Genomic DNA, 56,703 nt, shown 5'->3' on the forward strand with positions numbered 1-56,703 from the left:
TGCCGGTGTGTGGTGCCGTGATCTGTGATCGCGTGGTGGGGGTTGCTCCAGGCGGCCGCGCCCAGTCCGACTGGTACTTCGCCGGGCCCTTGGGCATGTCTACCAGCGTCCATGTGGACTGGGCTAGCGGCAGTAGTCGCGTTCTTCCTGGAAGTCTGGTCGTGATGTTGACCACCGGACCAATTTGGAGATTTGAGGTAAAGTCGAAGTGAACAGGCTGGCTGTTTATTGTTGATTGTGCACCACTCCGCTCCTCCTTCCGCCTTCACGTCTGAGCTCGCGGACGCAGCGGCCTCGCCGGTGTCTACCTGGAGCCGCCGCGAAGGGCCAGGGACACGGCGCCCCCTCCATGGCGGCGCCGCCGTGGCGGTACGAGCGCGGGGAGCTCGAGCGGCTCACACCTCGGCAGTGGATCATCTCCTCCTGGTAGAAGCGCCGCGCGAGCTTGGGGCCGTCGCCGTCCACTGTCCACCTGGTCGAGCTTGAGGCCATCGCCGGCGAGCTCCTCGAGCGCGGGGGCCCGCCGCCACGGTCTGCAGAACGGCCGCGGGTGTCGAGGTCGACGCCCGCGAGCGCGCGATCTCGCTGGCGTCGTACATGGCGCCGGAGCAGATAGCGGGGCCGCGGCGTCAAGGAACACCGCGGCGGGATCCGCACCTGCCGGCGGACCGAAGGCGGCGGTTGATGAGAGGATGGGTGCCTGATGAAAAGAGCGTGTTCTCCCGGGTGTGGCGCGGTGGCCGTCTCCTTTAGCTCGGATCCCTGGGATTGGGTGTGGGTCGGCGTGGTCCTGCTCGTGCTCGTCGGCATCTGCACCGCGCTCGTCCGCCGCTTCCGACGCCGTCGCTGACGCGGTAGGCCGCCTGCACCCCGTAGAGGGCGTTGCTCGCTTGGGACGGCGCCAGGCGGGGGAGCAGCCGCGGGGTCGAGCTGGACGCCGGCGAGTCGGGGCCCTCGCGATCCACCTGGTCGAGCTCGGGGCCCTCGCCGGCAAGCTCCGCGAGCGAGATCTCGGCGCCGCGGCCTGGAGTGGTGCTCATGGATCTCCGAGCGGCTTTCCACCTTGCCACCATCAGGCCCTTGGGCGCCGTCGTGGAGTTCCAGGCGCGCCACCGTCGGCGCCCGCCTCTGCCTGTTCACCTCGGTATGCGATGGGCTGCGATCGCGGACGACGTCGTGCAGCCCAAGCCGCGCGGCAGCCAGCGCGCTCGCACGGCGCCCTGCACCGGCAGCCGGCGCCAGCAGGTGGACGAGCACTCGAGCCGCGCAGGCAGCCGAGAGCACTGCACGCTCTGGACGGAACGATTCACGTCCATTGTGGTCCTCTCGTCTGGATTCCGTTTGACGCCGGATCCCTGTTATCAGAAGAACCGCCCGCGTAGCCACGTTGCTCGTCTGTTGCGGAGAGGGGAGAAGGGGACGATGGGTACAGGAAGCCGGCGGATCCCATGGGCGGTCCTGCTCGTCACCCCGCTCGTCGTCGTACCGACGCAAGGAGAGGCGTCCGAGTTGAGCGCCGGTATGAGCCTCGGGTGGCTCCAGGCCGGTACCATTCCGCGCCTCGCGGTGGGGCCGCATGCGGGCATATCGTGACTTGTCCAGCGAGACATCCTGTTCACGGTGCACGACCTGTGCACGATCCTACCCCCGATCCAGGAGGACGGGCTCGGGGTCTACAACCAGACCTCGGTTGACATCGGGTACGCGTGGAAGGACGGGAACGTCAGCGCAGGGCCCTCGGTCGCGTTCTACTTCATGCCGGCGTGCGGCGTCACCTTGTGCGGCCGCGTCGGTGGCTTGGCCGTAGGCGGCCACGCGCAGACCAACGCGTACGTCGCCGGACCGCTGGGGGTGTCGGTGAGCGCCAATGTGGATTGGGTCGGTCGGGGCAGTCTGGTGCTCCCGGGCCACGTGTCCGTCATCGTTGTTGCTGGTCCTGTGCTTCGATGGAGTGAGAAATGAACGTGAGAAAAGTTCTATTATTGACCTTGCCCATCGCGGTTTGGGCGCTGGCGGCGTGCAATTGGACGTTCGGCGACTGCTATCCTGTCGGGGAAAGAACTTCGGGTGCAGGTGCCGGTCCAGGCTCGGAGCCCCGCCCCATTTTCACCTCCTCTGCATCCGGTGACTTCGGGGCCGACCCCCAAGGTGGCGGCGAGCGCAAGATCGCGTGCAACGAGTCGGACCTCGAAAATGAAGAGGAGAGACCGAGCGACAGCGACAGCTCGGAGAGGCCGACAGAGAGCCCGACGAGCCCGCCAGACCCATGCCCCGGATTCGGCGACATAGCCGGGGACGGAGCGATCTTCTTGAGCTGTAGCGATGCGTGCAGCTCGAAGTGCCCGCAGCCTGGAATGGCTCACTTCGTATGGGTAGATTTCGATCCGGAGGACTTCCCGTTTGTCACCACCGTCGAGGATGACGGCCGGGGCAAGGCAGGCGGGTATCAAGAGGCCAAGGCCAACTTGAAGTTTGAGCACCGGTTTCCAGGCGGCACCAACGAGTGGCACTGTTCTCTCACCATCAAGATGCCGCTGCGGACTGAGTTGATGGGGAAAATCGATTCGCTCCGTGCAGCCAACCTCAGCGAAGAGATCACGGAGGAGGTCGGACAGCTCATGGACTACAATCTTCCGCCGGGGATCTTCTGCGAAAGGTTTCGCAGCGCGGTGGATGCTGCGTTCAAGTTCAAGTATAAGGGGCTCGGCGCCTCGGTGACGAAATGATGGTGATAGACCGCTCGGAGTTGCTCGACGTCGTCTACCGCTTCTACCCGCGGGGCGTGCATAACTTCGAACGCAGGCACGTGCCTCCCAACGAGCCTTTCTACGACGACACGGAAGAGCACCGCCGCCTGGTGGAAGCCGCAAACCGCGGGCGAGCGGAGTACCCAACGTGGAAAGCGATGATCCACCGAGTGGGGGATCGATACGGCCTTCAAAACGAGTCGCTAAGCCTTGTGGCAGGGGGGAGCGACCCGGCGTACTCGGCCCGCATCTATCGCCCCAAGGACTTGGAGCCCGTTCCCTCGCCCAACAGCAGGGCTTCGCTCAGCTTCCACGTAAGCCTCCTCGGGCCCTATTATGGGATCCACGATACGGGCGAGCCCGACGAGATACCGGCGGCGGTTGCAGAAGAGATCGAGGCCGCGTATCCCGGTTACCAGACGATCCCGCCGGAACTCGGGAACGAGGTGGTGCCGGACGTGGCAATGGACGGGGTGTTGATGGGCGAGGCGACGATCTACGTGTGCCTCTTCTCGCCCAAGTGGACTTGGGTGGACCCGTAGCCGTTCCCCTGGGTGGATGCCGCCCGTGTGGCCGAGCACGCGATTGGATGGACAGAGCAGATACATCGGTTCCAGGATTGTGAGTCTATGAAACACAACATTGATGAGCTACTCGATATCGCCTATCGATACTATCCCCGTGGGGTCGGGATTATGGATGACGGCGATATCGACGTCCAGCGATGCGCGGAGACTGAGGAGCACGACCGGCTCGTGCGCGCGCGGATCGAGGCATCGAGGGGCGACCGATGGCGCGGCCTGCGACGTCGCATCCAAGACGGATTCCCTGGTAGGTTCATGAACCATTCGCTGCATCTCCCGGCCGGACGCTGCGACGCCTGTTATTCTTTTTCGATCGACATGCCGGAGTCTACGGGTCGAACGCTGTGGTTCCATGTGAGCTTTCTGGTTCCTTACTACATCGTCCATAGCGAACGCACGATCGACATCGTGAAACAAACGAGGGCCTCGTTCTCGGTCGATTTTCGAGGCCTACATTTTAGCGTTCGGCGCAGCCCGTTCGATCCGAGGGTCGTCGCTCGTCCGGACGATAGACAAAAGTTCGCCATCATCAGTAGGGAATATGCCACCTTCGATCTGTTGCCTGACGAGCAGCCATGCGCGGAGTGGATTTCCGCCGACATCGAAGCGACCTTCGGTTGCGAACGCATGCCGCCGGAGATCGGGACCGTGCTCGTGCCCGATGTGATGCCGGGCCTGCGTCTCCCCGGGGAGGCTAGACTCTACGATTGCCTGTTCACGGACCATCACAGGTGGGTTGAGCCGTCGCCGTCTGATGAGCCCGCACCCGGCGTCCAGATCGAGGCGAGCAATCTGACAGAGTCGCTCGTCGCGGTGCTCACCGTGCTCGCGGCGCTCTACTCCATCTTGTGGAGCCTGATGCCAGAGCTGCAGAGCGGTTCTTGTTACTGGGTGGTGAGGACGGATGGCGTCCTCCGCAAAAAGGAGTTGATAGACGCGCTTGCGAAGATTCGCGTGCTCCTTGAGCCGCCGATGACTCCAACCGGCATCGCTGCCAGGCGCGAGTTCGAAGCTGCCGCGCGCGAGCTCGAAGCGCTGGTCGCCTCGTGGGACGGTGAAGGCGAGCCGCCGGCCGCCATGGTCGCCTGGGCGTGGAGCTTCCTGGCGAGCTGGCCCGTGAACTCGGAGCCCGTAGCTTCGTCGTAGCACGACTGCTGGAAGGTGCCCCGATCAGCAGAAAGGCCGCCGAGATCGCCAAGAGGAGAGCGGGAGGGCCGTCCCGGCATGTCCCCTCCTACTTCCATGGTTTCTTGGCGTCACGGTGGTTCGCTTCGCTGCCTGCCTTCCTGCAATCGTGGTAGCCGTCGTGGAGGTCCGTGCCGTTCTCCCATGACGTGACTTCGGCTATTCAGGGAAGCGCAGCGTCTGGTGGGCCTCGCCGCTCGGCCCCATCGTCGTGGTGCCATCGTGGTTCCAGCTGGTGCCGCCCACGCCCGGCAGTCCCAGCTCGAAGGTGACCCCCTCCAGGGTGAGCTGGTCCTCGTCGAGGTAGGCGATGCCGATCGAGTCACCGCCGCGCCCGGGGCCACCGTAGCCGCCAGGGCCTCCGTCGCCGCCATCGGCACCGCCGCAGGACCACGTGCCGTCCCCCACGGCGCCGCCTGGCATCCCCCAGCCGCCCTCGCCGCCTTCCTCCGGCTCCCCGCCGTCGCCGCCTCGGCCCCCGTCGCGGGCGGCGATGATGCTATCGCGCACCGTCACCTTGGCGTGGAGCGCCACGATCACGATGCTCGGCTGGCCGTTCTCGCCCCCTCGGCCGCCCCGCCCCCCGCAGCCGCCCGCGCCTCCGGAGCCGCCGCCGGCGCCCCCCTTCGAGGCCACGTCGCACACCGCGAGCCCGCCCCTGCGGCCGCCGCCCCCGCCGCCGCCTTGGCCCGGCATCCCCCGGGCGCCGTCGCCGGCCCTGTCGGGGTGCCATCCGGTCTCATCGATCCGGCCGCGGCCCTTGCCCGGTGCGCCGGCGACACCCCACATACCGCTCCTTCCGGCGACGCCCCTGCTACAACCACCGTCTGCCCGGTTGCCACGTCCTCCTTCCCCATCGTGGTTGGGGTTCGGCTCGGGTACGGGCTCGCCGTCCTCCCCATCTCTCGCGCCGTCCGCGAGCCCGTCGCCTCCCTTGCCACCGACGCTCGGGATCCCTCCCTCGCACGAGCTCACCGGCGGAGGCCCACCCGGGACCGTCGCTGCGGAGCACGCGTCTCCCCCATACTGCCCGTCCGGCCCCGACGCTGCCTGGCCTGGCCATCTCTCTCCATGGTTGCCCCTCAGTCCCTGCTCGGTTTCGATCCTGCTTCCGATGATCTCAACCACGGCGCCCGACCGAACGACCATTCCGATATGCCTTGGACTGCGGATAAACATGTGATCGATGATCGAGACCCCGTCCGCAGCCCCCGTGTCGCCCGCCCGCGCCGGCTCGATGGTCAGCGGGGTGTGCCCAACGGGGCCAACGAGCTTGGCCGTGCCGTACACCGGATCTGAAATCTCGGGCGGCCGTTCCCATTCCAAGAAGTCGAAGCCTCCATAGAGATCCACCCCGGAGGGCAGCGTGATGGACTCCACGAAGGCATTGCGGGTGAGGAACACCCGACCGCGCCCGGTGCGCGCCAGCTCGATAGCGCGCGGCAGGGTAGTCACCGGCCTGTCCTTCGTGCCGGGGTTCGCGTCGTCACCGCCGAGAACCGGATCGTTGACGAACACGCCGCAGCCGTCCATCGCCCGCGCCGCCGCGAGATGCTCCAGGCAGACCGCATCGGGGAGCGGATCACCTGCACACGTCGACGTACCGCCGCACGGCGGCGCGCCGTCAGGGTCGTTCACCCCCGGCGCCGTGCCGCAACCGGCCGCGGCGAGCGGCAGAAGCGGGACCAAAAGGATCGCGGAATTCAGACGCATCGGCATCCCTCGCTGGCAGCGTCTCGCGAAGCGCGAGTCAATGGGGCGGCTCGCTTGCCGCACCGAAATGATAGAGCTCCCCCCAGGGGCCGTCCGCCCCTTTGCCCACGTCGTCCTCCGGGCTGGCGTTCCCCGCGAGGCCGCCTATCCCAGCGGATCCGGCAACAATGTTGGTTCCGGGTCGAATGGCGAAGTTGGGCACGACGTAGGCGATGCCGACGGACGCGCCTCCGAGCCCGCCGCCGGCATCACCACCGCGACCGCCGTTGCCTCCCCAGCCACCCGAGCACGCATCCGGCATGTCGGGCGAAAATCCCTTTCCGCCGTTGCCGCCATGTCGCCCGATGCCCCCCGCTTGGCCCCTCCCACCCACGCCGCCACGTCCGCCCGTGCCCGTGTTCACGTCGCTGGCCCCAATCGTCAGCTCCGCGCCGTCCAGCACGACAATGCCGATGGCCGCCCCGCCATAGCCGCCGCCATAGCCGCCCCGACCACCACAGCCGCCGCTCCCTCCCGAGCCGCCGGCGGCGCCCCCCTGGGGCAGGCCTGCCCGACACGCGACCATCTCCCCACGCGACTTGCTGCCGCCTCCGCCGCCGCCCCCCTGGCCGGTGCCGCCTGGCTTGCCGTGCTCGCCCCGGACACCGATCCATCCATCGTTGCCGAGGCGGCCCACGCCCACCGCGCCATCCGCGCGATCGGAGTCGGCACCGTGTGCGCCATTGCCCCCTTTGCTGCACCGCGCGAGGTCCGCGCCGAGCCCCGCGTGGCCATCGCGCTCCGAAATCTCCGCCGGCGCCGGCTGCCCCGGCGCACCGTCGCTCCCCGACTCGAGCCCGCCGTCGCCGCCGTAGCCACCCGTCGACTCGATGCCGTCGTCGCACACGGTGACGACCGGGAGGGCGCCCGTCGGGGAGTCCGCGGCGCAGGCGTCCACGCCGTCGTTCCCCACCATGCCGTCCGCTGCCCGCTCGGTGTCCGCGTCCTCTCCCGGCTCCCCATCCTTGCCGTTGCCCGCGACGATCACGCTGTCCTGCACGATCGCCGTGGCCCCCGTGCTCAAAATCACCGCGATCGACGACTTTCCATCCGGCGCCGACGCGTCCGCCGCCACGACGCGCACGCCGGCGATCACCGATGTCGTGTCGTCCCCCGCGAGCGCCGTACCCTCCTCCCCGACGACCCTCAGCGGGATCCCCCCCGGCGGAGCGATGATCGTCGGGTGATTGGGCCCGCCGAATGAGCCCTCGTACGTCCAATCCCCGCCGTCACACAGGCGCCCGCCCCAGATATCGACCCCTGAGGGCAGCGTGATCGTCTCCGCGAACTCCCCGCCGCACGCGTACACGCGCCGGGTCGCTTCCTCGCCGTCGCCTCGCCCATGCGCGGCGAGCCCGATCGCGTGTTGCAACGTCCTCACCGGCGCGCCCTTCGTTCCGGGGCTGTTGTCGTCGCCTTGCTCGCTGACGAACACCCCGCATTCATCCAGCGCCGGCGCCGTGCCAGGCGCTCCCTCGCACGGACCGGGCGGAGGCACCGGATCGGGCTCGCACGCCTCCACCTCCCAGCAAGGGTCGGAGTACGAGCACCCTGTCAGCATGCTCGCGCCGCACATGAAGATCGCGACAGCGACGACCGACGTCGCCACGCGCCGGCCTTCCTTCGAGCGCATCTGCTCGGCTCCCGATGTGCTCACCACGGCCCCTCGATCATCACGCCGATCTCTCGCCCGCTCGCAACGGGCGAGGCGTGGATCCGATCCTGAGCCGGCGTGGGCCCCAGGAAGGAGAAGTCCGTGAAGAAGGAAGCGGCGGTCGCTGCCCCGATGACACCGCCGGCGATGAGCATGGCCGTGCCCACGCCCGCGGACAGGTTGCGCTCGTCTCGGAGGCGGAGCAGGTCAGCGCACGCTGGGCGGTCCGCCGCCTGCCAGCACCTGGACCCGCTCGCCGTCGCACCGCCGTTGAGCCCGTCGCGGCGTTCGCTCAGATCGCTGTCAAGATTCGTGGCCCGGATCATGAGCAGGCTGCCCGCGGACAGGGTGGCCGTCGTGACGGCGATCCCCGCGATGCGCAGCGTCGTCGGCCACAACGCTGGCTGCCCGGGAGCCTGCGGGCGCGCAGGGGGCGATGCGCTCAGGGGCTTGGGTACCGCCGGCGCGTTGTCCTTGGCGCTGCTCTCGGCCGCGCGAGGTAACTGGATCGTCATGGTCGGCTCGGTCGCTGGCTGCGCGTCCAGCGTCTGGGAGCCTTCCTCGCGGCCCGGTGCTCGGGCCCGCACCATGTGCTTGCCAGGCTCGAAGAACAGTCTGTAGGTCCGCCTGGGTAAGCCGATGGGCTTGCCGTCGATGAGCACCTCGGCATCCGGCGGATCCACCGACAGATAGAGCGTCGCAACGAACGGAACGGCCTTGGCCAGTCCGTCCGCGAATCCTTTTTGCTGCTCAGGAGAAAGCGCCTTGCGCCACTCAAGGCTCCAAGCCAGGTGCTCCGCTGCGTCACGAAACTTGCGCAACTTGAGCTCGCAGAGGCCCAGCTCTCCAGCGATCTCAGCGGATTCTCGCGCTGTCACAGATGTCGAGTCGATCGCCTCGAAGGCGGCCTTGTACGCGGCGTGTGCCTCGGTCCACTTTCCCGATGCCCGAGCTCGCCGGGCGCGGCGAAGATGGTCCTTTACGATCGAATCGTCGCTTCGTGCGGGGGCCGAATTCCGGTCCTCCGCATGGACCGGATGCGCAGTGCCGACAACGACGCCAAGCATCAAGGATATCCAGAGCGTTTGCGCGACAAAACGCATGCACGACGGTACTCACGCCAGCCGTGACGCGTCAACAGCGCGGAAAATGGCATGACCTGAACGTTCCGACGAGAAAATCCCGCCCGTTCGGGGAATGCGACCATCGCGGCCTGTGCTGTCGCAGGCCTCGCGCCTACATGTCACACTCTATCCGACTGACGCTAGAGCCGACCTGCATTTTCTTGAAGCCCTCCGGACGGCTCAGGTGTTTTACCGGTCATGGGCGAGCCAGGCAGCACCCCTCCCGGCTTCGAGTTCTTCCGGCGCCTCGCGCGGCGTCTCGGTGTCCCTGCGCGACACGCGGAGGACCTCGCGCAGGATGCCTTGTTGCGGGAGCTGGAAGCAAACCAGCGGATCGAGCTCGGGGAGGCTCGCGCCGCCTACGGTGCCACCATCGTCCGGAACCAGGCGCGGAACCACGTCCGAAACGCACGCCGTCGGGGGGAGGTCCTGACCTCGTTCGACGATCACGAGCCTCAGGCGGAGTGCCCGACCCCGGAAGAGATGCTCCGCAGGCAGCAGCGGGAAGAGCTCCTGCGCGACCTGATCAACCAGGTCGACCCCAAGTACCGCGACGTCTTGATCAAGCACGCGCTCGAGGAGGTGCCGCTCGTCGAGATCGCCTCCGAGCTCGGGCTCAACCCGAAGACGGTGAGTACACACTTCCTCCGAGCGCTCGAGGACCTCGACGCGGCGGTGAAACGCCGGAAGGCGCGGCAACGCTCGCGCGGATGGGGCGACGCTGCATGCGTCCCGTTCGCCGTCGATCTGCGGGGCCGCGAGGGGTGGTTGAGCAGGCTAGGCCGCCTGAGGATCAAGCTCCTGGTGCAGGGAACGGTCCTCGTGCTGACCGGCGCCGTCGTCGCGACGTCGCCGGACTCGTTCAGCCCGGAGTCGTGGTTGCGAGCAGCGGTGGTGCGTGCTCCTGCGCCCGCACCGGCGGTGGAGGAGATCGCGCAGCCGCCGGTCCAACTACCCATGCGCGCGGCCGCCGCGCTGACCACGCCGACCGCGCCGACCACCCAGGAGATCGCGCAGCCGGCGCAGGACCGAGATGCACGGGAGCCTGCTCCCTCAGGCGCGCCGGTTCGTCGTAGCTCGTTCCCCGTCCGCGCCGTGGTCCCAGCCGTCAGCGAGCGCGAGCAGAGCCTCATCGACGAGGCCCGAAGGGCCGTCGAGGACCATAACGCGGTCGCAGAGGCAGAGGCGCGCCGATTGCTTGAGACACATGCACTGGAGTTCCCGCAAGGACAGCTCGCCGCGGAGCGTGAAGCGCTCCTGACGCAAATTCGCTGAGTCCTCGGCGTACCTCCGACAGCCAGCGGGCGGTGACGCAGGTGATGTCGTCGGACGGCACAAGGCCGAGATCTGCCCTGCGTCCAGACAAGGACGTGCGCGTCCAGGAGACGAAACGCGATGAATACCATGGAGGATCTACTTGGTGCGATGTGGCTCATTTCGCCGCTCGGGCTCGCGATGATAGCCTGCGTCGCGATCGGCTTCGCGGTCACCGCGCGCGAAGCGCTTGGACGCGAGCGCGGGCTTCGCGAGGCGCGCGAGCACGCGCGAGATGACGAGGAGGCAGCCCTCACCGATGCGAAGGAACAGGCAGCGGGCGAGCGCGACCGATACCGGCGCCTGCTGGACTGTCACGTCGATGCGGCGCTCGCAGAGCTGACAGACGCCCGCGCGCGCCCTGTCCCCTGGCCAGGAAGGGTCCTCGAGTCGTTCTGCGCGACGATGCCTTCGTGGAGGAGGAAGCTGGCCGAGAGCACGGGGCTATCGCCGAGGGAGGTGGAACGGTTGCTGAAGAGCGATTTCCCCATGACGCCCGGCCTCGCGCGGCAGCTGGAGGCCTTCACCGGCACGCCTGCTCGGTACTGGGAGCGCCTGTGGCGGCTCCACGACGACTACCTGACAAGCTTCCCGCTACAGCGTGACGAAGGTGGGCCGACTTCCGCGGACGCCCCCGATTGGGAGGACGTAGAGCGCTCTACGCTGAACACGACGCTTCCGGGAGTAGGGAACCATGGATGAGCGCAGCCAGGCCACGGGTCGTCCGTCGAATGAAGACGAGCGTGCCGCCGCGCACGCGCGCTTGTTTTGCCCGGCGCTGGTCCGTGCCGTACCGCGCTGGCTGGCGAGGCTGGGGGTCCCGCAGTGGCATCGTGCCGACGTCGCAGGCCAGGTCTGGCTCTGCGCCTGGGAGAGCTGGCCCAGGTTCGAGCCGAAGCGCGGCAGGCCTGAACGCTGGTTGAAGGCGATCACGGTACACGTCGCCTCGCACTATCGCGAGCGTATGCAGCGCCGCAGGGAGGAGCTCGTCGACTTGATCGAGGCGGCCGATCCAGCTCCGGATGCCTTTGCTGTGATGGAAGCGGACAGCATCAGAACGGGAGCCATCGACGCGGTGAACGAGCTTCACCCGAAGCTGCGCTTCGTGCTCATGGCACACGATCTGGACGGGATTCCGATGGCCCAGGTGGCAGAAGACGCGGGGCTACCTCTCTCCACGCTCTACAAGCGACGCACAAAGGCCCTCGGTGCGGTGCGCGACATCATGGAGCTTCGGGTAGACGGATCGCTCCGGTTCGCCCCCGCGGAACACAGTTCCGTCAGGGATTCGTGATGCGCGAGCTCAGGGCGATTGCCCCTCAACGCCCGGCTCGTCGTCTCCCGACTCGCTCTCCTCCGACTCGCCGTCTTCCGGCTCGGCCTCCTCCGACTCGCCGCCATCCTCCCCCTCCTCTTCTCCTCCGCTGTAGGCGCCGCGGGAGACGGGGAACGGCGCATAGTCCTTCATCTTGTCGGTGCCCGCGTACCAGTACTCCGCGGCGGCGCGCAGCCTCCGCTCGGCGTTCACGACGAGGGTGTACGCGGCGTCGCGGAGCTTGCGCGAGCGCACCGCCTCGAGAGAGAGCGTCTTGTCGGCGAGCATCCGCGCGAGCACCGGCGAGAGCTCGCGGAGGCGGTCCGCCGCGGCGGCCTCGCCGCGAGGCGCCTTTTGAACGGCCTCCGCGTGCTCGGAGCAGAGCAAGAGGAGATCGGAGACGTCCTGGACCAGATCCGCGTCGCCGCTGCCCGCCCGGATCGCCATGAGCCGCTTTTGACCTTCGGGGCTCTTCTTGAAGCGGAGATCGAAGAAGCGAAGGAGCGATTGCTTGATCTGGGCGGCCTCGGCGGCCGGCTTCTGAAAGGCCGCGACGGCCCGCTCCTGGCGCTGCTGCGCCGCTTGCCAGCGCGATTGCACGACGCGCAGGAGCTCGATCTTTTCACGAAGCCCGCGGATCTCCTCTCGCGTGAGCTGGGGCTCGTCCTCGGCGAACGGAGTGCGCACGAGATCCGCGGCGTCGCGCTCGGCGGCGAGCTGGATGCGGCTCGCCCAGATGACGCGTCGAGCGAGCTTGCCTGGAAAGAGTGAGGTGTTATCGCCGAGCGACTCGGCTTCTCGGAGCAGCTCGGCCTCTCGCTCGGCGCTCAGCGTGAACTCGGGCGCACCGCCCGACGAGCGGTGCGCGCCTCCGACGTCGCTCGAAGCGCGCGTGTTCTGGGCGTTCTTGGTCCTGGATGAAGCTGCGATGGGTGCCTTCGTTGCCATGGCGATGAGATGTCTCCTTGTCGAGGTCAGCGCCCCTCCGAGCAGAGGCGCGGTCGCTCAATGAGGGAATCGGCGCCGCCGAGGCTTCGGGTCACCGGAGAGCACGATACCGACGCTTTCGTCGCAAGGGCGTAAGGGCGCAAGGTCGCAAGGAGACAGAGGCGCCGAGAAAACGGACGCCGAGGCTGCGCAGCAGCGGCGACGGCCACGCGCAGGCATCGAGCCATGGCAACGCAGGGCAACCAACTGGGCGCGCAGGAGGGCGCCGGGGCTGCGCAGGAGCCAGGTGATCGTACGATAGGACACCAAAATGGATGCGCAGAAGGGTCGCGGGGGCTGCGCAGGAGCCATGCGATCGTACGATAGGACACCAAAATGGATGCGCAGGAGGGTCGCGGGGGCTGCGCAGGAGGTCGCCGAGGCCGCGCAGGAGGGCGGCTGGGACCGCGCAGGTGAGCAGCGCCAGCAAGATGGAGGTCGCCGAGGCCGCGCAGCAGGACCGCTGGGGCTGCGCAGGAGGTCGCCGAGGCCGCGCAGGAGGGCGGCCGGGGCTGCGCAGGAGGACCGCCGGGGCTGCGCAGGAGGTCGCCGAGGCCGCACAGGAGGGCGGCCGGGACCGCGCAGCAGTGTACGAGCGGCGATTACGCCTGCTCGAACTGCACCGGCTCGCGCGGGTCGAGGCGCTGTTGATGATCGCGGCAATCCGCAGGGATTCGGTGAAGTTCACCGGTGAAATCCGCGCCCGGTGCCGGTGAAACCCGCAGCCGACGCCGGTGAAGTTCACCGGTGAAGAGGCGGCTCAGTGCTTCTTGGCGCGGCGCTGCTTGATGCGGGAGGCGCTCAGCTCCTTGGCTTCCTTGAGCCGGTAGCTCTCGGCCTCGATCTCGATCACCTCGGCCCGGTGCACGAGCCGGTCGACGAGCGTGACGACGCAGGCGGCGTGCGGGAAGACCTGGCCCCAGTCGGAGAATGCCTTGTTCGTGCTGAGCAGGATCGGCTTCTGCGCGTCGTAGCGACGAGTGACGACCTCGAACAGCAGGTCGGCGTAGCGACCATCGTAGGAGAGATAGCCGACTTCATCGATGCAAAGAAGGGCGGGAACCGTGTAGCGGTGCAGCCGGCGCGCGAGCGCGGCCGAGGACTCCTGCGCGGCGAGGTCGGCGAGCATGTCGCTCGCGGTCGAGAAGCGGACCGTGTGACCGCGGACGACGGCCTGGTGGGCGACGTTCTTCAGGATCATGGTCTTGCCGACGCCGTTGGGGCCGACGAGCACGGCGTTGTGGCCGGTGGTGATGAAGCCGGGAGCGAAGAGGTCGTCGACGGCCTCGCGGTCGATTTTCTTGGGCCAGGACCAGTCGAAGTCGGCCATGGGCTTGAAGGCGGCTACGCGGGAGTTTTTGATGCGGCGTTCGAGGCTGCGCTTGTGGCGCTCGCGCTCCTCGATGGCGAGCACCTCGCGAAGCCAGGGCTTGTCGGCGAGCTCCTCCCAGCACGCGAGCAGACCAAACAGGCCGAGGCCCTTCAGGCGGGCCTTCGTCTCAGCGGGCGTTAGATCGGTCATGGCGTCGGGTCCTTCTTCAGGGCGTCGTAGGTGGCGAGCGAATGCGGCGTGACGACGAGGGCGGCGTGCTGGCCGCGCGTGACGGGGATCGAGACCGGAGGCGGCAGGTGGCGCTCGGAGCGGCGGCGGTCGATCACCTGGCGCACGGCGCCGACGTGGATGGTGTCGCGCTCGAGCACCTCGACGAGCGCCTCTTCGAGCTCGGCGGCGCCGACGGCGTCGAGCAGGTGTAGAAGCCGGGCGATGGCGCTGCCGACGTTGTCTCCGCGCTCGGCGACGATGCGCAGGAATGCCTGGCTGCTGCGGGCGGCGCGGGCGAGGCGATCGAGGCCGCGATGCTCGCGGGCGCGGCGCTTCTCGTCGACCAGGCGCTGGATGTGCACGGGCTGCTCGATCTGCTGGCCGCGGTCCCACGAGCGGACATGGGTCGCGACGATCTCGTTGCCGTCGGCGATGCGCACTTGCTCGAGGTCGGCGAGGACGACGAGCGTGCGGCTCGTCCGGTCGTGGGGAACCGAGTAGTCGTTGAGATCGAAGCGCGCGTAGGGGGTCTTTCCGACCTCGACCTCGACGCGCTCGTGAGCTGGAAACGGCGTGTCGGGGGGCCCGAGCAGCACGCTGCGCTCGTCCTCGAAGGCCTGGCGCACGGTGCGGGCGCGGTCCTCGACCCAGGAGCGATCGAGCGCTGCGGAGCTGGTCCACTCGGTCGCTTGTCGGTTGAGGTCGTCGAGGTCGGCGTAGGTCCGGGCCTCGAAGAACGCCTCGCGGACATAGCGGATGGCGCGCTCGACGCGGCCCTTCTCGTTGCCGCGGGCGACGGCGACAGGGCGCGGCTCGAAGCGGTAATGCCCCGAGAGCTCCAACAGCATGGGGTGGAACCGGATCGCGTCGCCGTGACGCTCCACGACAGCGCTCTTGAGGTTGTCGTAGAGCAGCACGCGCGGGACGCCGTCGATATCGGCGAACGCCTCGACATGCCCGCGAACGAAGAAGGGCATCGCCGCGCTCGGGAAGAAGCGCAGGAAGATCCGCCGCGAGTAGCTGAGTACCATGACGAAGGCCCAGAGGGGGCGCAGCGCCCGGCCGACAGCCAGCTTGCCGAAGTGCGCCCAGTCGACCTGCGCTTGCTCGCCGGGCAGCGTGCGCAGCCGCTGGAATGCCTCTGCGGGCTTCTTGGGGCGGAGACGGCCGATCACCCGGCGCAGATGATCGGGACCGCCCGGATAGCCCCGCTCCTTGAGCATGCCGAAGAGGCGACTCGAGCGCAGCGAGGGATACTTGCCGAGCTGCTCGACGATGAAGGGCACGAACGGGTCGACCATCGACGGGCGCGGCGCGACGACCTTCGGATCGACGCCCGCTTGCCCGAGCACGCGCTGCACGGTGGTGTGGTGCAGCCCGAGCTGGGCGGCAATGGTGCCCACGGGCCACTTCTCGCCGTGGTAGAGGCGCAGAACCTCGGCCTCCGTCTCTTTCGCGATCACCGCCGCCTCCCGTCACCGCGGAGGGCTTCGTGGGACGCGGGGAGCGCGTCGGTGAACAGCTGACCGAGCGCGCCGCTCGCGCAGGGCCCAGGGCGGAAGCCGCGCTCCGCAGAGCGAGCAGCGGCCGACATCTCGGCTCCAATCGTCATCGTTGTCCTTTCGGCCGGGGGTGATCTCCGGCGCGAGCTGAGACATCGACGCGGCCGCGGCTTGTGTCACCCCGTGATGCGTCACTTTCTGCGCGGAGAACTTGTCCCGCTGCCGGTCCCGATACCGGGCCTGGCGAGCGGCATGGAGGCGGCGAGCGCGAGGCCGGGTCTGGTAGGCCACGCCGGCGCGGCGGAGCGACTCACGACGCCGGAGCGGGCCGCAGTCGGGGCAGAGGCGCTGGCCGCGATCGCAGCGACGGCAGAGGCGAAGCTGGATGCGGCAGCGGGCGCAGTGGGCGAGGCGATAGACGGACGAAGGCAACGGGCTCCATGACGCCGCTTTCTGGACCTGGAGCCCGGCTTGTGATGAAGGTGGGGCACTCCGGCAACGCGGAGCTCCAGAAGGCCCGAGGGTGGCAGCCCTCGGGCCTTCGACTTTTCGGCGGGCGTAACGTCTACGCCGCGGAGGCGAGCGCGGCCCAGATCGGCGTGGGTGCCAGCGGTGAACGGTGAACGCTGCCGATCATGGGGCCGCGATCTTCACCGGTCGGACGCGGGACGCGATGATCACCGACAGGCGCGCCAACGGGCGGCGCTCGAGCGGCGCGGCAGGCCGGTAGACGGCCCCGGCTGCAGCCCGCCGATATGACGCGCGCTGGCATGCCCCTCGCAGCGCAATTCCGCGAGCGACGGATCGCGTCGCGTGGAGGTGGCACATGCACACCAGGATCGGCCTGACCATGGCCGCGCTCGTCGGAGCGTCGGCCTGTGGCACAGCCGACGAGGCGACCGAGGCACTGGCGAACCCCGATGGTACCGTCGAGGTGCCGCCGCAGAGCTTCTATGTGGAGCTGAGTCAGGACACGACGGCGGAGAGCGCGATCCCGCAGATCGTCCAAGCTGGTCGGCACGAGTTCGCCGCGGCTTGCGCCGATCGCCCGGACGCGGCGCTCCGCATCTTCAACCCGTTCGACCCCGACGCCTTCGCTGACGTGCCCTGCGCCTCAATGGTCGGCGACGGCGAGAGCGGCGGCGCGCCGACCCAGGATGAGAGCGGCGAGCTCATCGGAGCGGCTCAGCAGCCGTGGAGCCCCATCGGCTTGGGGTGCAGCATCTTCATGTTCGGGGCCGGCATGGTCGCAACTTCCGCGGTGTGCCCCAGGGCAAGGGATCCGCGGGATGCGCAGCGCTGCTCCAACTACTCAGGTGCGGCGCTCGGAACCCTGGGAGTCCTCTGCAGCTTCATCTGAGCCATGAGCAAAGAGCTGAGGACCATCGGCATCCTGGCCTCCGGCGTGGCGATTGTCGCCGCGGCGTGGCTCGACGCGCCGGTTCCTGAGGGGACCTTTCCGCCCCTCGGCTGGCTCCGCGCCGGCCTACCCGTCTACCTGTACGTCTTCGGCCAGTGCTGGCTGGCCGAAGGTCGTGCCCGCGAGCGGCGCGCACGCGGGCTCAGGGACGAGAAGTAGCTGCGCAGGCCTCGCATCCCTCCGGGGCACGACCCGCCGAGTTCGCGCGCGACGTGCTCGCCATCGAGGAGGTCGTCGAGGCCGAACTGGACGCCGTAGCGCTCGCCTCGGCCCCTAGGGCCCGCCCACTCCACGCGCTCGCTTCCGACGCAACCGGCGACGGCCCCAGCCGATCCTCTGCCGAGGACCGCGGACGAGCTCCGCGATCCCATCTCCGAGGGCGAGGGCGCGGCTCAGGGAGCTGGCAAGCGATGCGACGACGGCGGCCCGTGGCGATGGGCTGGTCAGCGCGACTCGTCGAGGCGCAGGGATTCGCGGTGGGGCCGCTTGAACCTAACTTCGAGGGCGTGCGATCCGCAATCCGGCATCACACCCCTTGGAATCCCGGCGAACGTGATGAACGCAACGGTTCAAACGCTGCGCTTCTTTCGCCATGGAACCGGCGACCATCTCCATGACACTGTCGCTGCTCCCACGACGCGCTCGGCCGAGCAGGTCCAGGGCCGCAACGCCATCGCGTTCGCGGATGCGCCTCGACCCTGCTCCGGGCTGCTACTGTCCTCCCATGCCGTCCACGCGTCGCCTTGCCGCTGAGATCGTCCGCATGGTGCCACCGCGCGACCGCGCGCTGCTGCTTCGGTTCGGCCTCGACCTGAACAATCCAACGGACGCGAAGCTCTTCGTTGAGGGCGTCCGGGCCGCCGACGATGCCATCGCCGCGCAGCAGCGTTGGGAGCGCGCAGCGCTCAGCTCCTCGAACCGCGCGCGATCGCGTCCCTGATCCGGGTGGGCGTGTTCGACCGCCGGGCACCGGAACGCACTCTGCACAGCGTCGCGTGTCGCTGGCATTGAGGTCGAGCTCCCGGCGTGCTCCGTTCCGCTCTGCGCGCTGGTCGCGCTCGGTCCACTGAGCACGCCGTCCCCGCTCGAGCGGCCGTCGAATTCAGGAGATCGGCGCGACGGAGATGCGGAAGCAGAGCGCCAGACATCATCGTCCCCTCCGGTCACGTTCGCGGGCAAGGTCGACCACGTCGGCCGCAGCCTCGCCTTGGGGTGCCGGCGCTCCGAGCAGCCGCCCGATCGCCTCGTGCGCTACGCGCGCCGTCTCAACATCGCCGGCCACAATGGCCGCCCGCAACCCCTCCCCGAGCTGCACAAGCAGCATCGCCCGAACCGACGCCGCCTTCGCCCCCACCCCCTCCCCGAGCCGCTCTCCCCCCACCCCGCCCACCCCGATCGAATCGCCACGCGCCCCCTCCGAATCGTCACACCCCCGCTCCAACCGTGTCGATCCGTCGCCACCCCCCTCCGATTTCCCCAACAATTTCGCCGGTTCGCCCCCGTTCCCCCGCCCCAGAGCGCCTTTTAAATCCACCGCGTCTGCCATTTCGCCATGGGGCCAATTGTTTGATATTGCTGAATATTATTGCCTCGTCCTGCTCCGCGCTACCCCCTCCACTGGCTATTCCGCTGGCTTTTCCCCGAGCTCGGGGATCCTCGCGACCAGGGAAGCTAGCTCGCCGAGTGCCAACTCTGCAAACGTCCTGACCGCCCGGCGGTGGCGGCGGCGACGCCGGCGGCATCGCCGGGAGTGTGACCGCGCGGCGAGGCGCGCTCCGTACCGGCGCGACCTCTGCCGTGCCTCGCGGCGCTCGGGCAGAGGTGTACGTCATGACGGACTTGCTCGCCTCGGTCGCGAAGATCGGCACAAGAAAGCTGGGCGGACGGCCTGGTGTCCTCTCGCGGATGTCCTGTCAGAAGCTCAGCTGGCAGTGACATGTGGAAGGGCACATCTCACACTCCCCGTCTCGCGGTCAGATCAGCTCGACGGCCTGGCAGGCGCCAACTGGCAGCGTCACGCATGAGGGCCGGTATCCAGCCAGGAAAAATCAAACGCCCATAGACCAATCGGCTCGACGCGCGGCCCCCAGCCAGTCCGGCGCAGCGAGAGAGCTCCTGGGAGCATTTCATTGGGTGCTACCAGTATCCAACACACCAAGCGCACACGATCTCCTCACCCAACGTTCCCGGCGCCGCCGCCTCCGTTCGACGGGTCGCTGTCTCGAACGAGGGCAGGAGTTGGACGCTCTGCTGCCATCGACGCCGATCAGGACATCAATGAAGCCATGGGAATGCTGTTGCGCGCTCTCGAAGAGCACATCGCCCCGCGCCCTCCAAAGCGATAGCGCCGAGCGCGCATGGCTGCCTGCAGCGCCCGACCAGCGTGGAGAACGCCGTGGCGACCGAGCGCTCCGCCGCGCAGGATAGAGAGCACACGCTCGCGATGGTCGCCCACGACCTCCGGGATCCGCTCGCCGTCATCGAGCCGAACGCCGGGTTGATCGCGCGGGCTGCGGCCCCGGGAGCGGGCGTCGAGATCTCGGGGCACGCGGCCGTCGTGCGCCGACGCGAGCCGTGCGCCCGCCCCGCGTCAGCCCCCGCCGCCGCCGACCTCGCGCCAGCGGATCTCCACCCGCTTCGCGCCGAGCTGCGTCGCGAGCGCCGTGATCTGCCGCTCTGCCTGCGCCTTCGCGCGCGTCATCACGTTCCCCTCGAGGGCGGCCTTCTCGATCGCCGCCGTCGCCTCCTTCCGGGCCCGCGCCTCGAGCTGCTCGTTGCGCCGCGCGAGCAGGCTGGTCGACCGCGTGTAGACGTACGTCTCGTCCTCGTCGAGCCGGGTCGAAAAGACCTCGGGCGCCGGCAGCGTGAGCCGCGCGACCCCGGTCTCCGGATCCATTGCGATGTCGCCCTCGCCGATCCGCGCGAGATCGACGCCGATCGTGACGTGGCCGACCGCGACAAGCAGCAGAGCGTCGGTGGCCTGCACCAGGCCGAACAGGCGGTTCTGCCGGTCGGCCAGATCCACGACCTTCTCGACGTGCACCTCCGTGGTCTCGAGCCGCGACAGGTCGCGGATCGCGATGACGAGCGCAGGAGACGGCCGCGCGACCACGCCGCTCGAGGGCGCGGGACCGCCGAGGCGCGGCGCCACAACGAGCGCGCCGAACCCGACCGACGCGAAGAGCGCCACGACGACCAGCGCGATCCGCGCGGCGCGGCCCGCCTGCGCGCGGGGGCGCGGCGCGTGAACTGCGGCCGAAGCGTAGGGGTCCTGGAGCGGGCCTTCCATCGGGGGGTCTACCTTGGAGGACCACAGGCGCGCAGCAGGCGCCCGCGGCGGCTCGGCTGGACACCGACCCGAGAAGCCGCGCGTCCTCCGCAGAGAGTACCCAGAACTTGAAGGCCGGAGGGCGAGAAGAATCGACCAGCCCAGCCCAGCCCAGCCCAGCCCAGCCCAGCCCAGCCCCGCCCGCCCGCGCGGCGCGCCGGCGGCTAGGACGCCGCGACCCCCCTCACGCCGCGCGCGCCGCAGACCGCGGCGGCGCCGCCGCCTGCTCCGCCCCCGAGGACGAGAGCGCCTGCTCGAGCATCCAGTCGTCGACGTCGCCCTCGGCCGCATGCTCCAGGGCGAGCCGCACGTCTCGGTTCGCGCAGCCCTCGGCCGCGATCCGCAGCCGCTCCTCGGTCTGGCCGTCGCGCGAGCCCGCGAGCGCGAGCGCGGCCCCGATGCGGAGCTCGGCCGGCGCGCCGCCGTCCTCGAGCACCGTGAACGCCTGCTCCCGCGTGAGCTTCGCCGTCCGGTAGTCGGCGCCGGCCTCGCCCACGAGGCGGCGCAGCGCCGCCCGCCAGGCGGGCGCAGGCAGGCCGCGGCGCCCGAGGAGCGCCACCGCGCGCCCCGCCTCGTGGGCGCCTCGCCCGCTCCGCTCCCGCAGCAGCGCGAGCAGGTGCTCGCGGCGCCGCTCCGCGAGCACCATGCTGAGCCCCGTCTCGCTGGGATCGCGCAGCAGCTGCGGCGGCACGAGGGTGAGCGAGAGCTCCTCGCCCCCGGCGAGCGCGAGCTCGACCCCGAGCGCCGTCTCCTCGACCCGCTCGATGCTGCCGAAGGAGATGAAGCGCTCGCCGGCGTCGTCCCGGAGCGAGAGCCCGTCGCTGCCCGCCACCAGCACGCGGCGCGCAGAGCCCTCCCTGAGCAGCGCCGCCAGCACCCACGCCGAGGCGCCCGTGACGACGCCGAGCGAGAGCGCCACGTCGAAGTCGAGCACCGACCAGCAGAGCAGCGACATGAGCGCCGCGACCCCGACGAACAGGCGGCGCCGCGGCAGCGACGGCGCGTCGTCGTAGAGCCGCGCGCTCCACGTGCCCCGCGCTCGCCCGGCGGCGATCACGCCGAGCAGCCGCTCCGCGTCGACCGGATCGTCGACGCGCACCCGGATGACATCGCCGTCGTCGGTCTTCAAGGCGACCTCGCCGCCGGAGCTCGAGAGCCGCGCGCGCGTGAGCGAGAGGAGCGGGAACGCGCGCCGATCGCCAGGGCGCTCGATCCACAGCGCGTTGCTCACCCGGACGACCGCCGCGCCGGACGAGCCCACCGCCGCCCAGAGCCAGGCGATCGGCGTGTAGAGCAGGCACGCCAGGCAGAGCAGCGCGAGCAACGAACCGAGCAGCGCGAAAGGCACCATGACGGCCGCCACGATCGGGCCCGCGATCGGCTCCACGAGCGACGCGACGGAGAAGACGACGAGGAGCCACGCCAGCGCCGACGAGAGCAGCCGGCCGATGGATCGAGCGTCGGCGTAGGGCTGGATGAGGACCCCACACCGCTTGAACACGCCGTCGCTTCCAGCGGTCCCTGCCACCCCATCACGGTGAAGGCGCCCGCCTGCGAGTTCAAGCGCACAGCGCAATTTCAACGCAGGAGGAACCCCTGCGCTGCCGTCCCCGGCGACCGCGCTCAGTACGCGTCCGCCGGCGCGCGCGCGTCCGCGGGGAGCGTGAGCGGGAGCATCTCCACGGCCGCGTCCCCGCCGGCCAGCCACTGATACCGCGCCAGGTTCGAGAGGACGCGACCCACATAGGTGCGCGTCTCGTCGTACGGGATGCGCGCCACCCACACGTCGGTGTCCCGGTCGATGCCCCCACCGAGCCAGTGCGACACGGCCTTCGGACCGGCGTTGTACGCCGCCGTCGCGAGCGGCAGGCTGCCCTCGAATGTCCGGAGCAGCTTGCCGATGTAGAAGCCGCCGAGGCGCAGGTTGAGCGGCGCGCTCTTGAGCTGCCCGAGGTCGAAGCCGAGCGAGAGCTCGCTCGCGGCCTTCTGGGCCGTCGACGGCATGAGCTGCATCAGCCCGACCGCGCTCGCGGGGCTCACCACGACAGGATCGAACGCGCTCTCCTGGCGCATCAGCGCGTGAACGAGGCCCCTCGGCAGCCCGTGCTGCGCCTCGAGCGCGCGCACCTCGCCGGCGTACGGCTCCGGATAGACGCACTCCCACGTCCAGCGATCGGCCTGCGAGGGCGCGCGCTGGAGCGCCGCGGCGGAGACCGCCTGCGTGCCCACGCGGTAGCGGCGCTTCGCGGGCGAGAGCATGCCGTACATCCGGCAGAGCGCCTCGCTCTCCTGCCCCGCATAGGCCGCGGTCGCCTCGCGCTCGTTCTCGGCGAGGTAGCTCTCCGCGTCGCCGTCGAGCCCCATCGACGCGAGCAGCGCCGCGGCCGGCGGCAGCTTCACCTCCACCGCCCGGGCGTCCCCGAGGGACGCCGGGATGAGCAGCGGCGGCATGGGCGCGCCCACCGCCGCGAGGCGCGAGCGCGAGAGCAGCGCGCCCCACGAGAGCGGCTGCTCCCGCATCACCTGCGTCCAGAGCCGCACCGCGCCGTCACGATCGCCGCCGCGCAGCGCCGCCAGCCCGGCGAGCTCGCGCAGCCGCGCCGCGTCGGCCGGCCTCGCGTCGCGCGCGAGCTGCTCCAGCGACCGCCGCGCGCGCGCGGCGCCGCCCGTCGACAGCGTCGCGAGCGCCCGCTCGTAGGCCGCGTCGTCGCGCCGATCGCTCCGCGGATAGGCGTCGAGGAACCGGCCGTACTGCGCGACGGCCTCCGCGTAGCGCCCGACCTGCATGAGGAGCCGCGCGGCGAGCAGGCTCGAGAGCTCCCCCCAGCGGGTCTTCCGGAACCTGCGCGCGACGGCGAGGTGCCGCTCGATCGCCTCCGCCTCGCGCCGGAGCCGCGAGAGCGAGCGCGCCGCGAGGTGCAGCTGCTCGGCCTGGCGCGCCGACGGCGCGGCGGCGACCTTGAGGAACGCCGCGGCCGCGGCCTCGTAGTCGCGCGCCTGGTAGAGCGCCGTGGCCCTGCGGTGGTGGAGCTCCGACGCCGGCACGCCCGACATCTTGTCGAGCTCGGCGATCGCCTCCGCCGCGCTGCCCCCGGCGACCATGGCGTCGACCTTCTGGAGCCGCTCCTCCTGCGAGAGCCGCCCCGGCAAGGCGGCGAGGAGCGCCGCGGCCTCGCGCCCGTCGGGCGACGACGGCGCGCTCTTCACGATCCACCGGAGGTCGGCGTGCGCGAGGGCCGCCGCGGCGGCCTTCTCCCCGGGGCGCTCGGCGGCGTCGCGCACGCCGAGCTGGACGCGCGCCCGCGCCATCCGCGCCGCGGCCTCGTCGCGCGACCTGCGCGCGCGCTGCGCCGCGGCCACGGCCCGATCGGCGAGCGCGCGAGCCTGCTTGAGATCGCCGCCCTTCATGGTGGCGAGCGCGGCGCGCGCGAGGCCGGGCGCGCTGCCCGAGCGCTCGAAGTACGCCGCCGCCTCGAGGAACGGCCCCGCCACGAACGCCGCCTCCGCCCGGTAGCGCGCCACCTCGCGCGAGAGGAGCGGCAGCCCCTGCTCCAGGCCATGCAGCAGCTCCACCGCCTTGCCGTGATCCCCGAGCTCGAACGCGACGCGCGCCCGCGCGTACTTCATCGACGGCAGCGCGCGCTGCTCCATGGGCAGGGCGTCGAGCCGCTCCGCCGCCTCGGCCCATCGCTCGAGCCGCACCGACTCGACCCAGGCGCCGTCCACCATGGGCGGCGCGGGCAGCGCGAGGGCGAGACCCGCGGGCGGCACGAGGGCGAGCGCCGCGGGCGGCGCGGCGGCCGGCGCGGCGCGCGCGGTGCTCTGCGACGGGGGCGGCCCGGCCGCGTGGTGCTCCGCGCACGCGGCGAGCGAGAGGCCGAGGACCCACGCGACGGCCAGCCGGCGGCGCGCTCCCCTTGAAGACGGCTTCGGTGGCGACGGAGCCCGTTTCATAGCCGACCCGGCGCGTTGGACGACCCGCCGGCAGCGCGCCGTGAGAACGGAGCGCCGCGGAACGACGGCCTCCGCGCGCAGGCCGCTCGAACCGCAGCGCACGCGCTGCCGACCCCTTTAGCTAGCAAGCTTGGGCCCGAGGTCGCAAACAAAGTGTCGGGCCCGACGCGATCCACCGCTTCCCGATCTCCACGTCCTCCTCGAACAGGAAGGCCGCGACCTCGTCGAGCGAGCCAGCGCGGTTCGGCGGCGCACCCAGACGGAGCGCGGCGGCCTTGCCGAACGCGGCGACCACCGGGTGCGGCGAGCTCGCGAGCCGCAGGAGCTCGGGTACGAGCTCCACCGCCCCGAACGCGCCCGCGAGGATCGCCGCCAGCGGCCGCGGATCGGCGGGGCAGTCGTAGCTCCACGACAGCGCCGAGCGCAGCACCGCGATCGTCTCGGGCGCCGCCGCGCGCGCCGCCGCCGTGCGGTAGCCGCCCACCGGCAGCGCGAGCTCCGCGTCGCCGCGGCTCGTCGCGCAGATGCCGTCCGCCGCTTGCAGCAGCTCCGCGGCGATCGGCTCGGTCACGCCGTCGCCGAGCACCGTCAGCCCCTCGATGTCGGCGGCGACGGGCCGCGACGCCTCTTGCGCATACCCCTCGAGGTTGGCGAGGAGCCGCTCCAGGTCCACCGCGCCCGCGGCGCGGCCCGCCAGCACCTCGCGCTCGGTGTGCACCGTCACGAGGCTCGACACGATGGCGGGCGTCCCGCCGCGCATCGTGTGCGACACGTCCACGCTCACCTGCTGGACGGCGGGCCACCGCAGCACCCGCGGCTCCGTGTCCGGGTCGACGACGATCCCCCAGGGCACGACGGCCATCGTCACCTCGCGGGCGCCGCGCTGGATCGGGGGGCGGTGCTCGGCGCGGACCAGCGCGAGCAAGCCGAGCGCGCTCCCCATCGCGATGAGCCCCAGCGAGAGCGCGTGGCTCCCGGCGCTCCAGACGGCCGCGGAGGCGCCCGCGAGCCCTGCGGTCCCGGCCGCGGCGAGCGCGCTGGTCGAGCCGGGCTCCGGGTGGAGCCACACGTAGCGGAAATCCGGCGGAGGCAGCTTGCGCAGCACGGTGACGACCCCGGACGACAAATCTAGGCTGCCGCGCCACCGCGCGCCACCGCGCGCCACCGGGTGCGCCGGAGCGCCCGCGCGCACTCGCGGCATGCCACGGCGCGTCGGAGGCGCGCACGGCGCCGATGGCGGCGTTCCACGCGCGCTGCGCGGTGGTAGCTTCGCGGGCGGTGCTGCTCTCCCGCGTCCGCCTCGTCCATCTCGGCCCGTTCGACGACCTCTCGCTCTCGCTCGAGGACGCCGCCGGCGCGCCGCGCCGGCTCGTGGTCCTCTTCGGCGGCGACGGCGTGGGCAAGACCTCGATCCTGTCGGCGATCGCGTCGACCCGGCCCGGGTACGCGGTCGCGCAGCCGAGGCCGCGCGGAGACGACGGCTCGCAGCCGCTCGTCGTCGCCGACTGGATGCTCGGCACGGACGACCCGGCGCGCGCGCACCCGCTGCGGGTCACGAGCCCGAACGCGCGCCTCGACGAGCCCGAGGACGCGGCGATCTTGCGGCGGAGGGAGCAGTCGCTGTTCGAGCGGCGCGCGGCCGAGGGGGGCTTCGTCCTGGTCGCGCTCTCGGGAGCGCGCTGGTTCTCCCGCAGCGCGATCGTGCTGACGACGCCCGAGCGCAGCGTCCTCCGCTACGACGTGCGCGCGGCCGCGAGCTTCGACGACGCGACGCGCACCGACCTCGCCCGCGAGACGAAGCAGGTGCTCTCGTTCGTCCCGATCGCGGCGGCGCTCGCGCGCGACGGCCGGAAGAGCCGGCCGGAGGTGCTCTCCGACGTGCAGCCGGACGGACAGCCGGGCGCCCAGGCAGAGCGGCTCGGCGCGCTCGATCGCGCGCTCAAGGAGGTGCTCGAGGCGCTGCTCGACGGCCACGGCGTGACGTACGCCGGCGTCGACCCGCTCCGGCTCGAGCCGATCTTCGAGCGCGCGGACGGCCAGCGCGTCGACTTCGACGATCTCGGGCGGAGCGCGCGGCACACCGTCGCGTTCGGCGCGCTCGCGCTCCGCGCGCTCGCGTCCGCGCACCCGAGCGGCGATCCGCGCCTCGCCGAGGGCGTCGTGCTGATCGACGACATCGAGGCGCAGCAGCCGGTGCACCGCCAGCGATCGCTCGCCGCGCGCCTGCGCGCCGCGCTGCCCAACGTGCAGTGGATCGTCACGACCTCATCGCCGGCGATCACGCTGGGCTGCGAGCTCTCCGACGTGATCGCCCTCCGCCGCGAGCCCTCGTCGGGGCGCGTCGAGCTGCACGAGGGCCCGGACGCCGTGCTGCACTGAAACACGCGGCGCGGCGCGCGCGGCGCCGAGCTGCGGGCGGCGCCGCGCCTCCCTCCGCTCCCGGCTCCTGCGCCGCGCGCGTCAGGCGAGCGGCACGGCGAGGAGCACGACCTCCTTGCCGCGGACCTCGATCTTGTAGCGCATGGGCTTTCCGTGCTTCCGCCCGAGCTCCTGCTCGCTCGCCTTGAGGCGGGCGACGAACGCGTCGCGGGTGATGTGGTCCACCGGATCGCCGAGCGACTTCTTCGCCGCGATGTACTCGGCGAAGATGCGGGCGTAGTAGGCGTCCTCCGGCTCCTCGAGCAGCGCCTTGGCGTCGGCCGGGATCTCCTCCGCGGACAGCGCGGCCATCCGCTCGTCGACCTCGAGGGCGTCCCGGAAGGACGCCGACGTCGGCGCGCGCGACGGGCGCCCCTCGGCGTCGGTCTCGTCCTCCTGCACCCCGAGCAGCTGGTTCAGGAGCGAGTTCAAGCGGAACACGAGCCCGCCGAGCTCGGCGTGCTCGATCTGGAACCGGAGGTCGGTCCGGCCGTTCATGATCGCGAGCAGGCCGTCCTCGATCTCGGAGACCGGCTGCGAGATGTACGCGTCCAGGAAATACGCGGCGATCACGACGAGCACGAGCCCGAGCGCGGTGACGCCGAGGAGCGGCCAGAACAGCGCGCTCGCGAGCCCCGGCGTCCGGAGCTGCGCGATGCTGAGCAGCACCGCCCGCCGCCCGTCGCCGTAGCCGTCGAGCGCGTGCCCGACGGCGCTGTACTCGCCGGACAGCCCGCCGATGTCGACCGTCTGGCCGGAGCGCAGCGCCTTCAGGGCGCCGTCCTTCGCCGGCGACGCCGTGAGCGCCGCGACCAGCTGCGGGGAAGCGTCGCGCGATTTCGCCACCACATCGAGCCCGTCGCCCGACTGCATCGCGACGACGAGGACGCGCCCGCTCGTGCGCTCGCTCGCGTTGGTCAGCCGCTCGTCGTTCAGCGCGGTGCCCACCGCGACGGCGCCGATGATCTGCCCGGCGTCACTGCGGATGGGCGCGTAGGACGCGAGCAGCTGCTCGTTGCGCGCCCGGCTGACCCACACGTCCGAGCCGGTCACCCCCTGCTCGATGGCGAGCTTCAGCGACGGGTAGACGGCGCCGAGGTTGTCTCCGCGCATGAGCGCGGAGGCGTTCCGTCCGAGCACCACGCCCTTGGTGTCCACCAGGACCACGAGGGAGGGCGGGGTCCTGGCCAGCTCGGGCGAGGCGACGACCGCCTCCCGGATGGCGTTGGCGGCGCTGGTGGCCGCCTCGGCGCGGGCCGGGGCGGTGCCGGCGTTGAACGGCTCGCGCAGCTTCGGGTCGCTCGCGTGGGAGTCGAGCCACCGCTCCAGCACGAGGCCGTCCACCTGGAGCTGCGCCATGGCGGCCGCGAGCGCGCGCGGCGCCTCGCCGGGGCGCCCGATCTCCGCGAGGGAGGCGCGCGTGAGGGCGTAAAAAAGCCCTCCGACCATGAGGACAATCACGGCGAAGACTGCGATGATCTTTCCGCGCATCCTGCGTCTCCACTCCTTCTTTCCGGGGCTCAGGGCAAGCTACCATCCGCTGCGGCGCTGCTACAACTCTCCACCCAGCTCATGGTGCACTTGAATCAGCCGCACTCCGAAGCCCCGCGCCTCTACGTCGTCGACGACGCGCTGTTCGAGCAACATCGCTCGCGAGGCGCGCACCCTGAGCGCCCGGAGCGCCTCGAAGCCGCCCGCCGCGCCATCGAGCGCTGCGCCGCGGCCGGCCTCTCGCTGGAGCACGTGGCGTCGCGCGACGCCACCGAGGAAGAGCTCGCCCGGGTGCACGCCCCGCGGTACCTGGAGTCGCTCGGCCGGCTCAGCGGCCACTATGCGGCGCTCGACCCCGACACGTACGTGGTCCCGCGCTCGGTCGAGGCGGCGAGGCGCGGCGCGGGCGCCGCGGTGGCGCTGGTCGACGCGGTGCTCGCCGGCCCCGGCCGGCTCGGGGTCGCGCTGCTCCGTCCGCCCGGCCACCACGCCACGCGCGACGCCGGCATGGGCTTCTGTCTCCTGAACAACGTCGCCGTGGCGGCGCGGGCGGCGCTGAGCAGCGGGCTCTCGCGGGTCGCGGTGGTCGACTTCGACGTGCACCACGGCAACGGCACGCAGGACATCTTCTGGGACGATCCGCGGGTGCTGTTCTGCTCGCTGCACCAGTGGCCATTCTATCCCGGCACCGGCGCCGCCAGCGAGCTCGGCGGAGGCGACGGCGCCGGTTACACGGTGAACGTGCCGCTGTCCGACGGCGCGACGGACGCGGTCTACGAGGCTGCGTTCGACGAGCTCCTCCTTCCGGTGCTCGACGAATATGCGCCCGAGCTGATCCTGGTCTCGGCGGGGTTCGACGCGCACGAGCGCGATCCGATGGCGGCGATGAAGCTGTCGCGCGCCGCGTACGCGGCGATGGGCCGCCGGCTCGCGGCGATGGCGACCGCGAAGGCGGGGGGGCGGCTCGCCATCTTCCTGGAGGGCGGCTACGACCTGACCGCGCTCGAGGGCTCGCTCACGGCGGCGCTGCTCGCGGCGTCCGGCTGCGAGGCAGCAGACGACCCGGCTGGAGCGTCGGTGCCGCCGGCGCAGCCCGCGCAGCGCGCCCCGATCTCGACCCGCCACCGCGCGGACCTGGACCGGGCGCGCCGGGCCGCGCTGCGCCGGTGGACGACGCTCTGAGCGAGGCGACCGGCGGCGCGCGCCGGGAAACCGGGGCCGAGGCGTGAACGGGGCCGGGGCGGAGGCCGCCGGGGGGCCGCTGTCCCGCGGGGGTCCTCTGCCTGGAGGAGGTCGGCGCCTCCTTTGGAGGGGGTCAGGGCGGGAAGGCGGGGCGGGAAGGCGGGGAGCTCGAAAGGTGGGGGATCCAGGGTGCGGCCAGAAGAGCGACACGCGGTGCGTTTCCGTGATTGCACTCTGCGCGGAGCTGAGTATTCTGCCAGGCCTTCGCAGCCCACGGGCCGTGAAGAACGGTGGGTATAGCTCAGTTGGTAGAGCACTGGATTGTGGCTCCAGTTGTCGCGGGTTCGAATCCCGTTACTCACCCCAGGTAGAACAGGCCGAGGCCGCCCAGCAGCGGTGGCCTCGGGGTCTCGGCTGCGCGAGAGCACGAAGGCGGAGCCGCAGGCACGCTGATTCGTGCCCGCCGGGCTCCTCGCTGGCGCTCCACGAGTTCGACCGCGACGCGTCGACAGGGAGCGAGCAACGACCGGCGCATCGCGAGAGACCGCGACGCTGACGCGCGATCAGCGGACACCTGACGCGCGCGGTGGCCTCGGGCCCCGAGCCCCGGCTCGACTGTGCCGAGCCGCCGCGCCCTGTCCGCGGAGAGCGACGCGCGCTCTCCGCGACCTTCCTTCCTCCATCCATCCACGAGCCGAACGGCGTTCCCCTTGGCCGACGCCGCGCGAGCGCGTCCCGACCCCGGTCCGAGGCTCGGCGCCGCCCGAGACCCTCCATGAGCGCGACCGCGCGCCACACCACGAGCACGCTCGCACGCCATCACGAGCGCGCTCGGACACCCCATCATGGACGAGCTCGCACGGCGTCGCGAATCGATCGCTTCGATAAGCGCCCTTCGCGCGCCTCGGAGCTATCGATTCATGGATATCCATCCATCGCAGTGAGCCGTTACCCATTCTCCCGGAGACAGCAAGTCTCATTTTTGTAACCGACTCGCCACAATCCCCGCGTAGCGTCCGCGCGCATGAAGACCACTCTCCCCGGGAGACGCGCGTCGACGGCGCGCCTCATCTCCGCTGCTTTCATCGCGATCAGCGCACCTCAGCTCGCGGCGTGCGCCGTGGATTCGAGCGATGCCGCGGATCCTACCGAGTTGCCGGCCCCCGGCGCCGTCGATGTCGTCCGCCCGCTCACGCTCTCGGACCGCGCTCGTGTGCCCGAGAAGGAGCCGGGGTTCGTCGCCGCGGCGCTCGGGGACCACGAGCTCGTCATCACCCATGACGGCAGCATGACGCCCTTCGCCGCGGGCGACGTGCTCGGCGGCACGCAGGGAGGCGGCTACCTCGCCCGCGTCGTGAGCGTACGCACGATCGACGCGACGCGGGTGGCGCTCGCGACGACGCCCGCTCCTCTGACGGAGTTCATCACCGAGGGCCATTTCCACGTCCACTACGACGCGCGCGAGTACGCGCGCGCCATCGACGATCACGCCGCGCGCACCCGCGAGCTCGGCGTGGAGGACGGCGAGCAGATCGCGAGCGCGGCGGAGGCCCTGAAGATCTCGTCCGGCGCCTCCATGAAGCTCCTCGATCTCTCCTCGGCCTCGCTCCCGGCGTCGTGCGGGGTCACCGCGCACGGGACGGCGGCGCTCGACGTCACGGCCGAGCTCTCGCCGGCGCTCGACCTCGAGGTCCACGTCGGCCCGAGGGGCAAGCTCAACCCGGTGCCGGAGCTGAAGCAGCTCCGCGTCGTCGCGTCGGGCCAGCTCGACGTGAGCGCCAGGCTCCAGGGCACCGGCACGGTCACGGGGAGCTGCTCGGTCGATCTCCTGGAGCTCGCCGGGGGCGTCCCGAGCCTGCCGCTGCCGACGCTGACCTTCTGGGTGGGCCCCGTCCCCATCGTCGTCACGACGGACGTCGTGCCGAGAGCGAAGGCGGATCTGGGGCTGTCCTTCACGGCCGCCGAGGTGGAGGCCGTGGCGCAGGCGACCGCCGAGATCGAGGCCGGGGTCGACTACAGGAACGGCACGTGGAGCACGATCTGGGAGCCCTCCGGCTCGGCCTCGGGCTCGGCCTTCATCGGCGCGCCCGGCCCGATCACGGCGTCCGGCAAGGTGAGCGCCGGCGCGGAGCTCCGGGCGCGCCTGTACGGCATCGTCGGCCCGAACGTCGGAGTCCAGGCGTACGCGCGCGTCACGGCGGAGACCGCGCCGCCCTACTGCTCGTACGACGCGCGGGTCGACGGCGGCGTGCGGGCTTACGCCGAGGCGGTGGCAGGCGTGTCGGTCGGCCCGCTGGATCTGACGCTCAAGCGCCTCGAGCTCGTCGATCTCGAGCTCCTGCGCTTCGACGGACCGCGCGCCTCGGGCCCGCTCCGCGACGCGCCCGAGTGCGACGCGGAGCCCTGATCGCGCCGCCCCTCATCGCGCCCTCTGTCCGGGAGGCGAGGCGCCCCCGCCTCCCCGCGCGCGGCGAGGCGGGGGCGCCGCGCTCAAGGGTCCGCGCACGCGACGTAATCACAGGACGCCTCGTTCACGCACTCCTCGGTTCGCTCCACGAGGTCATTCCCCTCGAGGCCGAGGCACGCGGTCTCGCAGCTGGTCTTGCTCGGCGGCGGAGCGTCGTTCTCCTCCGCGCAGAGGATGCGGTGCTTGCAGAGCTCACTGCATGCGTTCAGGATCTCTTCGTCTTTGCACCCCGCGGCCCCCGCGGCAAAGAGGCCGAGAACGGCGGCGATGACGAGCGGGATCGATCGGAGTTCTGCGTTCTTCATGGGCAGCTCACCTCGGTTGTGGAACGGAGATTCTCCCCGGCGAGCGACCCGCTGCCGACCGGCAGCCCGCGTCAGCCCACGAGAAGAAGGCGAGCGCGCGACCCGGCACGGTAGCAGCGCTTTGCAGAAGGCCAGCGCGCCTCACCATGAGGCCACGCCTCCGCGCAGAGCATAGACGAATCCCTGGCCCCCGCCCACCACGCGGCGGCAGCGGGAACGGAGATGACGCGAAGACCTCGGCCCCGCGCCGACGTCATCTCGGTTCCCGCTGCCGCCCCCGCGCGCCCCGGCGCTGGCTCGATGCGCCGGGCGTGGTACATTGCGTCATCGCGCGTCCTGACGCGCCCTCCACGATCGACGACGAATGCCCTCCAAGGAATCCGACACCCTGCTCGAAGCCGATCCAGCCGAGCGACCGGATCGCGAGAAGCCCGAGTCCACGCGGCTCCCTCTCGTGCTCTTGGTCGACGGGGACAGGAGCATCTGGCAGCCGCTCGGCGCCCTCCTCTCGAAGCGATATCGCCTCATCGTATGCTCCTCGGCCGTGGACGGGGTCGCCGCCTTCACCGAGGACACGTGCGCGGTGATCGTCGATGTGCGGATGTCAGGGCTGGAGGGATTCTGGGTCTGCGACCAGATCCGCAAGGTGCAGCCGGAAGTGCCCGTGATCTTCTATTCGGCTCATCACGACGAGAAGGACTCGTTCGAGGTCATCAACGCGCACCGGCCCTTCGCCTATGTCGACAAGCACGGCGCGGAGCAAAAGCTCCTCGACGCCCTCGAGAAGGCGACGCGGATATTTCAAAGCACCCTCCGCAGCAGACGGATCATCGAGCGGCTGCAGCGCCGCCGGCTGGAGGCGGTCTGACACCCCGGCAGGGCGAGCCGCGCCCGCGCGGCGATCGGCGAGATCTGTGGCGCACGCTGGTCCAGCTGGCGCTCAGCCTGTCCGCGCTCTTCGCCGGGATCGCGCTCGCGGCGCACCTCGCCCGCGAGCAGCTCGACGCGCTCGGCCGCGGGTTCGTGGACCGCTTCGGCCTCGCCGGGATGTTCGTCGGCACCTTCCTCGCCGACGCGTTCTCGTTCCCGATCCCGCCGCAGTTCTACATGCTGACCGCGATCACCTCGGGTGGCTCGCAGGTCGCGCCCCTGATCGCCATCTCGACCGCCTCGCTCGTCGGCGGCTGCACGGGTTACCGCCTCGCCGGCCGCCTCGCGCGGATCCGCCTCTTCGCGGCGCGCATCGAGCGGACGCGACCCAGGATAGACCGGCTCTTCGAGCGTTACGGATACTGGGCGATCGCGATCGGGAGCATCTCGCCGATCCCCTTCTCGATGCTCTGCTACCTGTCCGGGCTGTACCGGATCCCGCTGCGCTATTTCTTGACCATGGTGCTGTTCCGGGTGCCCCGGCTCCTCCTCTTCTACGCGCTCATCCGGGCGGGATGGAGCCAGTGAAGCCGGCGGCGTGAGCGCTACCTGGGGCTGTCCGTCTCCTCGGGCGACGGGTTCACCCTGACGCGCTCCAGGATCTGGTCGACCATGCCGAGATCGATCCCGGAGCGCTGCTCCACGACGTTCCTGGAGAACAGCCGAGTCGCCTCCTTCGCGAGCTCCTCGTCCGGGAGGAACGGTCGCGCGGGCGACCGCGGCGCCGGCAGGCCGATCTCCTTCTCGAGCTCGGAGATCGCCCGGATCATCTCCTGGTAGCAGGCGGAGGCGATCTGCACGGCGAACGGGAACACCTGGACGTTGCCCCGGCCGGCGCGCACGGCGTGCAGCGTCGCGGCGGCCTGCTCGGCGAACTGGCGACTCCCGTACGCGTTGGCCATCTGCGCGTACATCGCGATGGACTCCTGGTCCGCCGCGAGGTCCTCCTCCTTCGTGCGCGGCGCTCCGGACGAGGGCACCGACGACCACCGGACGATCATCCGCGCGTAGTCGTCGAGCGCGCGCCGCTGGAGGGCCAGTCGCTCCAAGAGCGCTTCTCGCCGCTGTCTCTGGAGCTCCGCCTTCTCCTCGTGCTCGGCCCGCCGCTCCGCGCTGAGATCCGCCGATCTCCGCGCCAGGTAAGCGCCGATGAAGAGGGCGACGCCGTTGCTGACGGCGATGAAGAGCATCTCCAAGATCTTGGGATCCATGCCGGTGCCCACGACTTCTATCACGTTCGCGCTGAACGCAGTGAGTTGCCGCAGGATGCGGAGAAAAGTTGGCCGCCGCCCTCCTCCCGTGCAGGTGCGCCGTCATCCCACAGGCGGCCGGGGCCGCGCTCGGAGCCGCGCGGGCAGGCATGATAGGATGTCCGCATGACCGGTTCACTCGACGCCGGGGCCGGCCCGCACCTCGATGGGCTCGCGGGCCCGCTGCGCGAGGCGCTGGAGAGGAGCCTCGCCGACCGGCTCGCGCGCTGCCCCGGGGCGGAGCTCAACCTGGACAACGCGTTCTGGGGCGCCCCCGAGCCGCGCGACCTCGGCGAGGCGCTCACCCGGTTCGGGCCGACGTGCGTCAACGTCGTTGTGCGCATCTTCGAGCGTATCCGCGGCATCGACCCGACGCTCGGCCTGTGGATGCAGATCAGGTATCTGCGCAACGTCTGGTGCGGCGGGAGCGCCGGATTCAAAGTGGTCTACATGGAGCCGGCGGCCATGCGCGAGCGCCTCGATCGCCACTTCGCGGGAGCGGGCGGCCGCCGCGTGGCGCGCGACACGATCCTCGGGGGGATCGAGCACCAGCGGGGCGCGCTGCTCGGCTCGCTCGCGGCGAGCATGGCGGAGCTCTTCCGGGGCGGCGAGCCGCTCGACGCGGACAGCTGGCGCGAGGTGCACCGGCCGGATCGGGAGGCGGTTCACCTCTGTGTCGGCAAGCACGACCCGCGGCCGCCGGAGCTCGACGACATTCACCTCGACTGGAGGTCGCCGGTGGTGGGCGTCGACGAGGAGCGCCGCCGCTGCCAGTACGGGCTCCTCATCGGCGTGGTCCACTGGGTGCAGGCGCGATTCGGGCTCGGCAAGCCTGTGTTTCCGTTCCAGAGCATCGATGACAGGGTCGCCGCCCTGGCCGGGCGCCGCGAGGCACCGGCGCGCTGGGCCGAGTTTGCGGCGCGCTGGCGCGACGCGCGGTGGCCGCTCGCGCTGCGCGGCGGCGCCGGCGCAGAGGAGGCGCAGACGTGGCTTCGCGAGTGCGACGAGCTGGTCGCCGCGCAGCGCGCGGACGCGTGAGAGGCCACAGGCGGCCGGCATGCCCTACCCCACTCCCGACGGCACCCAGCTGATCGAGCACCTCGGCGCCGGCGCCACGTTCGACGTCGCGCTGGTGCGGCTCGGAGGCTCGCCGCCCGGCCCCACACTGGTGTGCAAGCGCCTCGTCCCCGGCGTCCTCCACGAGCACGCGGGGCGGGCCGCCATGGTCCGCGAGGCAAAGGTCCTCTCCCTCGTTCGCCACCCTGCCCTGCCCGCGCTCGCGCGCGTCGGCGCCGATCGCCACGGCCCATTCCTCCTCGAGAGCCGGCGCGAGGGCACCTCCCTCCGCGACGTGCTCGACGGATGGCGCGGCCTCGGCCGGCCGCCGCCCGCGTCGCTCATCACCCACGTCGTCAGGACCGCGATCGAGACGCTCGCCGAGCTCCAGGAGCTCGAGGACGCCGGAGGCCCGATCCGCTTCGTTCACGGCGATCTCGGCCCTGATCACGTGCTGCTGGGTCCGCTCGGCGACATCGGCCTCGTCGACCTCGGCGCCGCGCGGTTCCGCGGCATGGATCCGGACCTCGAGACCGCCGACCGGGGCACGGTTCCCTTCGTCGCCCCCGAGATCGCTCGCGGCGAATCCCCGCCGACCCAGCGCGGCGACGTCTACTCCATGGCGGCGACCCTCGTCTCCTTCGCCACCGGCGCGCCCCTCACGCGCGCGCGCGAGCAGGCCGCGGCGCTCGTCGAGATCAGCGAATCTGGCCTCTGTCTCGACCCGCTCTCCGTCACGGACGCGCTCTCGCCGGGGCAGCGCCGAGCGCTCGCTCGCGCGCTCGATCGCGATCCGCAGCGCCGCGTCGGGACGGCGCGGGCGCTGCTCGACGCGCTCGACGCGGCCGCTCCGCGGGCCGAGGGCGGCGCCGAGTCAGCGCGCTGACTCGGCTCTCCTGCGCGCCAAAACCGTGGACGCACGCGGCCCATGAGATAAGTCTCGCCCGCATGAAGCCCCACCTAGGTCACGACAAGCTCGGCCTCGACACGCTCGCGATCCACGCCGGACAGCCGCCGGATCCGACGAGCGGCGCGGTCATGACGCCGATCGTCCTCTCGAGCACCTTCGCCCAGGAGCGGCCGGGCCACCACAAGGGGTTCGAGTACTCCCGCAGCGGCAACCCCACCCGCAAGGCGCTCGAGGAGTGCATCGCCGCGCTCGAGGGGGGGCGCCATGGCTTCGCCTTCGGCAGCGGCTCCGCGGCGACCGCCACCCTGCTCCACACGCTCCGCCCGGGAGATCACGTGCTCTCGGGCGATGACGTCTACGGCGGCACCTTCCGGCTCTTCGACAAGGTCATGCGGCCGATGGGCCTCGCCTCGACCTCGGTCGACATGAGCGACCTCGACGTCGTCCGCAAGGCCCTCACCCCGGCCACGCGGATGATCTGGATCGAGACCCCGACGAACCCGATGCTCAAGATCTTCGACATCGCAGGGCTCGCCGAGATCGCGCGCGCGCACGGGGCGCTGCTCGTCGTCGACAACACCTTCGCCACGCCGGTGCTCCAGCGGCCGCTCGACCTCGGCGCTCACGTCGTGGCGCACTCGAGCACGAAGTACCTGAACGGGCACTCGGACGTCGTCAGCGGCGCGCTGGTCACGTCCGAGGACGCGCTCGCGGAGCGGGTGGGGTTCCTGCAGAACGCGATCGGCGCCGTCCCGAGCCCGTTCGACTGCTACCTCGTGCTCCGCGGGATCAAGACGCTCGGCGTGCGCGTGCGCCAGCAGTGCGCGTCGGCCGCGCTCATCGCCGGGAGGCTCGCCGGGCACCCCGCCGTCCAGGCGGTGCACTACCCCGGCCTCCCCACGCACGCCGGCCACGCGCTCGCGGCGCGGCAGATGCGCGCGCCCGGGGCGATGATCTCGTTCGTCGTGCGCGGCGGCCTCCCCGTCGCCTCGAGGTTCCTCGAGCGGCTCGCGATCTTCGCCTGCGCCGAGAGCCTCGGCGGCGTCGAGTCGCTCGCCGAGCACCCCGCCCTCATGACCCACGCCTCCGTGCCCGCGGCGGCGCGGGAGGCGCTCGGCATCGCCGACGGCCTCCTCCGGCTCTCGGTGGGCCTGGAGGCCACCGAGGACCTCTGGAACGACGTCGCCCAGGCGCTGGACGACGCGCAGGCGCGCGCGGCGGGCACATGAGCGCGGCGGGCACGTGAGCGCGCGCGGCACGCGCGGCGCTGCCGCCGTTTGATCGCGGCCCCCCGAGTACGATAGAAGCGAGGAGCGGCCTCGGGGCCGCCACCTACCACCGGAGCTTTCCATGCGTCTCGCTCGCCTCAGCTTCGTGCCCGTGCTCGGCCTCCTCCCCCTCCTCGGCCTCGGCTGCAGCGGCGCGGAGCCGCCGACCCCGCGCGGCGCATACAAGATGAACTTCGCCGACCCGGGCATCGACTGCTCCGCACCGGGGCATATTGCGACCCTTGGCGAGGTGACCGATATCCAGAAGGTCCGGCTGGTCACCGACGGCGAGGACAGCGCCTCGGTCGACTGCTCCGTGTCCGGCTCGGGCACCTTCTCCGTCTCGGCGATGGCCAAGAACCCCGCCGAAGCCGCGGAGATCCACGTCAAGATCGACGCCATCTCCCCTGCGGCGACCCAGGACGCGCCGGCCAGCGGCAGCATCAGCTTCTCCTCGGCGAGGACAGGGGGCCAGACCTTCTACTCCGATACGGCCACCCCGTGTAAGTTCTGGTTCGAGGGCAAGCAGGGGGTCGACGCCGGCAAGATCTGGGTCGGCTTCGAGTGCCCGGCGATGCTGAACGAAGGCGAGATATGCCAGCTCAGGCTGGGCGTCCTGGCCTTCGACAGCTGCGGAGGCTGAGCGGCGCTGGCAGCTGGCTGCTGACAGGCGGGCGCGCGGGGGGGCGCCCTGCGCGTCCGCTCTTCCCGCGCGTCAGCTCTTCTCGGAGCGCGAGGCCGACACCGCCGGGACCGTCGACCGATCGCCCATGCTGACCTGCTGCGAGTCGGCGGGCGGACCGATCGTCGCGCTGTTCGGGAGCTCGGCGTCGTCCTGCTCGTCGATCCGGATCACGAGCGCCGTGATGTTGTCCTCTCCGCCGTTCTCGTTCGCCTTGGCGATGAGGCGGCGGCACATCTCCGGGACCTCCTCGGTCGAGCTCACGATGTGGAGGATCTGGTCGTCCGAGAGCATCCCGCTCAGGCCGTCGGAGCAGAGCAGGTAGACGTCGCCGGGATGCGGCTCATCGCTGATCAGATCCACGGAGACGCTGTCGTGCATCCCGAGCGCGCGGGTGATGACGTTGCGCGGAAGCTCGGCCCGCTGCTCCTCGGTGAGCTCGGGCATCGCCATGATGTAGTCGTTGAACAGCGAGTGATCGCGCGTCAGCTGGCTGATCGAGCCCTTGCGGACGCGGTACGCGCGGCTGTCGCCGACGTGGCCGACGTAGATCCGGTTCTTCTTCTTCGAGAAGAGCGCCCCCACGACCGTCGTGCCCATCCCGGCGCAGTCGCGCGACCGGATGCTGCGCTCGAAGATCTGGCGGTTCGCGACCCGGATGCCCGCCTGGAGCCGGTTCTCCTCCTCCGACAGGCTGGTGTCGAAGTGGAATGGCCAGGTGGCGTCCTCCCGCGACGTGGACCGGAAGAAGTCCGCGATCGACTCGGTCGCCAGCTTGCTGGCTACGTCCCCCGCGCGGTGGCCCCCCATGCCGTCCGCGACGATGAACAGATCGTACTCCGACAGGACGGCGTAGCTGTCCTCGTTGTGGTCGCGTTGGAGACCAACGTCCGTCATTCCTGAAGCGATCGCTCGCATAACCTCGGGAATCCTTGAGACGGCTCCGGGCCTTCGGCTTCGAACACCAACCATTTCACGCTAGCGAAAACCTGTCAAGCTGGGCCTCTCGCACCGTAATGGGCGTCTTCAGAGCCTTCGCACGCCCAACCGCCGACCTTCCTGATCCTACCGACTCCGACCGGGGGGACCGCAAGCCTCTTTTTCACTTCTTCGCTTCACGGGACGGTTCATTGTGAGCTGGGCTGGTCCCGGGCACGCCTCGCCCCGTGGCGCTCGGACGCAAGCGCCGGCGCGGGCGGCAGCCGCGGGTCGCGCGCGGGCAGGACAGACAACAAGGCTGCGAAGCGTCGCCTGGCCTGGCCGGGCTCGGTGCGCGTGGCGTCACGACACGCTGGGGCGCTGCGCGGCAGGCGATGTCGCGCATCGCACGCCGCCGCGCCGCCCTCTTCGAAGGGCCCGGCCCCATCGCGGGCCGCGGGGAGGGGCGGCCGCACGGCGCTCCGGTCGACCAAGCTCGGTCGCCGACGCCCGCCCGGCCAAGGGCCCGCTCACACGTCCAGGATGTCCTTTTCCTTGCCGGCGATCACCGTGTCGACCAGCTTCGTCCCCTCGGCCACCACGTCGTCGACCTTCTTCTTGGCCCGATCGGCCTCGTCGCCGCTGACGTCGCCGTCCTTCTCGAGCGAGTCGATCATCTCGTTCGCGTCCCGGCGGTGCTTCCGGATGGCAACTTTACAGTCCTCTCCGTTCTTCTTCGTCAGCTTCACCATCTCCCTGCGCCGCTCCTCCGTCAGCGGCGGGATCGGGAGTCGGATGAGATCCGCGTCCACCTGGGGATTCAGGCCGAGATCGCTCTCCCGGATCGCCTTCTCGATCGCTTTCACCTGGTTTTTCTCCCAGGGCTTGACGCTGATGAGCCGCGGCTCCGGCACGGACACCGTGGCCATCTGCACGATCGGCGTCGGCACGCCGTAGTAGTCGACGCGGATGCCGTCGAGCATGGCCGCGTTCGCGCGCCCAGTGCGCACCTTCGCCAGGTCTCGCCGGAGAGCTTCGATGGCCTTCTCGATCCCTTCGCGCAGCTCCTTGATGACGTCCTCGAGCATGATCCGGCTTCCTCCGTGTGGGGCTCGCCCAGCCCGCCCTCTTCGCGGGCGGGGGCGGAGCTTACCGCGTATTTCCGGGCCGGCGGAGAAATCGATCCGCCCGACCTCGCCGGCGTCGCGGTCGGAAGAGCGCTCGCCTCCGCCTGGGCGCAGGCGGACGCGCACGCGCCCGAGCGCCGCCCCCTGCTCAGCGCGGAAGGCGCGGAAGGCGCGGAAGCGCGGAAGCGCCGAAGGCAGACGCGCGGCTGGGCGGCGCGACGCGGCGGAATGGCGGCATGCGCGGCGGCGCTCCGGCGCGCGGCGAGAGGGCGGCGAAGGCCGCCGAGCGCGCCACCTCCACTGTCGCGATCGTGCCGAGCTGTAGTAACTCTGGGAGGCAGGGCGACCCGATGCGCGATCTGGACTGGAACAGCTTCGACGTCCTCGTCGTCGACGACGAGCAGGACAACCTCGACGCGTTCCGGTTCGCCTTCAGGAAGTCGTTCAAGATCCATTATGCGCTGGGCGGCGCCGAGGCCCTCTCGCTCCTCGATCGCCTCGATCCTGCGGTGATCGTGGCGGACCAGCGAATGCCGGGGATGAGCGGTATCGAGTTCCTCAAGCAGGCGAAGGAGCGGCGGCCTGACGCGGCGGGCGTGCTGCTCACCGCCTACGCGGACATGACGGTGCTCATCGACGCGGTCAACTCGGGCGCGGTCGACCGGTACGTCCAGAAGCCCTGGAACTCGAGGGAGCTCGCCGTCATCCTCCGGCAGGCGATCGCCGGGGTCGCCACCGTGCGGGAGAACCGGCGGCTGCGCGAGCAGCTCGCGCAGTACGCGGGCTACCTCGAGCGCGAGCAGCGGGACCCGATCGATTTCGGCGAGATCGCCGGCGAGAGCGAGGCCATGCGCGAGGTCGCCGCCCGGATCGGCGAGGTGGCGAAGGCGGCGACGCACGTGCTGATCGAGGGCGAGGAAGGGGCGGAGAAGGAGGTCGTCGCCCGGGCGATCCACGTGGGCTCCCCGCGGGAAGAGCAGCCGTTCGTCAAGGTGACCTGCGCCGCGTTCCGGGGCGACACGCTCGAGCGCGAGCTGTTCGGCTGGCGGCGAGGCGCCTTCGACGGCGCGTTCGCCGAGCGCGCAGGCCGGCTCGAGCTCGCCCACCGGGGGACGATCTACCTCGACGAGCCGGCGCCGCTCACGCCCTCGCTCCAGGCGAGGCTGCTCCGCGTGCTCACCGACGGCGAGGTCGAGCGGCTCGGGTCGACGGAGACCACGCGCGTCGACGTGCGCGTCGTGCTGTCGCTCACGCCCGGCATCGACGAGGCCTGGGAGCGCGCGGGCGTGCTGCCCGAGCTCGTCTCCCGGCTCTCGGTGTTCCCGCTCAGGCTGCCCCCGCTCCGGGAGCGGCGCGAGGACATCCGCGCGCTCGCCGAGCACTTCCTGCGCAAGGTCGCGCGGCGCAACGCCCGCGCGGCCACCGCGCTCTCGGAGGAGGCGCTCGCGAAGCTCGCGGCGTACACGTGGCCGGGGAACACGCGGGAGCTGGAGAACGTGGTCGAGCGCGCCGCCATCCTGTCGCGCGGCGACGTGATCCTGCCCGAGCACCTCGCGTTCACGGCGCGCGCGCAGCCGGCCGACCCCCCCGCGCGCGCGCCGAGGGCCGCCGCGCCGGCGGAGCCGGAGGCGGACCCGGCCGGAAGAGAGCCCGCCGCGCCGGCGTGCGCGCGGCCAAGGCTCGACCTGAGCTCCCAGCTCGACGACATCGAGCGGCGGGAGCTCCTCGCCGCCCTGGAACGCTGCGGAGGGAACAAGGCGGAGGTCGCGCGGCAGTTCGGCATGCAGCGCACGACCCTCTATTACAGGCTGAAGCGGCTCGGAATCGAAGGTTGAAGACGGTTGACGACGGTTGAATGCGGTCGAAGGCGGTCGACGAGGGCCGGCGCTCCCTGACGACACCCGACGGTCGCTGACGGCCCCGCCGGGACGCCGCGGCGCGTGGCCACGGTCGACGCCGGGGGCGACTTGCGGCAGATTGCGTCCGCATGCTGAAGGTCGGCGAGCGCGCGCCGGAGATCGACACGATGGCCATCGACGGCCAGCGCTTCGTGCTGTCGGCGCAGGGTGGGCTCTGCACGGTCGTGTACTTCTTCCCGAAGGCCTTCACGCCCGACTGCACCGTCGAGGCCCAGCTCTTCCGCGACAACCACGCCGAGATCGCGCTCGCGGGCGCCAGCATCGTCGGCGTCAGCACCGACGACCACAGGACGCAGTGCCGGTTCGCCGAGGCGCAGAAGGTCCCTTACCCGATGATCGCCGACCGCGATCGCAGCGTATGCCGCGCCTACGGCGTCCTCTGGCCGCTCATCGGCCTCGCCCGGCGGATCACCTACGTCGTCACGCCCGCCCTGGAGATCGCGGCGGTCTTCCACCACGAGTTCCAGGCCAGGAAGCACCGCGACGACGTGCTCTCGTTCATCGACAAGCGCTTCCGGGCGGCGCGCCCCCCCGCGGGGTGAGCGCGGAGCCCGCCGTGCGTCCCGCCCCCGAGCCCCCCGCGCCCAGCGAAGGCGCCGCGCTCCTCGAAGGAGCGGCGCCGCTGCCGCGTGACTTCTACGCTCGCCCCGCGCTCGTCGTCGCGCGGGCGTGCATCGGCAAGGTGCTCGTCCACACGACGCCCGAGGGCACCGCCGCCGGACGCATCGTCGAGACCGAGGCGTACCGCGGCCCGGAAGACCTCGCCGCGCACAGCGCGGGCGGGCGACGGACCGTGCGGACGGAGGTCATGTTTGGCCCGGCAGGCTATGCGTATGTGTTCCAGCTCTACGGCATGCACTGGGCGTTCAACATCGTCGTGGCCTCGGAGGGAGAGCCGCACGCTGTCCTCATCCGCGCCATCGAGCCGATGATCGGCCTCCCGCTCATGAGCCGCCGGCGGGGCGTCGCGCCTGGGCGGATCGAGCTCACCAACGGGCCGGGGAAGCTGTGCAAGGCGCTGGGGCTCGACCGCTCCGCGTACGGGATGGATGTCTGCGGAGCGCAGCTCTCGCTGCTGCCCGGCGCTGCTGGGCCCATCGGCAGGTCGCCTCGCATCAACGTCGACTATGCAGGTGCGTGGGCGAAGAAGCCGTGGCGGTTCTACGAACGCGGCAATCGCTATGTCTCCGTTCCGCCTCGCCATTGAGCGGGCGTGAGGGCGCGAGCGCTCGAAGCGCTCGCGCCCGGGGCCAGGATCGCGCGACAATGGGCTCATGGGATTCTGGCCTTTCGGGGGGCGTGAACCTGCCAACGTCGAGAGCGCGTCGCAGGTTGTCACGGCGGGCACGCATCGGGAGACCCTGCGGGGAAAGTTAACGCTCTATTTCAAGGAGCCGCAGACGCGGAGCGCCGCGGACAGGGCCGCGGAGCGGTGCGCGCAGATCGCCGGCGACCTGCTGCGCGAGACCCCAGAGCACGAGGCGCTCCTCGGCAAGGAGGCGGAGCTCGCCGCGGCCATCGCGGCCCGCGCGCCGAGCGGCCTCCCGGGGCTCCGCGCGATCGAGCTCGCGGCGCTGCACGTCGTGACCGAGCGCACCACGCAGTCGCGGCGCGGCGAACCGACGCTGTCCGTCCAGGATCCCACGCGGATCGCGGGCGCGCGCACGCCATCGAACAAGCCCTCGCCGGGCGGCATGAGCCGGACCACCGGCGTGCCGCCGGCCAGCAGCCGCGCCCTGGCGCAGGCTCCCGGCGCGCCGCCGACCGTCGGTCGCAGCACGCCGTCGAGCATCCCGCCGCCCATCAGCGTGCGCTCGCCGCCGAGCTCCGGCGCGCAACGCCCCCGCGCCGCCGGAGCGGGCGCCGCGCGGGCGTCGAGCCCGGGGCTCATCGGCTCGCCCCCCACCGTGATCGCGGCCGCGCTCGCGCCGCTCCTTCGCGACGCGTCCACGCGGCTGCTCCTCGGGTGCCTGCGGGCGCACGATCTGATCATCGTGCGCCGCGTCGCGATCGATCCTGGCGCCGCCGATCAGCTGGCCGCGCTGCTGCCCGTCTCCGAGGCGCCGCCGGGTGAGTTCGAGGCGAGCCGAGCCGCCGAGCTCTCCCGCTGGCACACGGTGCTCGGCTCGCCCGTGATCAGCCAGCTGCGCACGGAGTCGTGCGCGATCAGCGCGCAGAAGGCCCGGGCCGCCCTGGGCGCCGCGAACATCGCGGCGGGCGTCGCGGGGGAGCTGATCGACGCGCTCTGCCGCACCGCCTTCCCGGGCCTCGCGCTGTCGAGCGCCCACATCGATCGCTACGCGGAGCGGGATCTGAACGAGCTGGCGGCCGAGAGCGTGGCGCGCATCCTCCGGCACCCGAACTCGAAGCCGCTCCGCCTCGCGCTCGGCCCGCTGCTCGACGCGGTGCACGGCGACGTGGACGGCATCTCCCGCCTCGCGAAGGCCTCGCTCGGCAGCGCGCACTGAGGCCGATGCCACCGCTCGGCGCGTTCCCTTCTCGGCGAGCTGGCGCTAGGAGGCGCAGGTGCGACACCATGATCTCTCCCATGAGCTCTCTTTCTCCCGCAGATCGCTCCGCGGCCACCTCTCCCTGCTCGTCGCGCTGCTCTGCGCGTGCGGGCCGGCCGAGCGCGCCGCGCCCGCGCAACCCCTCACGAAGGCGGCCGTGGTGAGCCCGGCCGACGCTCGATCCGGCGCGGCGGGCGCGGAGGCCGGCGCCGAGCAGGCGCTCGCGGCCTTGTCGGCGCGCGTGCTCGAGGAGTACCTGCGCGACGAGCCGATCCGCGCCACCGAGGCAGGGGACCACCGGTACGACGCCGTGTGGCCGGACGTCACCGCGCAGGGCGAGGCCGCGCGCCGGCGCACGATCGAGGCGGCGCTGGCCGAGCTCGGGGCGCTCCCCGCGGCGCGCCTCGGCGTCCAGAGCCGCGTCGACGCGGCGATGATCGAGAACCAGCTGCGCTCCTGGCTGTTCGCGATCGACGAGCTCCGCGAGGCGACGTGGAACCCGATGGTGTACACGGGCCTCGTCGGCGACGGGCTCGATCCCCTGATCACGAGGAGCTTCGCGCCGCTCGAGGAGCGCCTGCGGAGCCTCGGCGGTCGCCTCTCGCGCATCCCCGCGCTCGTGCGTGCCGCGGAGCAGCGCCTCACGGCGGCGCCGCCGCGCGTCCACACCGAGACGGCGATCGCGCAGAACAAGGGGCTCATCGCGCTCTGCAAGTCCGAGCTCCCGGCGCTGTTCGCGTCGGCCCCGGCGCAGCAGGCCGAGCTCGACGCGGCCGCGAGGGCGGCGGCGGCGGCGCTCGAGGGCTTCCAGGCGTTCCTCGAGAAGGACCTGCTCCCGAGGAGCAACGGCGACTTCCGGCTGGGCCGCGCGCGCTTCGAGAAGAAGCTCCGGTTCACGCTGGACGACGCGACCATCGACGTCGACGGCGTGGTCGCGAGCGCCCGCGCCCTGCTCGCGGCGACGCACGCCGAGATGCTCGAGACCTCGAGGGAGCTCTGGCCGGCGCTCTTCGGGAAGCAGCCTTTCCCGAGGGTCGAGGCGCGGGACGAGAAGATGGCCGCGATCAGGAAGGTGCTCGACGCGCTCGCGGCCGATCACCCGACGAACGCGACCATCGTGAAGGCGTCCGAGGAGCTCCTCGCGGAGGCGACCGACTTCGTCCGCGCGCGCGACCTCGTGCGCATCCCGGAGGAGCCCTGCCGGGTGATCGAGATGCCCGAGTACCGCCGCGGCGTCGCGATCGCCTACTGCGACGCGTCCGGCCCGCTCGAGGCGAAGCAGGAGACGTTCTTCGCGATCGCGCCGACGCCGAAGGACTGGCCGAAGGCGCGCGTGGACTCGTTCTACCGCGAGTACAACTCGAGCATGCTCGCCGACCTCACCGTCCACGAGGCGATGCCGGGCCACTTCCTGCAGCTCATGCACAACAACAAGTTCCCCTCGAAGCTCCGCGCGGTCTTCTCGAGCGGCCCGTTCGTCGAGGGGTGGGCGGTCTACACCGAGTGGCTGATGGCGCACCACGGCTTCGGCGGCCCGAAGGTGAGGATGCAGCGCCAGAAGATGGTGCTGCGCATGTCGGTGAACGCCCTCCTCGACCACGGGGTGCACGCGGGCGCGATGGGCGAGGAGGAGGCGCTCTCGCTCATGACGAAGGACGCCTTCCAGGAGGAAGGCGAGGCCGTCGGCAAGTGGCGGCGCGCCCGGCTCACGAGCGCGCAGCTCACCACGTACTTCCACGGCTTCACCGAGATGATGCGCCTGCGCGCCGAGCACGAGCGCAAGCCGGGCTTCACCGAGCGCGCCTACCACGACCGCCTGCTCAGCCACGGCTCGCCGTCCGTGCGGCACCTCCCGGCGCTGCTTTCGGAATAGCGGCGAGCCGCGCGCGGCGGGAGGGCCGCGCGCGGCGGAAGGTCACACCGGGGAGATCGAGCCGCCGAGCTCGACGAAGCGCGCCTTGGGGAAGGCCTTCTGGCAGGCATCGAGCTGCCAGTCGCCCTTGAAGAGCACGACAGGGTTCCCGTGCACGTCGAGGGCGCCGTAGCCGTAGAGGTTCGACTCGAGCTCGGCGAGGGGCACCGGCTCGCCCTCGACCCAGCGGGCCAGGCTGAACGAGAGCCGCTCGATCCGGGCGTCGACGCCGTACTCGGCCGCGAGGCGGTGCTTCACGACGTCGAACTGGAGCTCGCCCACGACCCCCAGGATCGCCTCGCCCTCCCGCCCCTCGGGCGGCCGGAAGAGCTGGACCGAGCCCTCCTGCGCGAGCTGCTCGAGCCCCTTCTTGAGCTGCTTGCGCTTCATGGGATCGATCATGACGACGCGGGCGAACTGCTCCGGCGGGAACTGCGGCAGCGCGGCGTACTTCACGGGCGAGCCGCTGCAGAGCGAGTCGCCGATGAGGAAGAGCCCCGGGTCGAAGACGCCGATGATGTCGCCCGCGAAGCCGTCCTCCACGAGCGTGCGCTCCTGGGCCATGAACTGCACCGGGTTGGTGAGCCGGATGTCGCGGCCGAGGCGCACGTGGTGCACCTTCATCCCGCGCTCGTAGCGGCCGGAGCAGACGCGGAGGAACGCGATCCTGTCGCGGTGGGCCCGGTCCATGTTCGCCTGGATCTTGAAGACGAACGCGGTGAAGCGGTCGTCGTCCGGGGCGATGGGGCCCTTGTCGCTGCCCCGCGGCGCGGGCGGGGGCATGAGCTCGATGAACGCGTCCAGGAACTGCGGCAGGCCGAAGTTGGTGATGGCGCTGCCGAAGAACATGGGCGTGACCTCGCCGCGGGCGAGCTTGTCGCGATCGAGCGCGTCGCCGGCGGCGTCGATGAGCTCGATGTCCTCGCGCAGCTGGCGGGCGCCCTCCTCGTCGAGCGCCTCGACGAGCTCGGGCGCGTCGAGCGACACGACCTCCATCGGGGCGATCTCGGCGCCGTGCGCGACGAGCTCGAAGAGGAAGACCTGCTTGCGCTCGCGGTGATAGACGCCGCGGAACTTGCCGCCCGCCGAGATGGGCCAGGTGACCGGGTAGACGCCGATGCCGAGGACCTCCTCGACCTCGCCGATCAGCTCGAACGGGTCGCGCCCGGGGCGGTCGAGCTTGTTGACGAAGGTGAAGATCGGCATCTGCCGGAGCTTGCAGACGCGGAAGAGCTTCTTCGTCTGCGTCTCGACGCCCTTCGCGCAGTCGAGGATCATGATGGCGGCGTCGGTCGCCATCAGCGCGCGGTAGGTGTCCTCGCTGAAGTCGGCGTGGCCAGGGGTGTCGACCAGGCTCAGGAGCCGGCCCTTGTACGGGAACTGGAGAACGCTGGTGGAGATGGAGATGCCGCGCTCGCGCTCCATCTCCATCCAGTCGCTGACGGCGTGGGCGCGCGCCTTCTTGGCCTTCACGGCGCCGGCGAGCTGGATGGCGCCTCCGTAAAGCAGGAGCTTCTCGGTTAGGGTGGTTTTGCCAGCGTCGGGGTGGGAGATGATCGCGAACGTCTTTCGACGGGCGATCTCGCGGGTGAGCATCGGGTCGGGCACAGCGGCGCGGCAGGATAGAGTCCGTGGGGGCTGCGTCAACCCAAGGGGCGACGGAGCCAGGACGGGCGGCGTCGGAGCCAGGGCGGGCGGGGGTGGTGCGCGAGCGGGCGGCGGGGGTCCCCCCACGAACTCGGGCCTTTTGGGGGGCTGGTGCCGCGCTGGACGGGGGACTCGATCAGAGAGGGGGCGCTGCGGGGCGGGCCGGCCCTCGGGTTCGTGGGGCCCACCCCCGCCGCCCGCTCGCGCACCTCCCCCGCCCGCCCTGGCTCTTTGTAAGGAGGTTTTTGGAAGAGGCGGGGGCGGACGCTGGGGTTTGTGGTCCCAGCGGCGGTCACGCAGGACGCTTCGTCTCGGGGATTTGTAAGGGGGTCGTTATTTCGGGGCGCGAAGGGAAAGGGAGACGGTGACGCCTACGGGGTCGGCGCTGGGCGTGCCGATGGGCTTGTTCTTGAGGAACTGACGGATGCAGCGCTGCGCGTCGGAGGTGATGCCCCGAGAGTCGAGGATCTCGACACCCTCGGCGCGGCCACGCACCCGGACGAGGAACTGGACCTTGATGCTGCCCGACGCGCCAGAGAGGCCGCCATGGTCGGCAACACACTTCGCAAGGTCGGGGGCGACCTTTTCGAGCCGCTTGGCCACGTTCGGGACGTCGCCGTTCATGAACTCGGGCTCCTTGATCTCCACGAGAGGGAGGGGGGCCGACACGATCGATGCGTCAGGCACACCGCCGTCGATGGGGCCGGCGTCGCCGGGAACACCACCGTCAGGCGGGGGGGCGCCGTCAGGCGGGGGGGCGCCGCCGTCGGGAGGGGGCGGCTCGGGCTGCGGCGACGGCGGGAGCCAGCCGGCATCCGCCTCGCCCGGCTCGAGGCAGCGCACGAAGCCACGGTGCGGATCCTCCAGCGCGCCGTGCGGACAGCGCGGAGCGCCGCCCCCGTCGGGCGTCGCGGCCGTGATCCACCCCTGCTCCGGCGGCTCCTGCCGCGGCGGCGCGCCGCCCTCGGCGACCGCGCCGACGCAAGCGCCGACAGCGCCCATCGACAGCGCCACAGAGATCGCCCACTGACCGAGACGCCCACCTGCTGCTCTCCACCGCATCGGCCGCTGTGATACTGCGGAACGGGCGCGCGTACAGGAGAAACCGCGGACAGCCCGTCGAGGCAGCCGCGAGGCGCTCGCCGACGGCGGCGACGACCGCGGTCCCGGAGCCCGCGAAAGCGGGCTCAGAGGGCGATGTGAGCGAGCGATCCCGCCGAGGCGTCCCAGAGCGCCCGCGCCCGGGACAGGGCGTCCGCATGCGCCTTGGTCCCCTCGGCGGGCCCTGTCACGGAGACCACGCCGCTCGCCCCGAGCTCGATCCGCTCGATACCTGCGTCCGGGAGCTCGTCGCGGAGCTCCTTCGTCATGCGCTCGCCGATGCGCTGGAGGAGGCGCGCCAGCCGCTCAGGCGTGATGTCCCGGAACACGAGCACCTGCGGGAGAGGGAGCTCCGAGACGAGGCGAGCGCGGTCGGAGAGGCCCTGCTCGCCGAGCCGCCTCTCGACGAGCGCCGCGAACACGCTCCCGTACGCCCGGTCCACCTGCTCCCGCCGGAACCGCTCGTCGATGGCCGGTCCGAGCCGCGTCTCCAGCTGCGCGACGCCGTTCAGCCCGTTGGCGAAGCGCCCCTCGTTCTGCGCGAAGTACTCCCCCCGCGCGCGCAGGTCGCTCGCCAGCGACGCGAAGTGCTCGCCCATCGTCGAGAGGGCGCGCAGCACGAGATCGGTGAACCTGAGCTCCTCCCGGATCCAACCCACGTCCGTCACCCGGTCGGCCATGAACGGCCAGACGACGAGGTTGTAGTAGTTGTTGAAGTCGAGGAGATACTTCAGCCGATAGAGCTCGAAGCTGCCGAACACCGGATACATGCGCTCATAGAGCCGGAGCGTGCTGTCGTACTTGAACCGGTAGTACGCGTCGTAGGCCGCGACCTTCTCCTCGAACCCGGCGCGGTCGCCGCGGACGTCGGAGAGGATCATCTGCGTGATGAACTCGTTCGCGGTCGCGATGAAATCGGATCCGGGGCTGTAGAAGGGATCGGTGAACGCGCCGGCCTCGCCGGTGACGGCGTAACGGTCGGTCGAGAAGTACTGCTCCGCGTGGTACGGCAGGTGGGCATAGCTCTGGAAATCCTCGAGCTCCGCCCCCTCGAGCAGCTCGCGCGCGGCGCGGTGGGCGCCCAGGAAGCGCTCGAACTCCGCGCGCGTCCGCGGCCCGGGCAGCGCCCCGGCAGGCGCGTTGCCCGCGCCGATCCGGTCCTTGTCGAACACGACGCCCACGCTCATCAGGTCGCCAGCGAGCGGGATGAACCAGATCCAGTACCCGTCGTACATGAAGTGGTTCGTCGACAGGTGGCGCGACGTGTACCGCGCGCGCGACCGCCACGCCGCGTCGGTGACCGCATCGAGCCCCGCGACGCCGCGGTAGCGCCCCCACGCGGCCGCCGTGTTGAGCCGCGCCTCCTTGTGCACCTTCACGCCGAGCTTGCGGAAGAGCACGTGCCGCCGCCCGGAGGCGTCGCACACCCAGCGGCAGGCGACCTCGCGCCGCTCGCCGCCCTGCTCGTAGACGACCGTGTGCCGCCCGCGCCCGTCGATCGCGACGTCGACCACCTTGGCGCCGAGCTCGACCTCGGCGCCGGCGGCGCGGTTCATGGTCACGAGATCGCGCTCCAGCCGCGCACGCTCGAGCTGGAAGCTCGGGTGGAACGGCATGTGGTCGGAGCCGATCTCGCTCATCCGGGGCAGCGGGAGATCCTTGTCCGGAGAGTCGAAGAAGAAGCGGAGCCCGTTCTTGGGCAGCTGGTGCTGGTAGAGGTACGTGCCGAGGTTCAGCCGGCGAACCATGTAGTTCGCCGCGACCTCCACGGTGCTCTCGCCGACCTTGTAATCCTCCATCACCTCGGCGGCCTCGAGCACGAGGACCCCGAGGTCGGGGCACGCGAGGCGGAGCTGCCGCGCGAGGAAGCCGCCGGCGATGCCGCTGCCGATGATGACGATATCGAACGTGCGCATGACGAGAGCCCTTATACCGCGCCCCCGCCCGGCGGCGCGGGCTCTCCGAGCAGCTCGGCGCGGAGCGCGCCCGGCATCGCCTCCGCCTCGTCCGGGCGGAGCAGCCCGTCGCCGTGGATGATCGACGCCGAGAGGCGACCGCCGAAGCGGCTGAAGATCACCTGGAAGCCGGGCGGCGCGACGACCGCGGGCAGCGGGTACGCCGAGCGCACCGCGAGCCCCGCGAACCGCTCCACCGTCACCGCGCCGGGGTTCGAGACGATCAGCGAGGCGAGCTCACCCTGGAAGGGCTGGTCCCCCAGCCAGCGGTAGATCGGGCCGGGGAGCCAGCGGGCCAGATCGAGCGCGGCGATCATGGCGAGATCGAGCCTGTCGCGCACCACGGCGCGCTGCTGCTCGGCGAGGCGGGCCACCGCGCGCGCGTCGTCGTGGAGCTCGTCGCGGCCGAGCGAGAGCAGGGCCATCGTGAGGTGATTGCCGAAGAGCCGCCGCGCCGCCCCCTTGGGGTCGAGCGAGAGGGGCAGCGGGATCACGTGGTGCGGCGGGGCGAAGCCGCGGTCCGCGAGCGCCCGGTCGGCGAGGCGCGTCGCCGCGATCAGCATGAGGCTCGTCTCGGCGAGCCGCGCGCGCTGGCGCACCCGGAGATCGAAGGCGCGGGTCTCCTCCGCCGAGAGCGTGAGCCGGAGGACGCGGGAGGCCGAGGGCCGCACCCCAGGACAGGCGCGCGCGAGCGACAGGATGGGCGCGCGGCCGAGCGACAGCACGTGGGCCTTGTACGCGCGCGCCAGCGCGACCCGCTCGTCGCGGTCCATGGCAGCCAGCAGGCGCTCCGGCGCGTCGTGCCGCTCCTGCGGCGGCGGCGGGTCGTCGGGCGCGTCGCCGCTCCCGGAGCCCAGCCAGGCGGCGAGCCGATCCGCGCCCCTGCCATCCGTCAGCGCATGGTGGTGGCGGAGCACGACCGTATCGCCGTCGCCCACCTCGCGCACGACGTCGAGCGCCCACGGCCGCTCCGCGGAGGTCCGGTCCACGAGCAGCGCCTCGAGGCGCGCCGCGCGCTCGCGCTCGCCCGCCACCTCGTGGAGGCGCAGCCCGGGGGCGCGCCGGTGGTGATCGACGACCCAGCGGGGCCGCCCCGCCCGCCCGAGCACGCTGTTGTCCAGCCGGAACCGGAGCTCGGGGAGCGCCCGGGTCGCGCGCTCGAGCCGCACCGCGAGCCGCGCCAGATCGAGGCGACCGTCGAGCTCGATCACGAACAGGCAGTGGTTGCCCGCCTGGCCGCGCGATCGCATGGCGCGATCGTTCATGAGGTGGAAGAAGTCGATCCCCCCGAGCAGAACGGGCGATGTCATGGTCTCCGCGAGGCACCGCCGATCAGGGGGGAGCCGCGCGCGACCCTAGCAGCCACGCAGGCCGCACGACAGCGCCCGCAGGCGGGGATCACGCATCCTCGCCACGCACGCCGCGCGCCCGCGCAAGAAAACGAAAGTATCCACATCATGGATACATGGTTCATCCTATATTCTCGGAGTGAATCTTTCGGCGATCGACGTCAACCTGGTGATCGCGCTCGACGCCTTGCTGCAGGAGCGCAGCGTGACCCTCGCGGCCCGCCGGGTGGGCCTCAGCCAGCCCGCCATGAGCCACGCGCTGACGCGGCTGCGTGAGCTCTTCTCCGACCCGCTGCTCATCCGGGTCGGCCGGCAGATGGCGCTCACCTCGCGCGCCGAGGCGATGACGCCGCAGGTCGCCGCGATCGTCCACGATCTCGCGGGCCTCTTCGGCGAGACGACGCCGGCGTTCGACCCGGCGACGAGCGATCGCACCTTCCGGATCGCCGCCACGGAGTACGTGGAGCTCGTCCTCCTGCCGCGGCTCAACGCGGCGCTGGCGCAGGGCGGACCGAGGCTCGCGCTCCACCTGCTCCCGCTCGACGGCCGCGCCGTCGACGCGCTCCGGAGCGGCGAGATCGATCTCGCGATCGGCGTCTTCCCGCAGGAGAGCCTCCCGTCCGACCTGCGCCGCGCGCCCCTCTTCGACGATCGCTTCGCGGGGCTCGCGCGCATGAGCCACCCCACGGCGCGCGGGCAGGTCGATCTCCAGACCTACGCGGCCCTCCCGCACGTCGTCGTCCCCAGGCGCGGCGCCCACGACGGGGTCGCGGACGATCTCATCACGGCGCGCGGGATCGCGCGCCATGAGGCCATGACGGTGCCGCACGTGCTCCTCGTGCCGCACGCCATCACCGCGTCGGATCTCGTGGCCACCGTGGCCACACGCCTCGGCAGGGCGTTCTCCAGCCTGGTGCCGCTCCGCACCTTCGACCTGCCGTTCGAGCTGCCGCCCATCGAGATCGCGATGGCGTGGAACAGCCGGACCGAGGGCGATCCCGCGCGGACGTGGCTGCGCGGCGTCGTGACGGACACCGCCCCGAGCCCGCGGGAGGCGGCCCGGCGCAAGCGCGCCTGAGGGGGTTCAGGGCGCGGCGAGGCGCGCCGCGCCCCGGGGCTACCGGCCGAGCGCCTCGGCGCGGTTCACGATGCGCGGCGTGAGGAAGATGACGAGCTCGTTCCGTACGTCGCTCGCGCGGCGCCGCTGGAAGAGGAGGCCGAGGACCGGGATGTCCCCGAAGAACGGCACCTGATCGAGGTTCCGGCCGGTGTTGCGGGTGAAGATCCCGCCGATCACCGCCGTGTGCCCGTCCATGATCAGGAGGTCGGTCTCCGCCTCGCGCTTCAGGATGGTCGGGTCGCCGCGGGCCGACGTCTGGTTGAAGTCGGGCTCGTCGCGGTTGATCTTCACGTGCATCGCGACGCTGCCGTCCGACGTGACGTGCGGCTTGACGAGCAGCTGGAGCTTGGCCTCCTGGAAGGTCGTCTGCACGCCCTGGGCGCTGATCTGCGAGAACGGGATCAGCGTCCCCTGGCTGATCCGCGCCTCCCGGTTGTCGAGCGTGAGGATGCGCGGGCTCGAGACGACCCGCAGCATGCCGCTCGCCTCGGCCGCGGAGAGCCGGACGCCGAGGTTGACGGTGTTGTTGATCGAGCCGAGCGTGAAGCCGAGCGCGCCGCCCTGCCCGGCGCCGACGATGGCCGGCAGGTTCACCGCGAAGTTCGGGTTCGAGACCTGGCTCGCGAACGGCGAGAGGCCGCCGGTCGGGCTGTTCGAGTCGGTCGCGCCGCCGGCGATGCCGATCGCCGAGGGGAAGACGAGCCCCGTCGGGTTGCCGGTCGCCGCGCTGAACGTCCCGTCGCCGCCCCACTGGATGCCGATGTCGCGCACGTAGCGGCTCGTCGCCTCCACCACGCGCGCCTCGATCAGCACCTGCGGCGTCTGCGTGTCGAGCGAGCGGACCAGCTCCTCGATCTGGTTCAGGTTCCCCGCGACGTCGCGCGCGATGAGCACGTTGGTCCGCTCGTCGACCGCCAGCGAGCCGCGCGGCGAGAGCATATCCTTCGAGCGCTCCTGGAGGTCCTTCGCCTCCGCGTAGTTGATCGGGATGAGCCGCGTCTCGAGCGGCGCGAGCTGGAGCTCGCTCTTGCGCCGCGCGATCGCGAGCTCCCGCTCCTTGTTGAGATCGGCGATCGGGGCGACGCGGATCATGTTGCCCTGCCGGACCACGCCGAGGCCCTTGGCCTGGAGCACCGTCTCGAGCGCCTGGTCCCACGGGACGTTGCGCATCCGGATGGTGACCGTGCCGGTCACGTTGTCGGCGGTCACGATGTTGACCCGCCCCACGTCGGAGATCAGCCGGAGGACGTTGTGGATGTCCGCGTCCTTCAGGTCGAGGTCGATGCGCCGCCCCGTGAACCGCCGCTGCTGCCCGGCGATCGCGGGCATGAAGGCGCCGGCCTGGTCGGGCTCGACGAGCGACTCCTGGCTGCTCGCCGCGCCCTCGAACGAGGTCTCCACCTTCGGCGCCCCGTCGTCGAGGAGCGCCTCGCGCGCCACCGTGCGGGTCCGCCTCGCCGCGCCGCCGTCGGCGGCGATCCCCGAGAGCGTCGTGGGCAGCGCGCCCTTCGCGACGCTCAGCACGAGCGCGTTGCCCTCGCGCGCGACCACGCCCGAGGCGCCCTCGACCTGCTCGACCTCGACGACGACCCTGGAGCCGTCGCTGTTGCGCCGGAACGTCGAGATGGCCCGCACCGGGCCGCCGAAGGCGCCGACGTCGAGCTTGCGCTGGAGGGCGTCGGGGAGCCGGACGCCGCTGAGCTCGATGACGCGGCGCCCCCCCTTGCCGGTCGACTCGCGGTAGCCCGGGATCGACGAGAGCTCGATGACGACCCGATCGAGCGTCGCCTGGTGCTCGAAGCGCACGTCGGTGATCGTCGCCGGCTCGCGCTCCGGCGCCGCCGCCGCGGGGCCGGCCGGGGCCCGCGCCGCCATGGGCGCCGTCGCGTCGGCGGCGGCGAGCTCGATGACGAGCGCGCCCTGCTCGGCGCGGATCCGGTAGGCAGCCGGGCGCGCGAGCTGCACGAGCACCCGCGTCGTCCGCTGGGTCGCCTTGCCGAACCCCTGCGTCATCACCCCGGCCACGATCGCGTTGCCGCTCGTGATCGCGCCGGAAGCCCCGCCCGCCTCGGCGCCCTCGAGGTCGATGAGGAGCCGCTTGCCGCCGTCGGCGACCCGCGCCGAGAAGCGCGGCTCGCCGGTCGTCGCGACCACGATCTCGGCCTTGCCCTCGTCCGGCGCCGTGAGCCTGACGTCGCTGACCTTGATCGGGGCGGCGGCGTCTGCGTCTCCCGCAGGAGCGCCGAGGATCAACATCACCCCGAGTGCCGCAGCACGGCGAAGCGCGCCCCGCCTCGGGCGATAGTCTCGATTGCTCTTCATTGCACTCCCGCTTCGCGGTGACGCGAGATCTGCGTCACGCTGCCGGGAGGCTACTTCGGGTGCCCGGCGCGGGCCCAATTCGTGGCGGTCACGGGGCGCCGAGGGCCGCCTCGTTCTCCTCGCCGAGCGGCCTCAGCGCGATCACGCGCGTGGTCGGCGGGATCTCCGGGTGCGACGGGTCCTCGCGGATGAAGACGACGTCCGAGTCGCGGATCCGATCGATGCGCCAGTTGACGGCCACGTCGACCCCCGTGGGGCCGCCCGCGTGCACGATCTCGGCCTTGCCGACGAAATCGCCCACCTTCACCACCCACCCGAGCCCCGTGGGATCGGTGAGCAGCGCGCGGGCGGGCGCGCGCGAGACGACGCCGACCAGCCTGAGCTCGTCGAGCGCAAAGCGATCCACGAGGACCTGGCGCTGGATCGTCACCCGGCCCCGGGCCTGCGTCGCGAAC

General features: G+C 71.4%; 47 protein-coding genes and 1 tRNA gene (2 of these 48 cut by a window edge). 27 read left to right on the plus strand and 21 right to left on the minus strand.

From position 1 onward, the window contains the following. The 4 genes from WME82_RS32950 to WME82_RS32965 all read left to right on the plus strand — a co-directional run. Window positions 1-212 carry the end of a hypothetical protein gene (locus WME82_RS32950; protein ID WP_438038535.1) on the plus strand. Its footprint begins 322 nt before the window's first position, so 212 of the gene's 534 nt are visible here — the last part of the coding sequence; the start codon falls outside the window, past its left edge; its stop codon occupies window positions 210-212. Window positions 213-1,958: 1,746 nt separating this feature from the next. Then, window positions 1,959-2,726: a hypothetical protein gene (locus tag WME82_RS32955; RefSeq protein ID WP_438038536.1), complete on the plus strand. Its 768-nt coding sequence runs from the start codon at window positions 1,959-1,961 to the stop codon at window positions 2,724-2,726. Continuing rightward, the gene (locus WME82_RS32960) at window positions 2,723-3,289 is read left to right on the plus strand and encodes a hypothetical protein (RefSeq protein WP_438038537.1); all 567 of its coding nucleotides are present in this window, start codon (window positions 2,723-2,725) and stop codon (window positions 3,287-3,289) included. Before WME82_RS32955 ends, WME82_RS32960 begins: the two co-directional genes overlap by 4 nt. An 87-nt stretch (window positions 3,290-3,376) precedes the next feature. Continuing rightward, window positions 3,377-4,477 (plus strand): hypothetical protein, encoded by a 1,101-nt coding sequence (locus WME82_RS32965; RefSeq protein WP_438038538.1) that lies wholly within the window; start codon window positions 3,377-3,379, stop codon window positions 4,475-4,477. 198 nt (window positions 4,478-4,675) lie between these two features. Here the strand turns inward: WME82_RS32965 and WME82_RS32970 are convergent, their stop codons facing one another. The 3 genes from WME82_RS32970 to WME82_RS32980 are packed head-to-tail and all read right to left on the minus strand — an operon-like array spanning window position 4,676 to window position 9,025. Then, a complete protein-coding gene (locus WME82_RS32970; protein ID WP_438038539.1) occupies window positions 4,676-6,229 on the minus strand; it encodes a hypothetical protein in 1,554 nt (517 codons plus the stop codon). Window positions 6,230-6,266: 37 nt separating this feature from the next. Then, window positions 6,267-7,901 (minus strand): hypothetical protein, encoded by a 1,635-nt coding sequence (locus WME82_RS32975; protein WP_438044951.1) that lies wholly within the window; start codon window positions 7,899-7,901, stop codon window positions 6,267-6,269. A 20-nt stretch (window positions 7,902-7,921) separates the two neighbouring features. Then, the gene (locus tag WME82_RS32980; protein WP_438038540.1) at window positions 7,922-9,025 is read right to left on the minus strand and encodes a hypothetical protein; all 1,104 of its coding nucleotides are present in this window, start codon (window positions 9,023-9,025) and stop codon (window positions 7,922-7,924) included. A gap of 219 nt (window positions 9,026-9,244) precedes the next feature. Between WME82_RS32980 and WME82_RS32985 the strand changes: the two genes are divergently transcribed. From WME82_RS32985 to WME82_RS32995, 3 genes are all read left to right on the plus strand, one after another. Next, entirely contained in the window at window positions 9,245-10,321 is a 1,077-nt protein-coding gene (locus WME82_RS32985) for an RNA polymerase sigma factor (RefSeq protein ID WP_438038541.1), read from the plus strand. Window positions 10,322-10,441: 120 nt separating this feature from the next. After that, the gene (locus WME82_RS32990; RefSeq protein WP_438038542.1) at window positions 10,442-11,062 is read left to right on the plus strand and encodes a helix-turn-helix transcriptional regulator; all 621 of its coding nucleotides are present in this window, start codon (window positions 10,442-10,444) and stop codon (window positions 11,060-11,062) included. Further along, the gene (locus WME82_RS32995) at window positions 11,055-11,654 is read left to right on the plus strand and encodes a sigma-70 family RNA polymerase sigma factor (protein ID WP_438038543.1); all 600 of its coding nucleotides are present in this window, start codon (window positions 11,055-11,057) and stop codon (window positions 11,652-11,654) included. The genes WME82_RS32990 and WME82_RS32995 overlap by 8 nt, the downstream gene beginning before the upstream one ends. Before the next feature lie 9 nt (window positions 11,655-11,663). Here WME82_RS32995 and WME82_RS33000 read toward each other — a convergent pair whose 3' ends face one another. Beyond that, on the minus strand, window positions 11,664-12,623 hold the full coding sequence (locus tag WME82_RS33000) for an ATPase (protein WP_438038544.1): 960 nt from the start codon (window positions 12,621-12,623) through the stop codon (window positions 11,664-11,666). A 452-nt stretch (window positions 12,624-13,075) separates the two neighbouring features. Between WME82_RS33000 and WME82_RS33005 the strand changes: the two genes are divergently transcribed. Continuing rightward, window positions 13,076-13,378 carry a hypothetical protein gene (locus WME82_RS33005; protein WP_438038545.1) on the plus strand — a complete coding sequence of 101 codons (303 nt, stop codon included), beginning with the start codon at window positions 13,076-13,078 and terminating at the stop codon, window positions 13,376-13,378. A 44-nt stretch (window positions 13,379-13,422) separates the two neighbouring features. Here WME82_RS33005 and WME82_RS33010 read toward each other — a convergent pair whose 3' ends face one another. Further along, window positions 13,423-14,184: an ATP-binding protein gene (locus tag WME82_RS33010; protein ID WP_438038546.1), complete on the minus strand. Its 762-nt coding sequence runs from the start codon at window positions 14,182-14,184 to the stop codon at window positions 13,423-13,425. Next, window positions 14,181-15,668, minus strand: a complete 1,488-nt coding sequence (istA, locus tag WME82_RS33015; RefSeq protein ID WP_438038547.1) for an IS21 family transposase — start codon at window positions 15,666-15,668, stop codon at window positions 14,181-14,183. Before istA ends, WME82_RS33010 begins: the two co-directional genes overlap by 4 nt. Before the next feature lie 889 nt (window positions 15,669-16,557). On the opposite strand from istA, the gene WME82_RS33020 reads away from it, so the two are divergent. From WME82_RS33020 to WME82_RS33030, 3 genes are all read left to right on the plus strand, one after another. Beyond that, window positions 16,558-17,067, plus strand: a complete 510-nt coding sequence (locus WME82_RS33020; RefSeq protein ID WP_438038548.1) for a hypothetical protein — start codon at window positions 16,558-16,560, stop codon at window positions 17,065-17,067. A 3-nt stretch (window positions 17,068-17,070) separates the two neighbouring features. Then, window positions 17,071-17,286, plus strand: a complete 216-nt coding sequence (locus tag WME82_RS33025; RefSeq protein ID WP_437294012.1) for a hypothetical protein — start codon at window positions 17,071-17,073, stop codon at window positions 17,284-17,286. Window positions 17,287-17,890: 604 nt separating this feature from the next. Further along, window positions 17,891-18,067, plus strand: a complete 177-nt coding sequence (locus WME82_RS33030; protein WP_438038549.1) for a hypothetical protein — start codon at window positions 17,891-17,893, stop codon at window positions 18,065-18,067. Window positions 18,068-19,717: 1,650 nt separating this feature from the next. Here the strand turns inward: WME82_RS33030 and WME82_RS33035 are convergent. From WME82_RS33035 to WME82_RS33050, 4 genes are all read right to left on the minus strand, one after another. Beyond that, window positions 19,718-20,416, minus strand: coding sequence for a DUF4230 domain-containing protein (locus tag WME82_RS33035; protein ID WP_438038550.1), 699 nt, complete (start codon window positions 20,414-20,416; stop codon window positions 19,718-19,720). A gap of 223 nt (window positions 20,417-20,639) precedes the next feature. Further along, complete coding sequence (locus tag WME82_RS33040; RefSeq protein ID WP_438038551.1) at window positions 20,640-21,956, minus strand: hypothetical protein; 1,317 nt, start codon at window positions 21,954-21,956, stop codon at window positions 20,640-20,642. 122 nt (window positions 21,957-22,078) lie between these two features. After that, window positions 22,079-24,409 carry a transglycosylase SLT domain-containing protein gene (locus WME82_RS33045; protein ID WP_438038552.1) on the minus strand — a complete coding sequence of 777 codons (2,331 nt, stop codon included), beginning with the start codon at window positions 24,407-24,409 and terminating at the stop codon, window positions 22,079-22,081. Between the two features lie 121 nt (window positions 24,410-24,530). Then, window positions 24,531-25,535 (minus strand): hypothetical protein, encoded by a 1,005-nt coding sequence (locus WME82_RS33050; protein ID WP_438038553.1) that lies wholly within the window; start codon window positions 25,533-25,535, stop codon window positions 24,531-24,533. Between the two features lie 107 nt (window positions 25,536-25,642). Here WME82_RS33050 and WME82_RS33055 point away from each other — a divergent pair, with 107 nt between their 5' ends. Further along, window positions 25,643-26,788: a hypothetical protein gene (locus WME82_RS33055; RefSeq protein WP_438038554.1), complete on the plus strand. Its 1,146-nt coding sequence runs from the start codon at window positions 25,643-25,645 to the stop codon at window positions 26,786-26,788. A gap of 81 nt (window positions 26,789-26,869) precedes the next feature. Here the strand turns inward: WME82_RS33055 and WME82_RS33060 are convergent, their stop codons facing one another. Continuing rightward, window positions 26,870-28,318 (minus strand): MXAN_5187 C-terminal domain-containing protein, encoded by a 1,449-nt coding sequence (locus WME82_RS33060; RefSeq protein WP_438038555.1) that lies wholly within the window; start codon window positions 28,316-28,318, stop codon window positions 26,870-26,872. 81 nt (window positions 28,319-28,399) lie between these two features. On the opposite strand from WME82_RS33060, the gene WME82_RS33065 reads away from it, so the two are divergent. From WME82_RS33065 to WME82_RS33075, 3 genes are all read left to right on the plus strand, one after another. After that, window positions 28,400-29,500, plus strand: a complete 1,101-nt coding sequence (locus WME82_RS33065; RefSeq protein ID WP_437740476.1) for a histone deacetylase family protein — start codon at window positions 28,400-28,402, stop codon at window positions 29,498-29,500. A gap of 290 nt (window positions 29,501-29,790) precedes the next feature. Beyond that, window positions 29,791-29,866 (plus strand) — tRNA-His (locus WME82_RS33070). Between the two features lie 658 nt (window positions 29,867-30,524). Next, the gene (locus tag WME82_RS33075) at window positions 30,525-31,907 is read left to right on the plus strand and encodes a hypothetical protein (RefSeq protein ID WP_438038556.1); all 1,383 of its coding nucleotides are present in this window, start codon (window positions 30,525-30,527) and stop codon (window positions 31,905-31,907) included. Window positions 31,908-31,990: 83 nt separating this feature from the next. On the opposite strand, the gene WME82_RS33080 is transcribed toward WME82_RS33075, so the two are convergent. Next, on the minus strand, window positions 31,991-32,272 hold the full coding sequence (locus WME82_RS33080) for a hypothetical protein (RefSeq protein ID WP_437709444.1): 282 nt from the start codon (window positions 32,270-32,272) through the stop codon (window positions 31,991-31,993). A gap of 364 nt (window positions 32,273-32,636) precedes the next feature. Here WME82_RS33080 and WME82_RS33085 point away from each other — a divergent pair, with 364 nt between their 5' ends. Together WME82_RS33085 and WME82_RS33090 are read left to right on the plus strand one after the other, a co-directional pair. Beyond that, window positions 32,637-33,140: a response regulator gene (locus tag WME82_RS33085; protein WP_438038557.1), complete on the plus strand. Its 504-nt coding sequence runs from the start codon at window positions 32,637-32,639 to the stop codon at window positions 33,138-33,140. Window positions 33,141-33,295: 155 nt separating this feature from the next. Beyond that, window positions 33,296-33,730, plus strand: coding sequence for a YqaA family protein (locus WME82_RS33090; RefSeq protein WP_437294033.1), 435 nt, complete (start codon window positions 33,296-33,298; stop codon window positions 33,728-33,730). 17 nt (window positions 33,731-33,747) lie between these two features. On the opposite strand, the gene WME82_RS33095 is transcribed toward WME82_RS33090, so the two are convergent. Next, window positions 33,748-34,413 (minus strand): hypothetical protein, encoded by a 666-nt coding sequence (locus WME82_RS33095; RefSeq protein ID WP_437740480.1) that lies wholly within the window; start codon window positions 34,411-34,413, stop codon window positions 33,748-33,750. Between the two features lie 165 nt (window positions 34,414-34,578). Between WME82_RS33095 and WME82_RS33100 the strand changes: the two genes are divergently transcribed. From WME82_RS33100 to WME82_RS33115, 4 genes are all read left to right on the plus strand, one after another. Beyond that, entirely contained in the window at window positions 34,579-35,490 is a 912-nt protein-coding gene (locus tag WME82_RS33100; RefSeq protein WP_438038558.1) for a hypothetical protein, read from the plus strand. Between the two features lie 19 nt (window positions 35,491-35,509). Continuing rightward, the gene (locus WME82_RS33105; protein WP_438038559.1) at window positions 35,510-36,394 is read left to right on the plus strand and encodes a protein kinase domain-containing protein; all 885 of its coding nucleotides are present in this window, start codon (window positions 35,510-35,512) and stop codon (window positions 36,392-36,394) included. 62 nt (window positions 36,395-36,456) lie between these two features. Further along, window positions 36,457-37,647 carry a cystathionine gamma-synthase gene (locus WME82_RS33110; RefSeq protein WP_437294037.1) on the plus strand — a complete coding sequence of 397 codons (1,191 nt, stop codon included), beginning with the start codon at window positions 36,457-36,459 and terminating at the stop codon, window positions 37,645-37,647. A gap of 121 nt (window positions 37,648-37,768) precedes the next feature. Continuing rightward, on the plus strand, window positions 37,769-38,329 hold the full coding sequence (locus WME82_RS33115) for a hypothetical protein (protein WP_438038560.1): 561 nt from the start codon (window positions 37,769-37,771) through the stop codon (window positions 38,327-38,329). A gap of 72 nt (window positions 38,330-38,401) precedes the next feature. On the opposite strand, the gene WME82_RS33120 is transcribed toward WME82_RS33115, so the two are convergent. Both WME82_RS33120 and frr read right to left on the minus strand, forming a co-directional pair. Continuing rightward, a complete protein-coding gene (locus WME82_RS33120) occupies window positions 38,402-39,265 on the minus strand; it encodes a Stp1/IreP family PP2C-type Ser/Thr phosphatase (protein WP_438038561.1) in 864 nt (287 codons plus the stop codon). Window positions 39,266-39,816: 551 nt separating this feature from the next. Then, window positions 39,817-40,374 (minus strand): ribosome recycling factor, encoded by a 558-nt coding sequence (frr, locus tag WME82_RS33125; protein ID WP_012238793.1) that lies wholly within the window; start codon window positions 40,372-40,374, stop codon window positions 39,817-39,819. A 275-nt stretch (window positions 40,375-40,649) separates the two neighbouring features. Here frr and WME82_RS33130 point away from each other — a divergent pair, with 275 nt between their 5' ends. The 5 genes from WME82_RS33130 to WME82_RS33150 all read left to right on the plus strand — a co-directional run bounded on the left by WME82_RS33130 (window position 40,650) and on the right by WME82_RS33150 (window position 46,715). Beyond that, on the plus strand, window positions 40,650-42,248 hold the full coding sequence (locus WME82_RS33130; RefSeq protein ID WP_438038562.1) for a sigma-54-dependent transcriptional regulator: 1,599 nt from the start codon (window positions 40,650-40,652) through the stop codon (window positions 42,246-42,248). 152 nt (window positions 42,249-42,400) lie between these two features. After that, complete coding sequence (locus WME82_RS33135) at window positions 42,401-42,874, plus strand: peroxiredoxin (RefSeq protein ID WP_437912218.1); 474 nt, start codon at window positions 42,401-42,403, stop codon at window positions 42,872-42,874. Window positions 42,875-42,888: 14 nt separating this feature from the next. After that, window positions 42,889-43,539, plus strand: a complete 651-nt coding sequence (locus WME82_RS33140) for a DNA-3-methyladenine glycosylase (protein WP_438038563.1) — start codon at window positions 42,889-42,891, stop codon at window positions 43,537-43,539. A gap of 67 nt (window positions 43,540-43,606) precedes the next feature. After that, window positions 43,607-44,800, plus strand: a complete 1,194-nt coding sequence (locus WME82_RS33145; RefSeq protein ID WP_438038564.1) for a hypothetical protein — start codon at window positions 43,607-43,609, stop codon at window positions 44,798-44,800. A 58-nt stretch (window positions 44,801-44,858) separates the two neighbouring features. After that, on the plus strand, window positions 44,859-46,715 hold the full coding sequence (locus WME82_RS33150) for a DUF885 domain-containing protein (protein WP_438038565.1): 1,857 nt from the start codon (window positions 44,859-44,861) through the stop codon (window positions 46,713-46,715). Between the two features lie 42 nt (window positions 46,716-46,757). Here the strand turns inward: WME82_RS33150 and WME82_RS33155 are convergent, their stop codons facing one another. The 4 genes from WME82_RS33155 to WME82_RS33170 all read right to left on the minus strand — a co-directional run bounded on the left by WME82_RS33155 (window position 46,758) and on the right by WME82_RS33170 (window position 52,767). After that, window positions 46,758-48,350, minus strand: a complete 1,593-nt coding sequence (locus WME82_RS33155; RefSeq protein ID WP_437740488.1) for a peptide chain release factor 3 — start codon at window positions 48,348-48,350, stop codon at window positions 46,758-46,760. Window positions 48,351-48,734: 384 nt separating this feature from the next. Beyond that, complete coding sequence (locus WME82_RS33160) at window positions 48,735-49,403, minus strand: hypothetical protein (protein ID WP_438038566.1); 669 nt, start codon at window positions 49,401-49,403, stop codon at window positions 48,735-48,737. A gap of 185 nt (window positions 49,404-49,588) precedes the next feature. Then, complete coding sequence (locus tag WME82_RS33165; RefSeq protein WP_438038567.1) at window positions 49,589-51,418, minus strand: NAD(P)/FAD-dependent oxidoreductase; 1,830 nt, start codon at window positions 51,416-51,418, stop codon at window positions 49,589-49,591. Between the two features lie 11 nt (window positions 51,419-51,429). Next, on the minus strand, window positions 51,430-52,767 hold the full coding sequence (locus WME82_RS33170; protein ID WP_438038568.1) for a hypothetical protein: 1,338 nt from the start codon (window positions 52,765-52,767) through the stop codon (window positions 51,430-51,432). Between the two features lie 178 nt (window positions 52,768-52,945). Here WME82_RS33170 and WME82_RS33175 point away from each other — a divergent pair, with 178 nt between their 5' ends. Continuing rightward, the gene (locus tag WME82_RS33175; RefSeq protein ID WP_437740492.1) at window positions 52,946-53,884 is read left to right on the plus strand and encodes a LysR family transcriptional regulator; all 939 of its coding nucleotides are present in this window, start codon (window positions 52,946-52,948) and stop codon (window positions 53,882-53,884) included. A 39-nt stretch (window positions 53,885-53,923) separates the two neighbouring features. Here WME82_RS33175 and WME82_RS33180 read toward each other — a convergent pair whose 3' ends face one another. Beyond that, complete coding sequence (locus tag WME82_RS33180; protein ID WP_438038569.1) at window positions 53,924-56,248, minus strand: type IV pilus secretin PilQ; 2,325 nt, start codon at window positions 56,246-56,248, stop codon at window positions 53,924-53,926. 88 nt (window positions 56,249-56,336) lie between these two features. Then, window positions 56,337-56,703: the 3' portion of a pilus assembly protein PilP gene (locus tag WME82_RS33185; protein WP_438038570.1), read on the minus strand. Its footprint extends 287 nt past the window's final position; only the last 367 of its 654 coding nucleotides appear in the window; its start codon lies off the right edge, out of view — the gene reads right to left on this strand; it ends in the stop codon at window positions 56,337-56,339.

This window comes from Sorangium sp. So ce128, from assembly GCF_051525245.1.
Taxonomy (GTDB): domain Bacteria; phylum Myxococcota_A; class Polyangia; order Polyangiales; family Polyangiaceae; genus Sorangium; species Sorangium cellulosum_B.

Excerpts from the sequence above, each read along its gene's own strand:
- WME82_RS32955 (WP_438038536.1), top strand. The coding sequence starts at position 1,959 with ATGAACGTGAGAAAAGTTCTATTATTGACCTTGCCCATCGCGGTTTGG.
- WME82_RS32960 (WP_438038537.1), top strand. The coding sequence starts at position 2,723 with ATGATGGTGATAGACCGCTCGGAGTTGCTCGACGTCGTCTACCGCTTC.
- WME82_RS32965 (WP_438038538.1), top strand. The coding sequence starts at position 3,377 with ATGAAACACAACATTGATGAGCTACTCGATATCGCCTATCGATACTAT.
- WME82_RS32970 (WP_438038539.1), bottom strand. The coding sequence starts at position 6,229 with ATGCGTCTGAATTCCGCGATCCTTTTGGTCCCGCTTCTGCCGCTCGCC.
- WME82_RS32975 (WP_438044951.1), bottom strand. The coding sequence starts at position 7,901 with ATGCGCTCGAAGGAAGGCCGGCGCGTGGCGACGTCGGTCGTCGCTGTC.
- WME82_RS32980 (WP_438038540.1), bottom strand. The coding sequence starts at position 9,025 with ATGCGTTTTGTCGCGCAAACGCTCTGGATATCCTTGATGCTTGGCGTC.
- WME82_RS32985 (WP_438038541.1), top strand. The coding sequence starts at position 9,245 with ATGGGCGAGCCAGGCAGCACCCCTCCCGGCTTCGAGTTCTTCCGGCGC.
- WME82_RS32990 (WP_438038542.1), top strand. The coding sequence starts at position 10,442 with ATGAATACCATGGAGGATCTACTTGGTGCGATGTGGCTCATTTCGCCG.
- WME82_RS32995 (WP_438038543.1), top strand. The coding sequence starts at position 11,055 with ATGGATGAGCGCAGCCAGGCCACGGGTCGTCCGTCGAATGAAGACGAG.
- WME82_RS33000 (WP_438038544.1), bottom strand. The coding sequence starts at position 12,623 with ATGGCAACGAAGGCACCCATCGCAGCTTCATCCAGGACCAAGAACGCC.
- WME82_RS33010 (WP_438038546.1), bottom strand. The coding sequence starts at position 14,184 with ATGACCGATCTAACGCCCGCTGAGACGAAGGCCCGCCTGAAGGGCCTC.
- WME82_RS33020 (WP_438038548.1), top strand. The coding sequence starts at position 16,558 with ATGGCCGCGCTCGTCGGAGCGTCGGCCTGTGGCACAGCCGACGAGGCG.
- WME82_RS33025 (WP_437294012.1), top strand. The coding sequence starts at position 17,071 with ATGAGCAAAGAGCTGAGGACCATCGGCATCCTGGCCTCCGGCGTGGCG.
- WME82_RS33030 (WP_438038549.1), top strand. The coding sequence starts at position 17,891 with ATGGTGCCACCGCGCGACCGCGCGCTGCTGCTTCGGTTCGGCCTCGAC.
- WME82_RS33035 (WP_438038550.1), bottom strand. The coding sequence starts at position 20,416 with ATGGAAGGCCCGCTCCAGGACCCCTACGCTTCGGCCGCAGTTCACGCG.
- WME82_RS33045 (WP_438038552.1), bottom strand. The coding sequence starts at position 24,409 with ATGAAACGGGCTCCGTCGCCACCGAAGCCGTCTTCAAGGGGAGCGCGC.
- WME82_RS33055 (WP_438038554.1), top strand. The coding sequence starts at position 25,643 with ATGGCGGCGTTCCACGCGCGCTGCGCGGTGGTAGCTTCGCGGGCGGTG.
- WME82_RS33060 (WP_438038555.1), bottom strand. The coding sequence starts at position 28,318 with ATGCGCGGAAAGATCATCGCAGTCTTCGCCGTGATTGTCCTCATGGTC.
- WME82_RS33065 (WP_437740476.1), top strand. The coding sequence starts at position 28,400 with ATGGTGCACTTGAATCAGCCGCACTCCGAAGCCCCGCGCCTCTACGTC.
- WME82_RS33075 (WP_438038556.1), top strand. The coding sequence starts at position 30,525 with ATGAAGACCACTCTCCCCGGGAGACGCGCGTCGACGGCGCGCCTCATC.
- WME82_RS33080 (WP_437709444.1), bottom strand. The coding sequence starts at position 32,272 with ATGAAGAACGCAGAACTCCGATCGATCCCGCTCGTCATCGCCGCCGTT.
- WME82_RS33085 (WP_438038557.1), top strand. The coding sequence starts at position 32,637 with ATGCCCTCCAAGGAATCCGACACCCTGCTCGAAGCCGATCCAGCCGAG.
- WME82_RS33095 (WP_437740480.1), bottom strand. The coding sequence starts at position 34,413 with ATGGATCCCAAGATCTTGGAGATGCTCTTCATCGCCGTCAGCAACGGC.
- WME82_RS33100 (WP_438038558.1), top strand. The coding sequence starts at position 34,579 with ATGACCGGTTCACTCGACGCCGGGGCCGGCCCGCACCTCGATGGGCTC.
- WME82_RS33105 (WP_438038559.1), top strand. The coding sequence starts at position 35,510 with ATGCCCTACCCCACTCCCGACGGCACCCAGCTGATCGAGCACCTCGGC.
- WME82_RS33110 (WP_437294037.1), top strand. The coding sequence starts at position 36,457 with ATGAAGCCCCACCTAGGTCACGACAAGCTCGGCCTCGACACGCTCGCG.
- WME82_RS33115 (WP_438038560.1), top strand. The coding sequence starts at position 37,769 with ATGCGTCTCGCTCGCCTCAGCTTCGTGCCCGTGCTCGGCCTCCTCCCC.
- WME82_RS33120 (WP_438038561.1), bottom strand. The coding sequence starts at position 39,265 with ATGACGGACGTTGGTCTCCAACGCGACCACAACGAGGACAGCTACGCC.
- frr (WP_012238793.1), bottom strand. The coding sequence starts at position 40,374 with ATGCTCGAGGACGTCATCAAGGAGCTGCGCGAAGGGATCGAGAAGGCC.
- WME82_RS33130 (WP_438038562.1), top strand. The coding sequence starts at position 40,650 with ATGCGCGGCGGCGCTCCGGCGCGCGGCGAGAGGGCGGCGAAGGCCGCC.
- WME82_RS33135 (WP_437912218.1), top strand. The coding sequence starts at position 42,401 with ATGCTGAAGGTCGGCGAGCGCGCGCCGGAGATCGACACGATGGCCATC.
- WME82_RS33145 (WP_438038564.1), top strand. The coding sequence starts at position 43,607 with ATGGGATTCTGGCCTTTCGGGGGGCGTGAACCTGCCAACGTCGAGAGC.
- WME82_RS33155 (WP_437740488.1), bottom strand. The coding sequence starts at position 48,350 with ATGCTCACCCGCGAGATCGCCCGTCGAAAGACGTTCGCGATCATCTCC.
- WME82_RS33160 (WP_438038566.1), bottom strand. The coding sequence starts at position 49,403 with ATGGGCGCTGTCGGCGCTTGCGTCGGCGCGGTCGCCGAGGGCGGCGCG.
- WME82_RS33165 (WP_438038567.1), bottom strand. The coding sequence starts at position 51,418 with ATGCGCACGTTCGATATCGTCATCATCGGCAGCGGCATCGCCGGCGGC.
- WME82_RS33170 (WP_438038568.1), bottom strand. The coding sequence starts at position 52,767 with ATGACATCGCCCGTTCTGCTCGGGGGGATCGACTTCTTCCACCTCATG.
- WME82_RS33180 (WP_438038569.1), bottom strand. The coding sequence starts at position 56,248 with ATGAAGAGCAATCGAGACTATCGCCCGAGGCGGGGCGCGCTTCGCCGT.